The organism is Sphingomonas natans, assembly GCF_030546695.1.
Classification (GTDB): domain Bacteria; phylum Pseudomonadota; class Alphaproteobacteria; order Sphingomonadales; family Sphingomonadaceae; genus Sphingomonas_I; species Sphingomonas_I natans.
The window spans coordinates 56238-112252 of the sequence record NZ_JAUOTP010000012.1 but is presented as its reverse complement, the minus strand read 5'-3'; the positions used below and the strand labels follow the sequence as shown (position 1 = coordinate 112252).

Genomic DNA, 56015 nt, shown 5'->3' with positions numbered 1-56015 from the left:
CCGCAATCGTGCTGGATCATGAACAGGCGCAGCAGGAATGCGCCAGCCGGCAGCGTCAGCAGCAGCCCCGCCCAGATCTGCGCCTTCACGAGGAACAGCGCCGTGATCCACAATGCCACGAGCGGGCCGACGGTGATCACCAGCTCCAGGATGCCGCGGCCGTTGCTGGCCGCGCGGAACGGCGTCAGCGCGCGCAACAGGCCGGATGTGTCGATCTGCGGCACGCTGGAGACGCTCTCGGCATTCGTGCGGACATCGGGTGTTGCGGTCATTTCGCCGCACGGGAAAGAATCAGCGAAAATGGACGTGGCTTTCACTGGAGGAGGTTCAGCGGCGCGGTGACGCCCTGTCTCTGAACGAATCGTGTCGGACAACTTCTTTTTCGCCGAAGCGCGAGGAATAAGCGCCCCGATGCCTGGCACGCGGCCGCTCGCAGAGGCGCGGGCGGCAACGACATCGGGGTGGAAGAGGGTTCGTCATACTACTTTATGGCCTGCAACGCAGTAGCTTACATACGTTAATCTAGCTTCTGGCCAGGATGGCCTCCGGCAAAAGGCCCAGCCGTTCCCGCGCGCGCCATCGCGCCGCCAGCAGCACGGCGACCATCGCGAGGCCCGCCGCCAGCCCCCACCAGACTCCAACGCCTGCCAAGGGGGTGAAGAAACCCAGCCAGACGGAGCTGCCGAACCCGATCGCCCAATAGCCGAACAGGGCGATGATCATCGGAAAGCGCGTATCCTGCAGGCCGCGCAGCACGCCCGCCGCCACCGCCTGCGCGCCGTCCGCGAGCTGGAAGATGGAGGCGACCGCGAGGAAGCGCCGCGCCAGCGTCGCCACCGCTTCATTGTCGGTGCGGCCGGGATCCAGATAGATGCGGATCAGCGCGTCGGGGATGCTCCACATAATGAGCGCGGTCGCCGCCATGATGCCGATGCCGAGCACCAAAGCGACATTGCCCGCGCGCCTGATCCATTGCGGGTCCGCCGCGCCGAACGCCATGCCGACGCGGATCGTGGCAGCCTGTGCGATCCCGAACGGCAATTGGAACGCGAAGGCGGCGATGTTGAGCGCGATCGCATGCGCGGCGACCTCTTCGATCCCGATGAGCCCCATCAGGACGGCAGCGCCGCCGAACAAGCCCGCCTCGAACGTCCAGGTCGCGGCGATCGGAAGGCCGAGGCGCAGCACGTCGCGCGCGCGCGGCCAATCGAGCCGCCACCAATATCCGAGCAACCGGTATTTCCGCAGCCTTGGATCGCACAGCAGGATGATCGCATAAGCGAGCGTCATCACGGCGAAGGACAGCACGTTGGCGAGCGCGGATCCGTCGAGTCCCATCGCGGGCGCGCCGAGATGCCCGTAGATGAACGCCCAATTCCCGAGGATATCAAGCGCGAGCGCCAGGCCGGTGACGAGGAACGTCCATCCGGGCCGGCCGAGCGCGGCGGCGGCGGTCCGCATCACGCCCGCGCCCACCGCCAAAGGCATGCCGATGAGGATCACCCAGAGGAACCCGCCAGCCAGCCGCGAAACCTCCGCATCCTGCCCGGCCAGCCGCAGCAGCGCTTCGCCTTGGGACAGCAGGATCATCACCGGCGCCGAGCAGAACAGCCCCACCCACAGCGCCATGCGGAAACTGCGCCGCACCTCGCGCACGGCATGCGCGCGGCGGCCGAGTTCGGCGGCGATCAGCGGTGCCGCGGCGCCGGTCAGGCCGATCAGCGCGAACACCGCGAGATTGAACATGAACGCGCCCAAAGTCGCCGCGGCGAGATCGCGCGATCCGAGCCGCGCGACGAAGATCACGTCGACCGCGGCGATCGCCATCTGGAGGAGGTTCGAGCCGACGAGCGGCCCGGACAGGCGCAACAGCGACGCGGCCTCGTCCCGCCAGGACGCGGGCGGTGGGGCAACGAGCGGGGATACGACGGCTACTTCCATCGGTCCGCCTTACACCGGCAGACCCCACTGGATACCGTCAATCATCGGAGGCGGTGGCGATCAGTAATAAGCGCCGTAGCCGTAGCTCACCCCATAGCCATAATCGTCGCTGAACAGCCGGCGCTTGTAGCGGTTGAGCACCGTGCCCAGCATCGGGGCGGGCGACAGCATCCGGATCGTATCGGCGACCTGCTTCTTGGTCGTCCGTCCATCCTCCACCACCAGCAGATAGCCGTCGATCCGGTTGGCGATGATGACCGCATCGTCATCCGCGAAGATCGGCGGCATATCGACGATCACGAGCGTCTTCGACATCGCGCGCAGCCCGGCGAACATCGCCTCGCCGCGCGGCCCCGACAGCAATTCGCCGGTCGCGACGTTGCGCCGATAGCCGGGTATGACCACGAGCCGCTCGTCATTGACGCGATAGCCGATCTCGCGGATGTCGCCGACGTCTCCGCCCAGATAATCGTGGACGCCATTGCCTTCGGGGAGCCCGATGCGTGGCCCCAGCGCCGGGCGGTGCAAGTCGAGGTCGATCGCGCAGACATGCGTGTCCGTCAGCCGCGACAATGCCGCGGCAAGGTTGACCGCGACGAACGTCTTGCCGACATTGGGCGCCGCCGAGGTCACGCCGATCAGCCTGACATTGTCGTCCGCCGCGAGCTGAGCGATGCGCGTGCGCAGCAGCTTGAACGGGCGGGCCCGCTGGTCGCCGCCGCGAAAGCCGAACACGAAGCGCTGCCCCAACTCGTCGGAGGCCGCCTCGAAGCGCGGGAATTCGGCTTCGTCCTGATAGAGCGGGCGCGCCGCCGCGCTCTCGGCCAGCGTGCTCATCGCATGGCCCCGATTGAACGCATCACGATCGATATCCTCATGGCTCATGTCCGCGCCCGCCGACGATTGCGGCGCTCCAGCCAGCGGATCATAAAATTGGCCTTCCGCGAATAATCGGGGATGATCACCAGCGGCGCCGATCCGGCGGCATCGCGCAGCATCTCCGTGCCCCGGATCGGTCGCAGCAGCAGTTCGAGCAGTAGCACGACACCGAAACCGAGACCCAGCCCGCCTATCAGCGCCCCGAGGATGAGCAGCGGCCGGTTAGGCTTGTAGGGCGCATCGGGCACGACGGGCGGATCGGCCAGCGTCAGCCGCTCGCCTTTCTGCTCGGTCTGCATGCGGGCGGAGAGCTGTGCGGACTGCGCCTTCGAACCGATGTCGCGATATTGATCGCGCAGCGCATCGGCGCGCTTCTCGAGCGCATCGACCTCCGCCGCCAGCCCCGGGCCGCGTGACTGCGCCGACCGGACCTCGCTCGTTTGGGACAGGATCAGTCCCTTGGCCGCGCGGAGCGACGAGATCTGGACGTTGTTCGCGCCGATCATCGGACTGGAGCTCGGGGCGGCCGCCGCCGTCGTCGCGCGACGCGCCGCATCGAGCTGGTTCTGCGCCGCGATCACGTCCGGATGCGTATCCGAATAGCGCGCCTTGGCGTTCGCCAGAGCGATCTGGGCAGCCTGCACGGTGCCGTTCTCGACACTGATTGGTGCCTGCGACAGCCGGGCGTTCTCCGCCTGCAGATTGGCGATCTCGGCATCGATGCGCGCGGCGTCGGCACCGGGGTTGCCCGTCGATTGCGCCTGCATCGCCAGCAGCGGGCCATTCTCGGTCTTGATCTTGGTGATCTGGTTTTCGATCGCGGCGATCTGCGCCTGGAGCTGCCCGCCCTGCTGGTTGAGGAAATTGGCCGCGCCCACCGCCTGATCGGTCTGCGCGCTGGCGTCGACCTCGAGAAAGCGGTTCACATATTGCTGCGCGACGATCTGCGCCTTGACCGGATCCGAATAGGAGAATCCGATCTTCAGCGCGATCGTCCGACCCGTATTGCCGGTGTCGGCACCGATCGCGTCGATCGTCGTCGCGTCGCGCATCGTATCGACGATCTGAGACAGCGGCCGGCGACGCTGCTCGTCGGCGTAGAGATTGTTGGTGCGAATGAGGCGGATCAGATCCTGCCGGCTGAGCACGCGCTCACGCGCCCGGGCGATCCGCTGGCCGATCACGTCCGTTACGGGCGAATTGACGATATCGATCGGGAGCTGCTGGCTTTCGATCAGCACGGTCCCGCTCGATTCGTACATCGTCGGAATCGTATAGGCTGCCGCCACGCCGGCGATCAGCGCCAGGATGCCGGGAATGATGATCCACCAGCGCCGTTCCCACAGGATCACCGGCAGCGCCTGGATCAGGCCCGAGCCGCCGCCTTCCTCGTCATCCTGCTGCGCGATCGACGCCAGCGGGCCGGGATTGGGATAGGGGTTCATCATTCCAGACGCCCGAATTTATACGCGATGTCCAGCGTCGCCGCATATCCCGAGACGGTGCTGTCGCCGCCCGCGACAAGCGAGCCGTAATCGCGATGCTGATATCGGCCGCTGAAGCCCGCCGACAGGCGATCCGTCAGGGTGCGCGAGTAGCCGCCCGACAATTCCCAATATTTCTGCTTCGGGATGATCGAAAGCCCGCGGGACTCCGACACGTCATAGACCGCCGCGAAATTCACGCTCGAGCGCGCCGACAGATCGTATGTGACATTCGCGCCGATGCGATTGTCCGTGCGGAGCCCGCCGAAGCCGGACGCCGCGCTCTGCCGCGAGCCCTGCACGCAGACCCGGTAGCGCGGATATTTGCCGCACAGTTGCGCCGAGAAGCCGGGGGTCGATGTGGTGCCGCCGATGCCGGACTTCTGGAAGATGATCCCGACATTGCCGTCGAACTGCCATATCTCGTTGAAATCATAGACCAGCCGCAGCGCCGCATTGTAGGACGTGCTGCTGGCGAAGGCATCGGATTTCACCCTCTGCAGCGACGTATCGACGCCCAGCTTCATCCGCGCGTTCACCTGCCGCAGATAGCCGGCGCTCAGGCCATATTGTTCGAAATCGCTGATCGCCGTGCTGGGATAGGTCGTGTGCGAATATTGCGGGCCGATATAGAAGCTGTCGCGGCTCGTCGGCGTCCACTGGAGCGTGCCGTCCGCGCCGTAAGTGCGCGTGCGCTGGCCGATCGAGAGCAGGTCGACGATCGTACCGCTCTCGCCGGCCAGCCCGCTATTGTCGAAATTGCGCGCGTTGATCGAGTCCTGATAACGCAGCCGACCGCTCGCGGAGAGCCGATTGCTGATCGTCTGCCGATGATCAAGCGTCGCCTGATAATTTTCGGCAAGTCCGTAATAGCGGAAATTCTGGCTGAGATCCGCAATGCCGGTGAGCCGCGTCTGCGACGTCTCCGATCGGCTCTGCAGCCATCCGGTCAGCGTACCGCCGCCGATGCCCGTGCCGCCAGGCGAATTGAGCTGCAGATAGGGATTGCTGCCATAGCCGATCCGGCCATCGATCGATCCGCCCGCAGTGATGCTCTGCGCTTGGACGCCGTTTGCCGCCAGGGCGCTCGCAGCGAGCGCCGTCGTCAATAGGACGCGCTTCACGGAACCACCACGGTATCGCCGGCCAGCAGCAGCGGAATGCCGTCGCCCGCCAGATCGCCGTCGGTCGGACGGCCCTTCAGCACGCCGGCCAGCTTCGCGCGGACCACGCTCGATTTGCCGCCATTGTTGCGCAGGATCACGACGTTGCCGAGATCGGCGAACTCGCTGGGGCCGCCGGCCAGCGCCAGCGCATCGAGCACCGTCACGTAACGCGTCGGCGAGAAAGTCCCCGGCGAGCGTACCTTGCCGATGACCGAGATCTGCATGCCGCTCGATTGCTTGACCGAGACGGTCACCTGCGGCGCCACGCCCTTATATTGGGGCGCGAGCAAGCGGGAGAGTTCGGACTCAACCTCGTTGGTCGTGTGCGTCGCAGCCATCACCGTACCCGCAAGCGGAAAGCCGAACGTGCCGTCGGGGAGCACGGTCAGCGCGCGTTGCAGCCGCTCGTCGCCCCATACATAGACGTCCAGCATGTCGCCCGCGCTGATCCGATAGGTTGATGCCGCCTGTCCGGGCAATTTGGCCGCGGGCACCGGCGTCGGGGCGGACGCCGCGGTCGGGGGGGCGCCCTGCGCGAAAAGGCTCGCCGGCAAGAGCGCGGCAAGTCCCAGCAAAGCTGCCACCGGGCGGATCATCATAACGAGAACACCTCTTCGAAAAACAGGTACGGGCTTGCGAGCGGCGTCAACGCGAGCCTTATGGTGGAAATAGCCGGATCCGGTCAAATGCCCGAGCCCCCCTAGCAGACCCCTAAACGCTCCGGATCAAACAATTGTAACGGCGGCGGACGGAATTTCTTATACGCAGATGCTATTCCACTCGCCGATCCGGCCATCGCCTAGTAGCGCAGGGTTATGAACAGCATCTTTCCGCGGTTTGATGTCGCTTCGCGCGTTCTTTTCATCGTGCTGGCGCTCCTTCTCGCGGGCCTCGTCGCCGGCTGCGGCCGCAACACGACCAAGGCGATCGCGCTGGAGGCGCAGGCCGACAATCTGATCGCCGCGGGCGACGCTGTCCGCGCCGCCGATACGCTCGACAAGGCGCTGAGCTATGATGGCAACGATCCCGGCCGCTGGGTCAAGCTCGGCCGCGTCCGGCGCGATCTCGGCCAGCCGTCACCGGCAGCGGCGGCGTTTCAACAGGCCTTCGATCTGGATCCCGCCAATATCGAAGCGATGCAGAACCTCGCCGTTCTCTACATTGCCGGCCGTCGATTTCAGGAAGCCAAGCGCGTCGTCGATCCGCTGTTGTCGCTCTCTCCGAACGATATCGCCGGTGTGCTGGCGACGGGCGCGATCGCCTATTACGAGGAAGATTATCCGACCGCGCTGAAGATCGCCGATGAAATGATCCAGCTCACGCCCGACAGTAAGGAGGGCTATATCCTGAAGGCCCACGTCCTGGAGAAGACCGGCCATCCCATCCAGGCCGCGCGCCTGCTCGAACAGCGCATGCAGACCATGCCCGACGATACCGATATGGGCGAGCAATTGCTCCAGCTCTATCGCAGCTTCGGCAATGTCGAGGGCGTGCGCTCGATCTCGATCCGGCTGGCGAAGCTAAAGCCGGTCGATCCGCGCTATCAACTGGAAAGCCTGCGCGCTTTTCAGGCGAAAGGGGCCGTCGCCGATCGGGAGCGCGTGACCGCCTATCTGGTCAAGCGCTATGCGAACAATCCTTCGGTGCTGGGTGCCGTCGCAGACTTCTGGCTCGGCGCGCTGCCGCTCGACGAAGCGACGCAGCGGATCGCGCAGGCCGCCGCCGCCGGCAACGGCCTCACCAAGGCGGCGCTCGTCGGCCGGCTCATCCGTTCCGGCGCGCTCGACGAGGCGGCCACCCTGCTCGGGCCCGTCGCGACCCAGCCGGTGACGGACGCGAACGTCGATCTGCACGCAATGTATTCCAACCTGCTCATGGCCCAGGGCAAGGTCGCCGCCGCCCGCGATCAGGCGCGAATGACGCTCGCGTTCGATTCCGGCAACGATGTCGCGCTGCTCACCCGAGCGCGCGCGCACGTCGCCCGCAAGGAATATGACGAAGCGATCACCGACGCACAGTCGGTCATCGCGGACGATCCCGCCAACGAATCCGCCGCCGTGCTGATCGCCGACATCTATGCCGCGCAGGGCAACGATATGCTTGCGGCTTCGGCATATGCCGATGCCCAGTCCGCGGCGCCGCGCAGCATCGGTCCGGTCCGGGCGCGCACCGCCTGGCTGATCCGGCGCGGCCGCGCGGCCGAGGCGGCGCAGGTCGCGGGCCTGTTCGCCCGGCAGGTCAATCGCGACGATGCGTGGCGGCTCTACGAGACGATGTGTCAGGCCGCGAACGATCCGTTCTGCCTTGCGCAGGCGCGCTCGCACGGCGCATCATGATCCGGTACGCGACAGGATAATCCCATCGAAAGCCCTGCCCCCCGCACCGAATTTCTCGGCCTCGAGTTCGACCGGCTCGATACCGATGGCGCGCTCGGCTGGATCGCGGCGCGGTCGTCCGTCGATCCGTTCGCTTATGTCGTGACGCCCAATATCGATCACATGGTGCGCCTGCCCCAGCTCAATCGTCATCTCAGGCGCGCTTATGACGATGCCGATCTGTGCCTGTGCGACAGCCGCGTGCTCGCCCGGCTCGCCCGCCTGGTCGGCGTGCGCCTGCCGGTGGCGCCGGGCAGCGACATCACGCGCCTGCTGTTCGATCGCCTGCCCGCGGGCGACCGGCTCTTCCTGATCGGCGGGACCGCCGCCGATCTCGCGCACCTCCAGGGGCTCTACCCCGCTTTGTCGATCGCGCAGCACATCCCGCCGATGGGCCTGCTCAACGATCCGGCGGGGCGCGCCGCGGCGATCGCCGCGGCGACGGCCGCGGACGCCCGCATCATCCTGCTCGCTGTCGGCTCGCCACAGCAGGAACTGATCGCGCTGGAAATGAAGCGCGAAGGCAAGGTGCGCGGCACCGCCTTGTGCGTCGGCGCGAGCGTCGATTTCATCACCGGCAAGGAGCGGCGCGCGCCCTTGCCCGTCCAGAAGGCCGGGATGGAATGGGCGTGGCGGCTCGCCGCCAATCCCCGCCGCATGGCGAAACGCTATCTGGTCGATTGCCCCGCCATCTTCCCGCTCGTCGGGCGCTGGGCTCTCGCACGCAAACGGAGCAGGACATGAGCGGCACGACCCTGTTCGTTCTCAACGGACCCAATCTGAACCTGCTCGGCCAGCGCGAGCCTGCGATCTACGGGCACGAGACGCTCGCCGGTGTCGAGGCCGCCTGCCGTGTCGAGGCGGACGCCGCCGGCTTCGCGCTGCGCTTCCACCAGACCAATGCCGAGCATGAGTTGGTCGGCTGGCTGCACGAGGCGCGCGTCGGCGCCGCCGGCATCGTCATCAATCCCGCCGCCTTCAGCTATGCGGGCTACCCGACCTATGATGCGCTGCTGATGTGCGATTGCCCGATCGTCGAGGTCCACATCTCGAACATCCATCGCCGCGAGGAGCCGTGGCGCGCGCACTCGCTGATGACGAAGGCGGCGACCGGCATGATCAGCGGGCTCGGCACGCACGGCTATGCGCTGGCCGTCCGCCACATCGCGCGCCTCCGCGGAAAATAGCGGGCTACCCTTCGCCTCCCGTCTCGGCTTAGTCTGGCATCGGAGACAAAGGTGGAGAGAGCGATGCTGAACCTGACGCGCCCCGACGGATCCCTGCCCGAAGATTTCCACGTCTCGCGCCGCACGGCCGCCGGCATGCTGTTCGCAGGCTACGCCGTCGCCGCTTTCTCCGCCGATGCCGCGCCGATCACGACGCCGTCGGACGGGCTCATCACCGAATGGACGACGATCCCGAACGGGGCGCCCAAGCCGCTCCCCGCTTTCGTCGCCCGCCCCGCCGGCAAGGGCACGCACCCGACGATCCTCGTCGTCAACGAGGTGTTCGGCATCCACGAATGGATCAAGGACGTCTGCCGCCGGCTGGCGAAGGCCGGCTATGTCGCCGTCGCCCCCGATTTCTTCTACCGATCGGGCGTCGATCTGCCCGCCAAGTCGGACCTGAAGGAGATCCTCGCGGTCGTGAACGAGGCGGGCGACGCGCAGGTCGATAGCGACGTGCGCGCCACCACCGACTGGATCAAGAAGCAGGCCTTCGCCAAGCCGCAGGCGATCGGCATCACCGGCTTCTGCTGGGGCGGGCAGGTCGTGTGGCGCTCGGCGATGGTCGATCCGGACATCAAGGCGGGCGTCGCCTGGTACGGCCAGCTCAAGAAGGTCACCCTGCGCACCGCCGAGCTGAAGGCGCCCGTGCTCGGTCTCTATGGCGGGCTCGACAAGGGCATCACCCTGGAGGACGTCGCCGCGATGCGCGCCGCGCTGAAGGCGGCGGGCAGGAAGGACGAGATCGTCGTCTATCCCCAGGCCGAGCACGGCTTCCTCGCCGACTATCGCGCGAGCTACAACGAAGCGGCCTCAGCCGACGCCTGGCCGAAACTGCTCGCTTTCATGAGGGCGAACGGGGTCGCCTAAAAAATTAGCGGACCCGCTCGGCGCTGCTCGTAGGCCCCTTCGGCGCATTCTTGACCGCGAAGGGCTGCGGCTTGAGCCCCAAAGTGATCAGCAGCGAGCTCGATACGTAGATCGAGCTGTACGTGCCGACGACCACGCCGAGCATCATCGCCGCGGTGAAGCCGCGCAGCACCGGCCCGCCGAAGATCAGCATCGCGCCCAAGGCGAGGATGATCGTCAGCGAGGTCATCACCGTGCGCGGCAGCGTCTCGTTGACCGAAAGATCGATCAGCGCGCGCATGTCCATCTGGCGGTATTTACGCATATTCTCGCGGATGCGATCGTCGATGACGATCTTGTCATTGATCGAATAGCCGATGATCGTGAGCACTGCCGCGACGATGTTGAGGTCGAACTCCAGCTGCGTCAGCGCGAAGAAGCCGAGCGTCACGAGCAGATCGTGCCCGATCGCGACGAAGGTCGAGATGCCGAACTCCCATTCGTAGCGCAGCCACGAAAAGACGGCGATGCCGAACACCGCGAGGAACACCGCCAGCATGCCGTTGCGGATCAGCTCGCCCGAAACCTTACCGGAGACGGTCTCGGCGCGGTTGAAGGTGACGCCCGGATAGCGTTTCGACAGATCGGCCTGGACGGTGCGGACGAGGCGGTTGGTCGCGCCTTCGTCCGTGCTCGTGGGCATAGGCAGGCGGATCGAGACGACATTGGCCGCGCCGAACTGCTGGAGCGAAGCCTCGCCGACCTCGAGCCGATCGACCTCTTCGCGCAGCTGATCCAGCACGGGCGGCTGCTTGAAGCTGGCCTCGATCATCACCCCGCCGACGAAATCGACGCCGAGATTGAGCCCGCGCACCGCGACGAGCCCGGCCGCCGCGATCGTTAGCAGCAGGGTGAGGCCGAACGCCCAGTAACGCAGGCGCACGAACCCGATATTGGTGTTGTCGGGGACGAGTTTGAGGAGGCGCATGTCTCGGCTTCCGATCAGATGTGCAGATCGGTCGGGCGCGCCCGACGGATCCAGAGCGCGACCATCATCCGCGTGAACAAAACGGCGGTGAACACGCTGGTGCAGATGCCGATCAGCAGCACGACCGCGAAGCCCTTCACCGGACCCGAGCCCAGAGCGAGCATGATGAGCGCCGAAATGGCGTGGACCGTGTTTGCCTCGAAGATAGTCCGGCTCGCTTCCTTGTAGCCGAGCTCGACCGACTGGACGACATTGCGCCCGCGCCGGCGTTCCTCGCGGATGCGCTCGTTGATCAGCACGTTGGCGTCGACCGCGGTGCCGATCGTCAGCACGAAGCCGGCGATGCCCGGCAGCGTCAGCGTCGCGCTGAGCAAGGCCATCACCGCGAGGATCACGAAGATGTTCAGGATCACCGCGAGGTTCGCATAGACGCCGAAGCGGCCATAGGTGACGAGCATGAACACGATCACCGCGACCGAGGCGATGATGCTGGCGACAACGCCCGCATGGATCGAGTCCGCGCCGAGCTGTGCGCCGACCGTGCGCTCCTCGATCACCTTCAGCGCGACGGGCAGCTTGCCCGAACGCAGCGCGATCGCGAGCTGGTTGGCGCTGTCGGTAGTGAAGTTGCCACTGATGACGGCGTTACCGCCGAGGATCGGCTCGTTGATATTCGGCGCCGACAGCACGGATCCATCGAGGATCATCGCGAACGGCTTGCCGGTATTCTCCTGCGTGACCCGCGCGAACTTGCGCCCGCCCTCGCTATTGAACTTGATCGTGACAGTAGCGCGCTGATTCTCGTCATGACTGATCTGAGCATCGATCAGATCGTCGCCCGAAATGATCACGCGTCGCTGCACTGCGATGATCGGCGCGCCGCCTGGGTTTTCGGGATACGGCAGCACCTGGCTGCCGGGAGGCGCGCGTCCCGCTGCGACGTCGGCCGGATTGGCGGTCAGATCGACGAGCTTGAATTCCAGCTTCGCGGTCTTGCCGAGCAGCGCCTTCAGCCCCGCCGGATCCTGCAGACCCGGCACCTGGACGAGGATGCGGTCCTTGCCCTCGCGTACGATCGTCGGCTCGCGCGTGCCGAGCTCGTCGATGCGCTTGCGGACGACTTCGGTCGCCACGTTCATCGCGCTGTCGACCGCGGCATCGAGCCCGGCCTGCGTCTGCGTCATCACGATCCGCGTCGAATCGACGACCGCGACGTTCCAGTCGCGCTGCCCGGTCACGCCGACCGCGCTCGTCTGCGTCCGCGCACGCTCCACCGCCGCATCGAGCTGCGAAATGTCGCGCACGAAGAAGGAGATGCGCCCGCCCTGCGTCGAGATGTCGCCGATGCCGATTTGCGGCGAGCCGCGCCGCATCTCGGTGCGGATCACGTCCTCCATCTTCGCCAGATTCTGCTTGGCGAGATCGGCGGTATCAGCCTCCAGCTTCAGATGGCTGCCACCCGACAGATCGAGACCGAGATTGATGCGCGGAAAGCCGCCGAGGCCGAGGCTCCGGGCGGTCGATTCGGGCATGAGGCTGGGCACGGCGAGGAAGACGCCGGCGAACAGGACGAGGAGGATTCCCCAGACCTTCCAGCGTGGAAAATCGAGCACTGGCTGCGTCCGTCAGTCGTTGGCGGGCTTGGAGCCGGACCGCACGTCCGACAGCGTCGCCTTGAGCGCGCGCACCTTCACGTTCGGGCCGAGCTCGATCTCGACCTCGTCGCCGTCGACCTTCAGCACCTTGCCGATCAGGCCGCCGCCGGTGACGACGGTGTCGCCCTTCTTGGCGCTGTCGATCAGGTTGCGCTGCTCCTTCAGCTTCTGCTGCTGCGGGCGGATCAGCAGCAGATAGAAGATGCCGAAGATCAGGATCAGCGGCGCCATCTGCAGCAGGATCGGCAGAAAGCCGCCGCTGCCCTGGGCGGCGCCGGTGGACTGGGCGAAGGCGGGGGATGCGAACATGAAGTCTCTCGAGCGTCCCGGGATTGGGCGCGGCCACATAGGAGCAGGCGGCGCCGGAAAGGAGGCGCGCGCCTATCACGATCGCCGCTTCCCGCGCAATGCTTGTCGCGGAAACCGCCATGCGCGGCCTTGCCAAGCCGCCGACCTGCCACTAGGGGGCTCGACCTTGGTCGGGGCGTAGCGCAGCCTGGTAGCGCATCAGACTGGGGGTCTGAGGGTCGCAGGTTCGAATCCTGTCGCCCCGACCAGAATTATATCAAGCGCTTAGCCGCATAAGTGCCTCCCTAGGTGGCGGATGGTGAGGCGCCTAGCAAGCACCCAGCAATCACCGCAAATTTCAGCACGCTCGAGTCGGCGCTCCGCAAGAGATCATCGGAGTTCACTTTCCCCAGGGCCTAGCTGGGTCGCGCGGCTAGTTGCCGTGATCTATGACGCCGTCGGCACACGCGCGCCACATTACCAATCGACGGTGGCGGCGCGATAGCCGCTCTCTTGTGCCAGACGCTCGCACAGCTCCTGGCCGTGGCCCCCTCAACTTCCGCCAACCGGTTGAAATGCACATCAGGTTTGGCAAAATCTTTCCTTAGGTTTCTGGCGAGGTGAAACTTCGTTACCTCGCCCGTAAACGGCAACGTTGCGCAAAAAGCGACAACGTCATCGGCTGCCTGGAATGCCGCGAACAGCCGCTGCCGTTGCGGCCAAATCTTTTCGATCGCAGCGACCTTCCCGGCGTGACCGCAAACCGCGCTACAGCTGCCGCCCTCAGCAAGCGCGACCATCACGCGATCGAAAATGGGACGCGCGATGCTGTTTTCATTCCTGAGTCGATAATAACGTAGAGCGCTTCGGTGGCGAACGCGTCAGCGTCTGTGGGCGGCAACAACGCTTCGCGCCATGCAATTTCATCGGCGTACCCGGCGACTCGGACGGCCAAATCGATCCCTCGAAAGCGCTTGATGGTAATCATGGGGGCCCTTCTCGCATGGTGGGCTGGCCGATGCTGCTCGTGGAAGCGCATTTTTTTGGAGCTCACGCTTGTGCCAGCATTGATACGTCTTGCCGATCCGGCGACCTACGGTGTCACTTTGCGAACCCGCTTTTAGAAAAACCGGCTCGGCGCAAACATCAGCTTAGTTGAGCAGTGGCAGATAGCAGACGCTTCGTTTTGCCCACTTGCGAACCTGAATGACCATTATCGGACATTTTACGCCGTCTTCCGACCGTTCGGAATAAGACATTATGGGATGGCCCGCCCCTTTTCCCCAGCATCGGATATGATGCTGGCGTCAGAAGAGGGAAAGGAACGGGCCGATGTCTATTGTGATCCTTGGCGTTGATCTCGGCAAGAACTCGTGCAGCATTGTGGGCATCGACGCAGCCGGCGCGGTGGTCGTGCGCCGATCGATGCGCCGGCAGACGTTGATTGACTACGTGCTGAAGCTTCCAGCCTGCGTGGTCGCCATGGAAGCATGTTGCGGGGCTCATCATCTCGGGCGCCTGTTTGCCGCGCGAGGTCACGAGATCCGCTTGATGTCACCAGAGTATGTGCGCCCGTACGTGAAAGCGCAGAAGAACGATGACCGCGATGCCGAGGGGATCGCCGAGGCCGCATCACGCCCTACGATGCGGTTCGTCGAGCTCAAAAGCGAGAAGCAGCTGGATATCCAGACCTTACATCGGGTGCGTTCCCGCCTCGTGGCCGAGCGCACCAACCTTATCAACCAGCTGCGAGCAATCCTGCTGGAACGCGGAGTGATCTTCCCGGCTGGACGACTCAAGTTCGAGTTAGGCCTTGATGGCATTCTGGGAGACGATAACAGCCCATTGTCGCCGCGGGTGCGCCAGCTGGTGAGCGACCTACGCGCGGAATGGCGCGGCCTCGATATGAAGATCGAGGCGCTGAACGGCGAGTTTGTCGAACTGGCACGCGACGATCCTGCCGCGCGAAGGCTGACGTCGATCCCAGGCGTCGGAGTCTTGAACGCGACAGCCCTGATTGCCGCTGTGGGCAACGCTAGCGCCTTTGCCAAAGCTCGGGATCTAGGCGCCTGGCTCGGTCTCGTCCCGCGGCAGCACACGACCGGTGGCAAGCCTCGGCTGATGGGCATCTCCAAGCGCGGCAACACCTACCTGCGCACTCTGCTGATCCACGGCGCCCGGGCAGCGCTGCCCTCCCTGTCCGAGAGCGACACTCCGATGGGCCGCTGGTTGAAAAGCATGATCCAGCGAGGTGTCCACCGCAACGCCGTGATCGTCGCTTTGGCCAACAAGCTGGCGCGCATCGCCTGGGCGACCTTGCGCAAGGAAACAAGTTTCGAGCGCGGCTATGTGGCCGTGCGTGATCAGATCGGCTGCACGCTCCCGCGCGTGTAGCCCATGAGGTTTGCAGGAAGGATCGTGAAGATGGCCTGACAGTCGATCGGCGTTTGGAAAGCCCGGTGAACGAATTGGCACTCGATGCCGAGGACATTATGAGGCTTCAGACGCGCGGATGTCCATCTTGGCCGTGGGCTCGCCCATGAGACCGTATACGTTGACGCAGACTGATCAGAACACCGTAAAATCCTACTTGCAGACGGGGCGGGCCATACGTTTGTTCAACGTCCGTGTTCGGTAACGGCCGTTCGCGAAAGGGCGGCTCGCGGTTCGAAAGACATTTAAGCCGCTGTCAATTCGTGTACGCGATCTCCCGCGCGGGTCGTGCGCAGAGAAACTACTTATCAACGGGTATGCGATGCCAGATGATGATCATTGCATCGGCCGCAACCACGCCAAGTGTCGACCAAGCAGTGGCGACGGGTCCCAGCAGAATTGCGCTGAGGACGATCACAACGAGATCAAAGCAAAGCTGCGCGAGTCCAGCGTTCAATCTGTAGCGCTTTTGCAGCCAGAGAACCGCCACGAGGGTCCCCCCCGCGCCTGCGCCGTGACGGGCTGCGGCAAGGGCGCCCATGCCGACGAGCGTCCCCCCCGCGAAAGCCGAAAGGGCCGGGCTTAGCCGAGAGACCACGAAGAATTGTGGCATCGTCACCATCAACCCGGTCGTCATTGCCGTGACCGCGAGCGATTTGACAATGAACCTCGTCCCCATCCATCGCCACCCGAGCAGGAAGAGCGGCACGTTCATTGCCGCGAAGAGCACGCCATAAGGAATGCTCGTTACCTGCGAGATCAGCAGCGAGAGCCCGACCGTACCACCGGTGATGATCCGGCTGACGTGGAGAAGATAAGCCCCTGTTGCCATCATGATCGTGGCGACGATCAGGCCGTAGGCGTCTTCGGATGCGGCCTGCCAGTTTGGCGAAGTCCGGGTAGCCATGCTGTGCACCTTCCTTCGGATCGACGGGCGGCTCTTTCACGACGCGCGAGCATCGCGCGCGCGTCGGCGGCGCTGGCTAAATATCTAGCGAGCCCGGCCCGTGAGCGCCTTTCCGTGCCGATCTCGCAGAAGACTGATCGATCCCGACCAGCCTTCCGCGCAAAGGTTCAGGCCGCTCGCCGCGCCGGCCTATTTGGACGCTGCCTTGCCTGCATCGAGGTGATCCCAGTTCAGGATCGTGTTGAAGCCCAGCATGTAGCTGCCCTGCGTCTGCCAACGCCAGAACGGCCGGAGCGTGAACAGGACCATGTGCCCGCGTCCGTCCGGCACATCGAGGATGAGCGGCTTGCTGGCGAGCACGTCACCGCCGCTCAGCATGCCGCTCAGGAGGATGTCGCTCGATTTCGCCGGAAAGTTCATCACCACGCGCGGGAATTGCGTCGGCTCGGCCCCACTGGAGCGCGATGCCGGCGGGGCGGATCCGAACGGGCTGGGATCGGTGGTGCCCGCCGGACCGCCCTTCGCCACCGGTGCCGCCGGATCCCAAGGTGAGAGAGGCACCGGCACCGCATTCGGAGTGTAATTCTGCGCCAGCTTCACGCCTGGTCCGTTGGGATCGAAATAGCCCATCGTGTTCCCGCCACGGCTGACGTTCAGCACCGGCGACTGCGAGAAGTAGATCGGCAGCTGCTTGCCTTCGTAGCCGTAGACGATCGGGCTCGTCTGGTCGGTAATCATGCCCCGCATGATCGAGCCCTTGCTGTACAGCTCGCTCGGCTGGACCACATTGACGCCCTGCGTGTAGCCGTAGCCGGACAGCATCTCGACGGTCGAGCCGTCTGCGATCAGCGTGCCGCCTTCCTGGACGAAGGTGCGCAGCGCCTCCAGTCCCGCCCCGCCGACGCCGCCACGAATGTCGTCCGCGGAGTCGATCGCGCCCAGATTGGGCGTCATCGCGGTCTTCTTATAGGGGATCGGATCCTTGCCGTTCTTCTCGACGCCCACGAACTGCTCGCGCCCGCTATTGGCAACGGTCGGGTAGATCAGGACATCATATTTGCCGCGCAGCTTGCCCGCCGTCTTGAGCTTGATGTCGGCGAAATAGTCGTACGGTATCCCATAGGTATCGAGCGCGGCCCGCCACCAGCCCTCGTCCTGCGTACGCAGCCAGCTGTGAATATAGCCGATCCGCGGCACGCTCAGCGCGTGCGTGGCGACCTGCGGGGCGGCGCTCACCGCCTCGCCGTTGACGCCCAGCGTCGCGGCGACGCGCGCGACCGTTGCCCGATCCGCATTCGGCAGGATGAAGCTACCCGCGGCATAATGGCGCCCGTCCGCGTCGAAGGCTGCCTCGGCCGCCAGGATCCGCGTGCCCTTCAGACGGAAGCGCAGCCCGACCAGCGCATTGTCGCCATTGTGGTTGAACACGATCGTCGAGCCGCTGCCGCTGATCCCCCCGGGCTTGCGCGCATCCGCGGTAAGCGGCGTCAGCGCCTGCTGGAAGACGGCGGGATCCTTGATCGTCTTGAGCGTGACGTTCTGCATCAGCTGCATCGTCCAGCCCGTATCGTCATAAGGACGCGGGTTGGCGGCGGGATAGTTCTGCACGCTGAAATACATGTCCAGCATCGTGCGATAGGGCTGGTCGGCCCGGATGACGTAATCGCCCGCCGCGACCTGGACGCCGCCGGCGGTGAAGCCCTGCGTCGCGGTCGAGACCTCCGCGCCCTGCTGGCGCAGCATGTTGATCATGTCGACGACGTTATCCGGCGCATGCTGGTGCGCGGGAATGACGTACGCGTTGATCGGCCCGGTGCGGCCGACTTCGATCGCGTTGCGGGACTTGGCCCAGTAATTCTCCAGGTAGGTCTCACGGTCGGTCGCGACCTTGCCCATCGCGAAGAGCAAGGCCGATTCCTGGATATTGGTGTTGTTGCGCGGCCCCCAGTCGATCGAGGGCAGCGGCGGATTGGGCCGATACCATTCGCGGCTGGTGACCGTCGGCGCGAGCTTGAGGTCCTTCTGGATGTCGGGCCCGTAGCTCTGCACTTCGTAGAAGCGGCCGAAGCTGTTGTGCGTATTCGCGATCCAGAACAGATAGTTGGGCACCCAGCCGTCGTAGAAACCATAGGTGAACACGCCCGGCACGCCGCGCTTGGTCATCTCCATGACTTCGGTTTCGGCGAGCAGCCACCATTCGTTCGTCTGAATGGGATCGAGCTTGTCGTTATACGGGCCGGTGCCGGTCGAGGTGTAGAGATAGGACTGCGCCTCGTGCAGATCGTGCAGCACTGTCGGATGCCATTCGAGCATGCCCTTCGTGATGTTCTGCGTGAGCTTCAGGAACTGACCCATGCCGTCGCGATTGTTGTCGTGGGCGACATATTTGCCCCAATAGACCAGCGGCGGCTTGGGTTTGCCGGTCTTCTTGCCGTAATAATAAGTGTCGACCATCTTCTCGCGCCCGTCGACTTCGACGACCGGCGTGATCAAAGTGATCATGTTGTTGCGGATGTTCTGGATGAACGGCGTCTCTTCCACCGCGAGGCGGTAAGCTAGCTCGATCAGCATTTCCGGCCCGCCGGTTTCAGGCGAGTGGATGCCGCTCGTCACCCAATAGATCGGCTTGGCGGTCTTGATGATCTCGGCGGCTTTGGCGGCATCGGTGCGGCGCGGATCGCCGAGCGCGGCGAGCTGCGCCTTGTAATCGTCGAGCTTCGCCAGCGTCGTTTCGTCGGCGATCGCGATCACGACCTGCTCACGCCCCTCCTCGGTCGTGCCGAGCGACATGAACTTGACGCGTTTGGAGGTGCGCGCGAGCTCCTTGTAGTAACGATGGATGTCGGCGGCGTAGGTCAGCTCCCCCGGCGTGCCGGGGATGCGGCCGAAGAACTTGAGCGGAGAGGGCACCGTATCCGATGCCGGCATGTGATCGACTAGTTCGGTGGTGAAGCGCTTGTCGACCAGGTGCTGCTTGATCAGCCGGCCGTATTCCGCATCCTGCGGCTGGGTCAGCGCCGCCGTACCCGAGGGGACCGACGCCCCCGGAGGCGCGAGCGTGGCCGGCAGCGGGGCCTGGGCCAGTCCAGGCAGCGTGGAGAGGATGGTCGCGGCAAGTGCCGCGGCCTGGACAGACATACGAACGTTCATGATTTTCCCCTGAAAGACCGTGTGCTTACTTCGCCGCCGCCATGGCGTAGAGCGCATCGACATAGAATTTCTCGACCGCGGACATGCCGAACAGCTTCGATCCGGGCTTCGGATCGATCAGCCAATATTCGTTGGGTGCGTGCGCATCGGCACCATGCCCCGCCGCCAGTCCCACTTCCGCCACGCCGAGCGTGTCGGTGAAGACGTAGTTGGGTTGGCTGCCGCCCGAACGGGGCGACACATCCACCGGCAGGCCGTATTTCTTGTACGTCGACAGCAGGGCCTTGACGACCGGTGCTTCCACCGAGGTTTGCGACGGCGGATAGCCGGCAAGCTGCCGAACCTCGATATCGCCGAACCCCTTGTTCACAAGATGCGCTTTCAGCAGTCGCAGCGACTCCTCGGGCGTCTGGCCGGGCACCAGCCGACTGTCGAGCTTGGCGAGCGCACGGTTCGGCAGGATCGTCTTCGTCCCCGGTCCGCCATAGCCGCTCGCCAGCCCATCGATGTTGATCGTGGTGTCGAACAGATAGCGCGTGAGGGAGGTGCGCGCGTCCATATTGTCGTACCAGTGATCGACGGCGAAGGCCTTGCGCGTTGCGGCCTCGCGCTTGACCCAGCCGTCCAGCGTGCCGTTGAACAGGCGCTGCTCCTCGGCATTCGGCTGGCGGATCTTGTCGTAATATCCCGGGATCAGGATGGTGTTGCCGTCCGGCGTGGTCAGCGAGGCGAGCGCTTGCGTCAGCCGCCAGGCGGGCGCGTCGGTGGTCGCCTTCCAGCTCGAATGGATCTCCGCTTTCTGGGGCCCGCCGGTCCGCGGATTCCCCCGGGCCTCGAGCTCGACGTACAGCAGGCCCTTCACGCCCAGTTGCACCGACACCGCACCGTCTTCCGGCGCCTGGCCACCGCCCGGATAGATCGCCCCGGCTGCCGTCTTCAGCCGGCTTGCAAATTTGGCGATCAGCTCAGGATAATGCGGCGAGCCCAGCTCCTCCTCGCTTTCGGCCAGGATCATCAGATTGACGGGCAGCTTGCCGCGCGTCGCGATGATCGCCTCGATCGCGTTTAGGAAGGCGCGTTCCGGCCCCTTGGTGTTGGTGGCACCGCGCGCCATCAGCACGCGGCCGAGCGGATGATCGACCAGTGCGCCGTCGAACGGCTTGACCTGCCAGTCCGCTTCCTCGACCGGCTGGACGTCGAGCATCATATAAACGGCGAGCGTCGTCTTCGCGCCGGCGTCGTAATAGCCCCAAACGCCAGGATGGCCGCCCGTCGGCACGACCTCGGCCTCCTTGAAGCCGATCTTCTTCAGGTCCGCCGCGGCGAGCGCCGCCATTTCCTTCACGCCGATATTCTGCGCGCTGATCGAGGGCTGGCGCACCCAGCGCTGAAGGTTGGCGAGATCGCTGTCCTTATGCGCGTCGATATAGGCGTAGACGTCCTTATATTCGCCCTTGAACGTTGGGATGCTCGCCATGCTGAACGCCGCACCCGGCGGGATGGTGATGGCGGGGCGCTGGCCCACCGGCGCCGCCACGGACGACGTCGCCGCCAGTACGCAGCCGGCTGCCGCTACAGGCAGCACGGACTGGATCAACTTTCTCATGGCGTGCGTCCCTTCAATCCAGCGGCTGCATCGCGCCATCGCGCTTCAGGACGTCGCCGCCCTTCATCACGAAACCGACATGCTGCAGGGTCGTGATGTCCGCCAGCGGGTCGCCATCCACCGCGACGATATCGGCATAGCGGCCGGCCTGGACCGACCCGATGTCCTGCGGCGCGCCGATCAGCTCGGCCGCGTTGCGCGTACCGGCGAAGATCGCATCCATCGGCGTCAGCCCTGCCTTGACCAGCAAGGCGAACTCCTCCGCCTTGTTGCGATCACCAAGACCGGTGAGGTCGGTGCCGAGCGCGATCTTGACGCCCGCTTTGTAGGCGCGGCCGGTATTGCCGATCATCGTGGGCGTCACCGCGATCGCCTTTTCCGGGACGGTCGGCGGCAGTTTCTCGGGCGACTTGACCGCCATCTGGTAGATCCAGTCCGCGACCAGCAATGTGGGCACCAGGACAGTGCCGTGGTCCTTCATCAGCTTGTAGCTGGTGGCGTCGGCATAGGTGCCGTGCTCGACCGAATCGACGCCTGCGGCCACCGCATGATTGATCGCTTTGTTGCCGTGGATATGCGCCGCCACCTTCATGCCAAGCTCGTGCGCGGTCTCGACGATGGCCCGCATCTCCTCGTCGGTCATCGTCATGTGGTTGGGATCGTCGCCGATCGAGCCGACACCGCCGGACGGCATGATCTTGATGAGCGTCGCGCCGTCGCGCCGGTGCTGCCGCACCTTGCGCCGGGCATCCTCCACGCCGTCCACGATCGAAAGCTCGCGGCCGTCGAAGTGGACGTCGGGCTGGAAGCCGTTCTGCGCATCGGAGTGGCCGCCCGTGGGCGCCAGCGGCTGCATCGCCGTCCAGATGCGCGGCCCGACTATCTGGTGGGCAGTGATGGCGCGCTTCATCGCCGGCGCCTCGATCGCGCCCGAGCCGAGATCGCGAACCGCGGTGAAGCCCTGATCGATGTCACGTTGGGCACTCCGCATCGAGGTGACCACCGCATCGGCCTCGTTCATCGTGAAGCGCGCCAGCACGCCCCAATCGGGGTTCATCGAGATATGATCGTGGCAATCGATGAAGCCCGGCAACACCGTCTTCGAGGACAGGTCGATCACCTCCGCACCGGCCGGCGTGACGAAGCCCGGCTGCACGCCGACGATCCGCTCGTCCTTGATGAGGATCGAAACCTGCCGCCTCGGCGTCGAGGAAACCCCATCGATCAGCGTGCCCGCGTGGATCACCACATCCTTCGCAGCAGCGGGCGACGCGATCAGAAGCGTGGGTGCGGCGAGCAGCGCCGCCAATATGTTGCGCACGCTCATCGGATCATCCTCCCGCCGGATTTCAGGACGTCTCCGCCCTTCATCACGAAATCGATATGTTGCAGCCGGGTGATGTCGGAGAGTGGATCGCCGTCCACTGCGACAATATCGGCATAGCGGCCCGCCTGCACCGAGCCGATATCCTGCGGCGTGCCGATCAACTCGGCAGCGTTGCGCGTTGCCGTGAAGATCGCGTCCATCGGCGTCAGCCCCGCCTTGACGAGCAAGGCGAATTCTTCCGCCTTGTTGCGCCCCGACGTGGCGGACTGATCGGTCCCGAAGGCGATCTTGACGCCGGCTTTATAAGCGCTGGCGGCATTGTGGATCATCGTCGGGGTGATCGCGATCGCCTTATCGGCGACCGTGGGCGGCAGCGTTTCCGGCGCCTTCACCGCCTGCTGGTAGATCGCGTCGGCCACCAGCAACGTGGGCACGAGAAAGGTGCCGTGCTGCTTCATCAGCGCATAGCTCTGCGCGTCAGCATAGGTGCCATGCTCGATGGAATCGACGCCGGCGCGGACCGCATGATCGATCGCCAGCTTACCGTGCGCATGTGCCGCGACCTTGAGGCCCAGTTCGTGCGCGGTCTCCACGACCGCCACCATCTCGGCGTCGGTCATCGTCAAATGATTGGGATCGTCCCCGATAGAGCCCACGCCGCCCGAGGGCATGATCTTGATGACGGTGGCGCCATCGCGGCGATGCTCGCGCACCTTCTGCCGGGCATCGTCCGCCCCGTCGATGATCGCGGTGTCGCGTCCGTCGACGTGGATGTCGGGCGACAGGCCGTTCTGGCGGTCGCTATGCCCGCCAGTCGGCCCCATCGCCTGAAGCGCCGTCCAGTAGCGCGGGCCAACGATCTGCTTGGCCGCGATCGCACGGATGATCGCCGGCGCCGTGACCCGGCTGGAGCCGAGGTCCCGGACAGTGGTGAAGCCGGTCTCGATTTCCTTGCGGGCATTGATCGACGCCGCGATCGTCGCGTCGCCTTCAGTGAGCACGAAGCGGTTGATCGGCAGCCGGCTTCCCGTTGCCGAGATATGGTCGTGCGTCTCGATGAAGCCGGGCAGCACCGTCTTGGTCGACAGATCGATCACGTCGGCGCCAGCCGGGGTGACGAAGCCCTTCTGGACGCCGGTGATGCGATCGTCGTGGATGAGGATCGAGACCTGTTTGCGCGGCGTCGCCGAAGCCCCGTCGATCAAAGTGCCCGCGTGGATCACGACATCCTTGGCGCAGGCCTGTCCCGCGCCGAGAACACTTCCGATCATCAGGGCCGCGGCAGCACAGCCGCGTGTGATTTCCGACTTCATTCTCTGCATTCCCTTCTGCGGGTTATCGGAACTTGGCCGTGCCCTGGATGCCCACGATCCGCGGCGCCGTCGTGACCGCGTAGTTGGCCCTGATGACCGAGCCGTTATACCGCCACGCCAGCGACGTGGCGCTGGCTTGGCCGTTCGTGAGACTGGTCAGGCCGACCGTGTTGAACAGGTTGTTGGCGAAGACATGCAGCGCCCAACGCCCCCCATCCTTCTCGATGCCGAACCGCAGGCCGACCGTCGCGAACCCGGGCAGCGTGTAGAGAGCCGCGCCACCCGCGGTGCCGCCCGGACCATTCGGATAGGCAGCCGCGTACAACGGCAGATTGTAGGTGGTGAGCGACTTGCCGCGATAGCTGACGTCGGCATGGTAGATGATCTGCAGGTCGCCACCGATCGGAGTGCTGTAATCGGCCGAACCCTGCAGCGTCCACTTGGGCGAATAGGGGATCGGATCGCCCTTCTTGCCCGCGCTGATCGTCGCGCAACCCGTCGTGCCGGCCACGAACGGGATCGGGCATTGCGTGATACCGTCGGGAAGGGACTGGTCGCCCTGCAGCTTGGCATCGATATAGCTGCCCGACGCGTGCAGCACGAGCCGCTCGATCGGATAAAAGGACGTATCGAGCTCGATGCCCTGGATCCGTGCCGCGCTGGAGCTGTTCGTGATGAAGCCGAACGCGTTGTTAAAGCTGGCCGAGATCTGCATGTTCTTCCAGTCCATGCGGAACGCGTCGAGGTTCACGACCACCTTGCGGTCGAACCAGGCCGTCTTGACGCCTGCCTCGTAGCTCCACACCGAATCCGAGCCATAGATTGCCGCATAGCTGGGCAGGCCGAGCGTCTGGTTGACGCCGCCCGGGCGATAGCCCTGCGCCGCGGTGCCATACAGCATCACGTCGCGCGTGAACTTGTAGTTGGCGCCGAACTTCAGCAGCGTGCCGTTCTCGTCGCCGCCCGTGGTCAGGGGCGCCTGGCGGGTATTGCCGGCGATGTAGCTCGGGATGATCGTCGCGGAGGTCGTGTCCTTCTTGTACTTGAAGTACCGGCCGCCGGCGGTCGCGCTCAGCTTGCTGTTAAGGTCCCAGGTGACTTCGGCGAAGCCCGCGCTCTGCTCCAATTTGTCGTCGATCGTCCGGTCGAGACCGGTGTTGTTGACGCCGACCGTGTAGGTGTTCCCAGTGGGAAAGCCGATCGGATAGGCTTGCAGGCCGGTAACCGGATCGGTCGGGTTCAGGATGGATTCGGTGAAGTTCTTGCGGAAGCTGTGGTAGAAACCGACCGTCCACTTGAAAGCATGGCGATCGTCGGCCAGGCGGACTTCCTCGGTCGAAGTCTTGTTCGACTGCGGCTGATAGGTCGAAAGGTTGCCATAGCCGTTGACCAGCTGCTGATAGCCGGCGCCGTTACAGGTCGTGCCGCGGACATAGCCCGTGTTACAATCGCTGAGGAACGCGTTGTAGCCCGGGATCGCGGTACCGGCGCCCGCATACGGCGTAACGACGCCGCCCGTATTATTCGTCGTCTGATATCGCGCGAAATACGGCGTATAGTCGAACCGGTATTGCAGCAGACGGTCCGAATAGGAGCCCGCCGCGGTCAAAGTCGCGAAGCCGACATCCCAGTTCAGCGTGCCGGAGAACAATTTCATCCGGTCCTCCTGCGGCTGCTGGATATACAGCGACTGATCGAACTTCTTTCCCGTGAGCTGATATTCAGTATAGTTCCAGCTCGTACCGGCGCCCTTGCGGTCCTGATAGACGCCCATCAGATCGATCGTCACGGTATCGATCGGCTTGATGCGCGCCGTCAGGCGGCCGCCATAGCTTTTGTTGCTATTCACTCGGCTGAGGTTGAGGATGCTGTTGTCGATATAGCCGGCGCTGCGATCGTAATATCCGACCGCGCGGATGGCCATGGCGCCGTCGATGACCGGAATGTTGACCATGCCGTTGACCTGCCGACCGATCGCGCCGCTGCTTTCGGACGCGGTCGTGATCTGGCTGTCGATCGCGCCTTCGTAGCTATCCAGCTTGGGCTTGGCGAAGATGATGCGGATGTTGCCGCCCATCGAGCTCGCGCCGTAGAGCGTGCCCTGCGGGCCGCGCAGCACTTCGGCGCGCTCCACGTCGAACAGGCGGATGCTCGGCTGCGTCCCGCCGGCGTCGTTGGAGACGCCGCCTGTGCCGCTCAGCGGCACATCGTCATAATAGATGCCGACCAGCGGCTCGCCGGTCGCATACAGGTTGCGGATGATGACGCGACTGCCACCGTTCGCGCTCTCGTTGATGACGAGGCTGGGAGAAACCCGCCCCAGCGCCTGCGAATCCGTGATATTCTGCTTGGCCAGCGTATCCGCGCTGACCGCCGAAATGGCGAGAGGCGTCTGCTGAATGCTGGTCGCCCGCCGAAGCGCCGTGACGACAATATCCGAATCGTTTGCCGGCGTTGCGGTCTGCTGCTCGGGCGCCGCGGACTGCTGCTCCGCCGCCTGAGCATTCAGCGCAGTCGACGTTGCCAATAGCGACACCCCGAGCAGGATTTTTGCTTGCCGAGATCTCTGAACTTCATTCTTGAACATAATGATGCGCCCCCGCTTGGGGCAGGACGGTCATCGTCCCGCTCCCCCGTGTCCGGCGCGGTTTTCCGCTGCCGCACCGATGCCCGTCCGTGCCCTCGCCGTCATTGAAGTGACATGAAGCGGCAATTATCGAAATAAGGCAACTCCAAATATCCTGCTTAATCACCTTGATTTTAGCGTGTTTGCGCTACAAAGCGCATACAGATTGGCCTTTCGCGTCAATATTCTAGTATCGGGAGATCGACCAGAGTCGCGGCATTGTGGACTTATCATGTCGAGGCGCTGTAGCAGTCGACAGCACGGAGGAATCGGCATGGCCGCGAAGCTCGACACGTTCGACATCCATATTCTCCAGCGGTTGACCCAAGACGCCCGCGTTTCCTGGCGCGATCTTGCCGACGGGATAGGGCTTTCGCTGACGCCGACTCTGCGCCGTGTTCGGCGCCTCGAAAGCGAGGGGTATATTCTCGGCTATGGCGCGAGATTGGATGAAAAGCGTTTGATTGGCGCGATAGAGGCGCTGATCTCCATAACTCTTGATCGCCAGTCGGACGAAGCACTGACAGCTTTTGAATCCAGCGTCCTGGCAGTCGAAGAGGTGACGGATTGCTTTCAAATGACGGGAGATTTCGACTATCTTCTTAGAGTAGTAGTATCCGATCTGGAGCATTTCCAGTTGATGGTCGCGAAACTGTCGCGAATCCCGATGTTATCGAGAATTAACTCAAGCTTCGTTCTGAAGACGGTAATTAGGAGAGCCCCCCTAATTTCATGAAACTCAGGCATCACGGTAAAATATGGACGGTTTACCGTAGAAGGCGACAGTTTATGACCCTCGGATCAAGTATATTTGCAGGCCCGCTCGACCCGATGACGCCGCAACCGTCCCTCAGCTTCCCCAACGCTACGGTTCGTGGCGCTGACCGCCCCGCATGGATGCAAGGCGGATTTCAGGATTGCAGACCGTTTTACAAAGCAGAATAGAGACGCATAGCAGCCGATGACCAGTATGAACGAACAGCTGCTTACCACGGTCTACCGCCCCGAAGTGATCATTCTGCTTACCACCAACGTGCACGAGCGTGCTTCGCGATGGAGTTTGAAGCCGTGGATAAACCGACCTGTCAAAGACAATGCGTTGAAAATTTCAAGCCATTGACATCATTGATTAATGAAGTGTGCCTGATGCGTAGAAGCGCTTGGCTGCGTCATCCGAAACAAAAAGGGCGCCGCGTTAAGCGACCCCCTAATGTTTTTAAATAAAGCTACACCCATGTGCGGGTAAAGTGGGGGATTGTCCGTTTTCAGATTAGGGGTCTGAGGGTTGCAGGTTCGAATCCTGTCGCCCCGACCAGAATACACGAATCTGCGGCGACATCTGCCGCGCGGAGCAGCCTCCTCCAGCTGCCGAATCGCCCAAATTTCACCGTAAGCGGATCGCGCCCGACAGATTGTCGCGCGCAGGTCGCGCGTCAGGCCGCGTGCGCGAAACGCCGCTCCACAGGACCGGCAAGCGCCGCCAGGAACTGGTCGGTGCAGGCCTCCCACGCATAGCGCCGGCCCTCCGCCACGCAGGCGCCGCGATCGGCCGTCAGCGCCGCGCGGATCGCGGCATCCAGATCGTCGCGCAGCGCGCCGATTGGCGCCCCCGCCCGGCCGCCCGGGCCGCGCCCCAGCCCGCCGATCACGTCGAGCGGGCCGTGAACCGGAAAGGCCGCCACGGGCACGCCGGAGGCGAGCGCTTCGATCATCACGAGCCCGAACGTATCGGTCCGGCTCGGAAAGACGAACACGTCGGCGCCGGCATAGACCGAGGCCAGTTCCGCGCCGTGCAGCGCGCCGAGGAACAGGGCCTGCGGAAAGCGCCGCTCCAGCGCCGTCCGCGCCGGCCCGTCACCGACGATGACCTTCGTACCGGGCACGGACGAGGCGAGGAACGCCTCGATATTCTTCTCGCAGGCGACCCGGCCGACATAGAGCTGGATCGGTCCGCGCCGTCCGGCGAGCATCGGGTGCGACGACCGGGAGGGCGAGAAAAGCGAGAGGTCGACGCCGCGCGACCAGCGCCGCGTCTGCGTCAGCCCATGTCCGGCAAGCTCGGTCGCCAGCGTCTCGGTCGCGACCATGATCGCATGCGCCGGGCGATGGAACCGCCCGAGGATCGGCCAGAACCATTTGGCGGGCAGCCCCGTCCGCATCGCCACATAATCCGGGAAATGCGTGTGGAAGCTCGTCGTGAACGGCCGGCCCGCGCTCAGGCACCAGCGCCGCGCCGCCCAGCCGAGCGAGCCTTCGGTCGCGATATGCACCGCATCCGGCGCCGCCTGCTCCAGCCGATCCGCCACGGCGCGGCCGCAGCCGAGCGCGAGGCGGATCTCGGGATAGGTCGGGCAGGCGATCGTGCGGAAGGCGTCCGGGGTGATCGTCTCGACCGCGTGGCCGCGCGCGCGCAGCGTCGCGACGGTCGTCTGCAACGTGCGCACCACGCCGTTGACCTGCGGCGCCCAGGCGTCCGAGACGAGCGCGATCCTCACGCCGTCACCAGTTCGCGGCCCGTCGCGGCGGCGGGCTTCATCTTGTCGAGCGCTTCCAGCCGGCGCTTCTCGGCCCAGTCGAGCACCTCGATCCGGCCGTCGGCATGCTCGACCAAGGCCGTGCAGCTCTCCACCCAGTCGCCGTCATTGTAATACGTGATGTCGCCGAACTGGCGGATCTCGGCCGAATGGATGTGCCCGCAGACGACGCCGTCCACCCCGCGCTCGGCGGCGGCATGCGCGACGACCTCCTCGAAGCGGCAGATGAACTGGACCGCGTTCTTGACGCGCTTCTTCAGATGCGCGGCGAGGCTCCAATAGGGCAGGCCCAGCCGGCGCCGGACGGCGTTCACGCCGCCGTTCATCTTGAGCAGCATCGTGTAGGCACTGTCGCCGAGGAAGGCGAGCCAGCGCGCATAGAGCACGACGCCGTCGAACTGGTCCCCGTGAAGCACCAGCAGCCGCCGCCCGTCGGCGGTGACGTGGATGACCTCGTCGGCGATCGTCACGTCGCCGAAGGCGAGCCCGACATAATCGCGGAAAATCTCGTCGTGATTGCCCGGCACATAGACGACATCGGTGCCGCGCTTCGCCATCTTCAGGATGCGGCGGACGACGTCGTTATGGCGCGGCGGCCAGTACCAGCCCTTCTTGAGCTGCCAGGCATCGACGATGTCGCCGACCAGATACAGCGTCTCGCACTCGATCGATTTCAGGAAATCGACCAGCAGCTCGGCATTGCAGCCCGGCGTGCCGAGATGGATATCGGAGATCCAGACCGTCCGGTACCGCATCCGCGGACGGTGCGGATGCTTCGTCTCGGTCTCGGGTTCGACCAGCCAGCTCGGCATCGGCACGAGCGCGCGCCGGGCGACGGGGCGAACGGGGGGGACGGGGCGCAGATCACGCTTCGCTTCCGGCTGAGACATACGCCTCTTCTCCTCGCTACTCGCGAGGACGCTTAGTCACGCACAGTGATGGTCTCGTTTCGGCAAGATGACATTATGATGATAAGCCAGTTTCATTTTGGCCGTCGTCATCGAACCTTCATCTGATCTTCGCCGTCTTGACTTGTATGTGACCGATAGAGGGGCTTCGATCCAGGGAGCCCGAAATGGCACTTACGATGAATACCAGCGGCGTCGCCTCGGCCTATGACAGGTGGACGCCGATCTACGATCTCGTCTTCGGCCCCGTTTTCCGTCAGGGACGCGCCCGCTCGATCGAGGCGGCCGCACGCATCGGCGGGCGTGTGCTCGAGGTCGGAGTCGGCACCGGCATCTCGCTGCCTTTCTACGGGCGCGGCTGCAGCGTGTACGGGATCGATATCTCGGACAAGATTCTCGACAAGGCGCGCGCCCGCGCCGCCCGGCTCGACAATGTCGAGGCGATCGAGGTGATGGATGCCGAGGATCTGCGCTTCGCCGACGGAAGCTTCGACGTCGCCATTGCCCAATATGTGATCACCGCCGTCCCCAATCCCGAGCGCGCGCTGGACGAACTCGCGCGCGTCGTGCGGCCGGGCGGAGAGATCATCATCACCACGCGCATCGGCGCCGAGGGCGGCACGCGCGCCTCGATCGAGAAGATGCTGATGCCGATCACGAGCCGTCTCGGCTTCCGCACCGAATTTTCGTGGGCGCGTTATGCCGCGTGGGAGAAAGGCGCGCCGTCGGTCCGCCTGATGGAGCGCTCGCCGCTGCCGCCGCTCGGCCATTTCGAGCTGATCCGCTATCGCAAGCTTCCGGGAGCCGCCGCATGAAGGCCCTCAAGATGTACGCCGCCGATGAAGAAGATCGCATGGGCTTCAAGGCGCAGCTCCAGGAGCAGCGCTGGGACGATCATCGTTATTATCATCACAGCCTGGTCAATCAGAGCCTGCACTTCGTCAGCGCGACGACCTTCCTGACCGCTTATGTCCTGCTGTTCACCGATCCGGCGCTGGCGAGCCTGCTCGCCTGGGGCGTGGCGATGACGAGCCGGCAGGCGGGCCACTTCTTCTTCGAGCCCAAGGGCTATGATCACGTCAACCAGGCGACGCATGTCCACAAGGAAGAGATCAAGGTCGGCTACAATCTGTTCCGCAAGGTCGTGCTGATGACTCTGTGGGCGCTGAGCCCGCTGATCCTGTTCGCCAGCCCCACTTTGTTCGGGCTGCTACCCGCGCCGCAGGGCTATCGCGACGTGCTGCGCGCAGTCGGCATCCTGTGGCTGGGCGTCGGCGGTGGCGGGCTGCTGTTCCGCACCGTCCAGCTCTTCTTCCTGCGCGACGTGATGTCGGGGCTCGTCTGGGCGACGAAGATCGTCACCGATCCGTTCAACGATTTCCTGCTCTACTGGCGCGCCCCCTTCCGCCTCCTCAAGGGCGAGCGGATGGATCACGGCACAGCATAATCCTCCCCCTGCAAGGGGGAGGGGGACCATGCGAAGCATGGTGGTGGGGTGGATCCTCGCAGGGCGATCCGTAGATGCGGAGGGAACCCCCTCCGTCATCGCTGCGCGATGCCACTTCCCCCTTGCAGGGGGAGGATTGGATCACCGCCCCAGCCGCCGCAGGATCGCCTCCTTCAGCAACGTCCGCCCGATCGTCTTGCTGGTCGCGCCTTCGGGGCACCACCACCAGCCATCGGCCTGCATCCGCTCCGCCGCCGCCACGAAGCGATCGGCAACCTCGCCGAAGGCGGCATCGTCATAATCGAGGCTGAAGATCAGCCGCCCGGTGCCGACCCAGCTGAGCGCCAGCCCCTCGGCGCGGAGATAATATTGCAGCATCCAGTTGTAGCGCGAGGGCGCCTCGTGGAGCACCGTCCAGATCGATCCGAGATGGGCGACGCGCACGAGCAGGCCCTGCTCGGCCAGCCGCGCGTTCAATGCCGCGGCCCGATCGTCCCAGCGCGCATGCTGCCCGTCGTAGAGCGCGCGCGTCGCGGGCTCGTCCAGCGTGCGCAGGAAGCCGTTCATCGCCGCCATCACATAAGGATGGGCGTTGAACGTGCCGCGCGCGAAGCAGATGTCGACCGGCCGGTCCTCGCGGAAGCGCCGCATCAGACTCGCACGCCCGCACAGCACGCCGACCGGAAAGCCCCCGCCCAAAGTCTTGCCGTAGGTCACCAGATCCGGCTGCACGCCATAATATTCTGCGGCACCCCCCGGCGCGAGCCGGAAGCCGGTGAACACATCGTCCAGGATCAGCACGATGCCGTTCGCGCGGCAGACGTCGGCGAGCCGCTTCAGCCACGCCGCATAAGCCTCGCGATCGGCGCCCGTCACGATGCGCCCCGCGACCAGCGCCCCGTCGGAGGGCGCGCCCTTGTTCGGGTGCAAAGCCTGCAGCGGATTGACGAGCACGCAGGCGATATTCTTCTTGCTCGCCAGCACGCGCAGCGATTTCTCGGACATGTCGGCGAGCGTATAGGTTCCGTCGGCGGGCACGGGATTGCCGATCCCCGGCTGCACGTCGCCCCACCAGCCATGATAGGCGCCGCAGAAGCGGACGAGATGGCTGCGCCCGGTGTGATAGCGCGCGAGCCGCACCGCCTGCATCACCGCTTCGGTGCCGGACATGTGGAACGAGACCTCGTCGAGCCCCGACAGCGCCTTCAGCCGCGCGACATTGTCGGCGACGTTTCGGTGCAGCCCGCCCAGCACCGCGCCGAGCGGCTCGGCCTCGTCCACCGCCGCGCGCATCAGGCGCTTATACGCCTCGTTGCCGAGCACGTTGACGCCGTAGGAGCCGGTCAGGTCCCACAATCGGTTGCCGTCGAGATCGGTCAGCACCGGCCCGTCGGAACGCTCGTAGAAGCTTCCCGCCGAGAGCGCGGTCGCCACCATCTGCGCGAACTGGAAGGGCACGCGGTAGCTGCCCGTGAATTGCAGGTCGGACAGGCCCGGCTTGGTCTCCGCGGTCAGCGCGCGGCTCTTGGGATAGCGCTCGGCGAACAGGGCGGCGAGCCGGCGGAAGCCCGCCTCGCGCGCCGCCGCGATCTCGTCCGGCGTGCCGTCGATGCGGAACGCCTCGGCCTCGTCGTAACGCGTCGCCGGGATCTGCCCGGCGATCCTCTTGCCCCAGCGGACATGGCCGGCCAGCGACGGATGCTTGGCTTGGGACAGGATCAGCCGGCGGCGGGCGCGGTCGGCACCGAAAGCGGTAGCGGCGGTGCCGGCGACGAGAGCGAGGGTGGAGATCATGGCCAGGCTCTACGCTTCGCCGGGCAAGCAATTATGACAGGAAGGCGGACGAAACGATGACAGTCAGGAGCGCCCTGATGCGCGTGCTGCTGCAGGAGGACGTCAATTTCCTCCTCACCAATCGCCTGCCGCGCCGGCTCGCGACGCAGCTGGTCGGCCGGTTCAGCAGGATCGAGCAGCCGCTAGTGGCAAAGGCCTCGATCCGCGTCTGGCGCATCTTCTCCGATCTCGATCTGTCGGACGCCGCCGCCCCGCGCTTCGCCAGCCTCCACGATTGCTTCACCCGCCGCCTGCGCCCCGGCGCGCGGCCGGTCGATCCACGCCCCGACATCCTCGCCAGCCCGTGCGACGCGATCGTCGGCGCGCACGGCACCGTCACCGGCGACGAGATCCACCAGATCAAGGGCATGCCCTATTCGCTCGCCGAACTGCTCGGCGATGCCGCGGACGGAGCGCCCTTTGCGGGCGGCACCTATGTGACGCTCAGGCTGACGGCGGCGATGTACCACCATTTCCACGCGCCCCACGATCTCGCGGTCGAGCGCGTCCGCTACCTTTCGGGCGACTGCTGGAACGTCAATCCGATCGCGCTGAAGCGCGTCGAGCGGCTATTTTGCCGCAACGAACGTGCCATCGTCAGTTGCCGCCTGGCCGACGACACCCCCTTCCTGATCGTCGCCGTCGCCGCGATCCTCGTCGCCGGCATCCGCCTGACCTTTCTCGACACCGATCGCCTGCTGCGCGACGGCGGCCCGCGCACCGTGCCGGTCTCCGCCGACATCGCGAAAGGCGATGAGATGGGCTGGTTCGAACATGGCTCGACGCTCGTCCTGCTCTTGCCCCCCGGCTTCGCGCTCGCGGACGGGATCGCCGAGGGCACGCCGATCCGTCAGGGCGAGGCGCTTGCCCGCCGCCTAATCCCGAACGGCTGATCGCAAGGCGTCACAGTTTCGTCACGAAAGTCGGACACGCCCCCCGCAGCGAAAAGAGGCGGTGCGATGCGCGACGATCATGAGACGACAGGCCTCACCAGGCGCGCGCTGATCGCCGGCGCGGCCGGATCGGCGGCTTTGCTCGGCGTCGGCGCGCGCGGCGCGCTCACCCTCCCCACGGGCCTGTTCACGCTCGGCGTCGCCTCGGGCGATCCGACGCCGGACGGCATGATCCTGTGGACGCGCCTCGCCCCCGCCCCGCTCGAAGGCGATGGCGGCATGCCGCCGCAGACCGTGCCCGTGCGCTGGCAGGTCGCCGAGGACGATCGCTTCGCGCGCATCGTGCGGCAGGGCACCGCCCGCGCCGAGACGGCCTGGGGCCATTCGGTCCATGTCGACGTCACCGGGCTCCGACCCGCGCGCGCTTATTTCTACCGCTTCCTGGCCGGCGGCGAGACGAGCGCGATCGGCCGGACGAAGACCGCGCCGGCGGCCGGCGCCGCGGTCGATCGCCTCCGCCTCTGCTTCGGCTCCTGCCAGAAATATGAGGCCGGCTATTATGCCGCCTATCGCCACATGGTCGCCGAGGATCCCGATCTGATCCTGTTCCTCGGCGACTATATCTACGAGGCCGATCCCAGCCCCAAGGAGGCTGTCCGCCTCCACAAGAATCCCGAGCCCAAGGACGTCGCCGGCTACCGCATCCGCCACGCGACCTATCGGCTGGATCCCCTGTTGCAGGCCGCGCATCAGGCCGCGCCCTGGGCGCTGACCTGGGATGATCACGACGTCTCGAACGATTATGCCGATGCGCTCGACGAGAAGAACGGCGATCCGGTCGCCTTCCTGCGCCGCCGCGCCGCTGCCTATCAGGTCTTCTACGAGCATCAGCCGATCCGCGCCGCGCGGCCGCACGGCCCCGACATGCGCATCTACCGGACGCTCGACTGGGGCCGCCTCGCGCAATTCCAGATCATCGACGATCGCCAGTATCGCGGCCCCCGCGCCTGCCAGCCGCCCGGCCTGCTCGCCGCGCACCAGCAATATCAGACGCTGATCGGCCCGTGCGCCGACCTCACCGATCCCCGCCGGACGATGCTCGGCACGACGCAGGAACGCTGGCTGATGGATCGGCTCGGCGACACGAGCGCGCAGTGGAACCTGCTCGCGCAGCAGACCCTGATGCACCAGCAAAGCCGGATCGATGCCGAGCATCCCGAGCGCGGCCCGCAATATTCGGCGGACAATTGGTCGGGCTATCCGGCCGCGCGCGACCGGATCTTCCGCCGCTGGGCAGAGGCCGGCACGTCGAACCCGCTCGCGCTCGGCGGTGATATCCACGCCTTCGCCGCGGCCGACGTCCACGATCCGGCCAGGCCGGACGGCCCGCCGATCGCAGCGGAGTTCGTCGGCGGATCGATCACGTCGCTGTTCCATGATGCGAGCTTCAAGCAGCAGGCGCCCGCCAACGGGCTCGTTTACGCCGAGAACGAGATACACGGTTATGGCCGCGTCGATCTGACCCCGAACGGCGGCGAAATCACCTTCCGCGGCGTCGACGATGCCCGCCGCGAGGATTCGGGAATCTCGGATCTCGTCCGCTTCACGCTGATCGATGGCCGTCCGGGGCTGAACGTCGAGAAAGCATGAAGGCGCCGGCCACGAACTGTCACATTTCTTACATCGAACAGAAGTAGTCGCGCCGGACGGGTGCAGGCGGATCAGCCAGCGATAAAGACAAGCCAAGACGTCGACTGCGGCAGCGGCGGCGGATGGTCTTGCATGCGCCGATCAGTGTCGAAAAAATCGGGGATTACATCATCATGTCGTCAGCATCTGCCGGCCGTATGCTCGCCAGGGGCATCGGACCCTTCCTGCTGTCCGCGAGCCTGCTGGCCGTCTCGCCCGCCTTCGCCGCGGCGCCTGCCGCAGGCGATGCCGCGGCTCCCGCCGATGACGCCGCCACGGACGCCGAGCCCGGCGAGATCATGATCGTCGCGCGCAAGCGGAGCGAGAATGCGCAGCAGGTGCCGATCCCGGTCACGGTCATCACGCCCGTCGAACTGACCCGCCAGAATCTCGTCAACTTCACCAATTTCCAGAACAAGTTTCCCAGCTTCTCGGTCTTCCTGACCAATCCGAAGCAGCTCAATCTCGGCATCCGCGGCATCGGCAATAACGGCTTCAACACCGACGGCATCGATGGCTCGGTCGGCATCTTCGTCGACGGCGTCTATACTGGCCGACAGGGCATGGTTTCGAACGATTTCAACGATATCGCCGATGTCGAATTGCTGCGCGGCCCGCAGGGCACGCTGTTCGGCAAGAACACCACGGCCGGCGCGGTCATCATCAACACGCTGAAGCCCAGCTTCACCTGGGGCGCATCGGGCGAGGCGACCTACGGCAATTACGACTTCAAGGAAGTGAAGGCCTCGGTCACCGGCCCGCTCATCGACGACAAGCTCGCGGTCCGCATCTCGGGCTTCTATTCCAAGCGCGACGGCACCTACACGAACCTGTACAATGGCGGCGACCAGAACGGCCGGCAGGGCTCGGGCGTCCGCGCGCAATTGCTGGCGACGCCCACCGACGATCTCTCGGTCCGCCTGATCTATACGCATGGCCGCCAGAGCTTCCCGACGATCTCGCCGGTGATCCTGTCGATCTTCAATCCGGCGGCGCTCCAGGCGCGCATGACGGCAGCGGGCTACACGCTACTGACGAGCAACGCCAAGGACCGCTTCGTCAACATCGACAGCGCGCTCAACGCGCAGACCAAGACGGATTCGGGCAGCGGCCAGATCGATTATCATCTCGGCTCGCTCGGCGATCTGACCTCGATCACCGCCTACAACACCTGGTCGTGCTTCACGAACAACGACAATGATTTCACCCAGCTCGACGCGATCAACGATTATGGCTCGTGCAACAAGGAGCATCAGTTCAGCCAGGAGCTGCGCCTGGCGACGCCGAAGGACATGCCGATCGAGGCGACGTTCGGCGGCTTCCTCAGCCGCCAGCGCCTGCAGGTCGACAGCCGCTTCCGGTTCGGCGCCCAGTACAACATCTTCGCGGCCAATCCGTCCGCGACTTTGTTTCCGAACGTCGCCGGCCGCACTTGGGCGCAGGGCGCCTATGCCACGCGGCTGCAGGGCACGAAGTTCCAGAGCCAGGCCGTCTTCCACACCGATACGGACGCGCTGTTCGGCAATGTCAGCTGGCACCCCGATGCGGCACGCCGCCTCTCGATCGACGCCGGCCTGCGCTACACCTGGGAAGATCGCACACAGATCTACAATGGCAGCGTCGTCGCCAATCCGGGCGCGCTGACCCAGGCGCAGCTCAACGCGCTGTCGCCCAGCACCGCTAATGCCCAGATCGGCGTGGTCGATGCCGGCCTGAAGGACAGGTCGCTTTCGGGCGAAGCCGGCGTCAACTACAAGGTCACGCCGAGCGTCTTCCTGTACGGCAAATATGCGCGCGGCAACAAATCGGCTGGCTTCAACCTGCTCGCCTACAATGCGTCCAATCCGGACACGAGCGTGGGATCGGCGATCTCGCTCGGCGCGCAGCAGACGGTGAAGGGCGAGACGGCCGACAATTTCGAAGCCGGGATCAAGACCTCGTTCTTCGATCACAAGGTCGTCTTCAACCTCACCGCCTTCCACACGAAGGTGAAAAACTATCAGGCGAACCAGTCGCTCGGCGCCGGCGCGGCGATCCGCTTCCTCGCCAATGTCGGCTCGCTGACGTCGAAGGGCATCGAGGCGGAGATGGAGACTTGGCTGGCGCCCGGTCTGCACACGAAGAGCTTCCTCGCTTATGACGATGCGCGCTACTCGTCCTTCCACAATTCGGCCTGCCCGGGCCAGTCGACCGCGCTGACCTGCGACATCACCGGACGCACGGTGGCGTGGGCGCCGAAATGGACCGGCGATTTCACGATCGATTATACGCATCCGATCACGGAGACGGTGAAGGGCTACGGCCTGTTCGACGTGAATTATCGCTCGAAGCAGAATTACACGATCACGCTGGATCCGACCGCCGAGGGCAAGGGCTATGCGCTCGCCAGCGTGCGCGCGGGCGTGCTGCTGATGGACGACAAGCTGGAACTGCAGGGCTGGGTCGAGAACCTCTTCAACAAGGCCTATTTCATCAACCTGCTGGGCTCCACCCGCGCCACCGGCGTGATCCAGGGCTATCCGGGCAATCCGCGCACCTATGGCGGCACGGTGCGCTTCCACTTCTAGGAGACAGGGGACCAGGGTCGGTGGAAATACCGGCCCTGGTCACGATCGTCTTCGGGCGGGTCGTCGCGGGCGCCTCAGGCGTCCGCCGATCCGCGTCCGATCACTTCGATCTTCTTCTGATAGGCCTCGGCGAAATCGCGGTGCACCGCGCGCACCAGGCACGAACTGCTGGCTGCCTTGGCCTGTTCTTCGGCCAGACGCCGTTGAAGATAGGTCATCTGGTTCTTGTCCGTCGGGGGCATGGGCCCCTCCTCTCTGCGAGTCCGGCTCGCGAGCAGACTATACACCTCTCCGGCCCGATCGCTGGATGATCCAGATCAACCGCTCTGATTTTATCGCCGCGCGGGCGGCGCGGGGCGGGCATGATCGGTCATGAACTTCACCACGATCTGGAGCACCGCCTGGTTCGGGATGCTGCCGAACGTCACGTTGAAGTCATGGCCCGAATAGGGAAACAGGATGTGGCGGACGTCCCTGCCCATGGCCTTCGCCTTGCGAGCGAACGCCACGGCGCCATAGGGCGGGACGAGCGGATCATCGCTCCCGCCCAGGATCAGCGTCGGCGGCGTGTCCGATCGCAGGAAGCGGGTCGGATCCAGCGCCGCATATCGCGCGGGAAAGCGCTGGGGAGAACCGCCGATATAGCGGGAGAGCAGCATCTGCTGGAGGCGCTGGAGCTCGCGCGGCTCGTTCCAGGATCCCGCCGCGTCGATCAGCGGCACCTTGACTACGACCGCCGAGACGCGCGGCACATGCGGGCCGCAGTCGGGATCCGAACGTTCGGCATTCGAGGCATAGGCCGCGCCGAGCGCGAGACTGCCTCCGGCCGATCCGCCGCTCAGGACGAGTCGGTGGATATCGATGCCGAGCGGCCCGGCATGGGTCGCGGTCCAGGCCAGCGCGCATTCCACGTCGCGCGTCGCCAGATTCCAGGTCGGCCGATCGCGCCGCGCGAGGCGATAGTCGATGCTGACGACCGTCCAGCCGCGATCGGCATACCAGCGCATGTTCGCGGCGCCCTGCGTGCGGCTGCCGCGCGCGAAGCCTCCACCGTGGATCACCACCAGCACCGGGTTCAGCGCGCGCGGCTGCGGCTTGCGTCCGCGATAGACGTCGAGCCGGAGAGGCTCGCCCTTGGGCCGCGAATAGACATGGCTTTCGTCGGGGCCGGCATCGTCGCTCAGGCGGCGCAACGACAGCGTCTGGAGCGGATCGATCCGCGCGCCGTTGCTCACCGCGACATAGAGCAGGTGCGCGGTCACGCCGGCCGCCAGCAGGACGGCGATCGCCGCGACGGGCAGCAGGATGCGCGTCGCCCGCGTTCGGCGCTCGGCATGGAGCAGGATGGTGATCGCGAGTCCGGACAGACAGAAGATCAGCAGCCACGAGGCGTGATTGGGGACGATATCGATCAGATAGATCCGCACCCACGGGATGATCGGCAGCATCGCCGAAAGCAGGATGCACAGACACGAGACGAGGAGGAGCCATACAATCGTCAGCAAACCGGTCCGAACGAACTGGAAGATGGATCCCATCAAGTCGTCCCGGCCGTGACGATTTCGCCCTGGATCGCCGCATCCTCCGTTCGCCTCGTGCGGGCGGGCGGGCAGATACCGACGATCGGACGCAACAACGGCATGCGCACGATCATTGCCCAGGCCAGCCCCAGCGACAAGAGCGAGACCGCCAGCATCGGCGCACCCGCAAGACCCGCGCTCGCCCACAGCCCGAGCACCAAGGGATGCCACAGGTAGAAGAACAGGCTGTCCCGCCCGACCCCGGCGATCAGCGGCAGGCTCGGGGGGATGAGCCGGACCAGCGGCAGCATCCGGATCAGCGGAAGGCACAGCAGGAGCTCGGCCGCCACCTCCGCGGCGGGCGAAGGGCGATCGAACAGCAGCGCCCACCAGACGCACCCGATCAGCGCCAGCACGATCGCGAACGGCAATTTCTCGGGGTAGAGCGGCCGGCGCGCGATCCACAGGCCGAACATGAAATAGATCGGGTAGATGAAGTAGCGCCGGTCGGGGATCCACGGCCGATATTGCTCGATCTCGTGCCCGACCCCGAAAACGTACATCGCGGCGATGCTCACCGGCGCGGCGATCGCGAGCATCTGTCCGGGCCGCAGCGAGCAGGCCCAGCTGGCGAGGATGAACGCGAGCATCACCGGCACGAACCACAGATGGAACGGGGGCCGAAGCACGATCCTGAGCGGCATCGCCCATGTGAGCGGCTCCGACAGCACGATGTAGATCAGGCACGCGATCAGCCAGGGCAGGACCAGCCGGCGATAATAACGCTCGGTCAGCGCGGGGAGCGTCATCGATCGGGCATGTTCGAGGTTGAACAGATATCCGGTCATGCCGATGAACAGCGGCATCCGGAATCCGAACCCCATCCACGTCAGGAACGTGTGGGGGGTCGTGAGCTCGGCGAAGTGGCCGAGGATCACGAGCAGGATCAGCACGCCCCGGAACAGATCGATGCCCTGATTGCGGACACCTCCCGAATTTTGCGGTAATCCCAGCATTCCGGCCTCCGCGTGATGACGGTGCCGTAACAAAAAGATGTCAGCGAAAGATTAAGCCTGAAAACTGCCAATTCGGATCCGCTTGGCGGTTTGCCGGGCATAAGAATAGTTTTCGCCCGACATTTCGCCTTACCGTTCTCACCGAGGTCCGCTTGAGGAGCGCGCAATGAACCAATGCCCCCACAGCATCACGATCAACGCGGTGACGCCGAGCGCGAAGGGCTGCGAGGAATGCCTGCGGATCGGAAGTCCGTGGGTGCATCTGCGCCTGTGCCGCGCGTGCGGCCATGTCGGCTGCTGTGACGATTCGCCGCATCGCCACGCGACCGCGCACTTCCACGCGACGCGGCATCCGATCATCGAGGGCTATGATCCGCCCGAAGGCTGGGGTTGGTGCTATGTCGACGAGGTCGAGATCGATCTTCCCGATCAGACGCCGCAGCAAGGCCCGATCCCGCGCTATATCTGAGGGTGCGATCGATACGCCGCTCGCTTCGGCGCAGCCCTGCGCGCCGCGCTTGTCGTCGCCGGGCCGCTTCCATATGCGGACAGCGATGATCGACGCCCCGCCCCCCTTCAATCCCGCGAGCCTGCTCGGGCGCGGGCGTTCCGGGCACATCGTCGCGCTCGGCGCCGATTATGTCGCGCATGGTGAGGATTGGTGCGAGCTGGCGCTGCCTTATGATCGCCGGCTGATCTCGGATCTGGCGACGGGCGTGCTCGCCTCGGGGCCGATCGTCTCGATCATGGATTCGGCTGCCGGCATGGCGATCTGCCTCAAGCGCGGCAAGCTCCAGGCGCATGCGACTTTGGACCTGCGCATCGATTACCTCCGCCCCGCGCGCCCCGGCCAGACGGTGCACGGCCGCTGCCGCTGCTACCGCCTCACGCGTCGCGTCGGCTTCGTCGAGGGCGTCGCGCACGATGGCGATCCGGACGATCCGATCGCGCGCGTCGCCGGCAGCTTCCTGCTCGATAACGGCCCGGCGCTGTCGGTCCCGGCCTGAGGTTATGAGCAAGGTCCAGCTTCTCCCATATGCCGATTTCCTCGGCATCCGCGTGATCAGCGAGGATGGCGGCTCGCCGGTGCTGGCGATGTCCTATTCCGAAGGGCTGATCGGCGCGCCCGGCCGGCTCCACGGCGGCGCGGTCGCGGGCCTGCTGGAGATTGCCGCGATCGCCGCGATCGATGCGACGCTGGAGGAGCCCGACGATCCCCGCCAGCGCTTCAAGCCGATCAACGTGACCGTCGATTATATCCGCGCGGGCAAGCCCGTCGAAACCTACGCGCGCGGCGTCGCCGTCCGCGTCGGCACGCGCATCGGCAGCGTCCATGTCGAGGCGTGGCAGGACGATCCGACCAAGCCGATCGCAGCCGCGCGGATGAAGCTGCTGATCGCCCAGAAGGGCGAAGGACGAGAGGAGGCGTGATGCGCTACTGGCTGCTCCGGTCGGAGCCCGACGCTTATGGCTGGGACGATCTGGTCCGCGACGGCGGCACCGAGTGGAACGGCGTGCGCAACTATACCGCGCGCAATTTCCTGAAGGAAATGCAGCCGGGCGACCGCGCGATCTTCTACCACAGCAATATCGAGAAGGCCGCGGTCGGCATCATGACGATCACGCGGGCGTGGCAGCCCGACGGTGACGACGGCAAATGGGCGTCGGTCGCGGTCGAACCGGTCGAGAAACTCGCCCGGCCCGTCCCGCTCGAGGCGATCAAGGCCGAGCCGCGGCTCGCCGCGCTGGAGATGATCCGCCAGTCGCGCCTGAGCGTGACGCCGGTGCGCGAGGAGGAATGGGCGGTCATCCTGGAGATGGCCGCGGCCTGATCGGCGCCGGTCAGGCCGGGACCAAAGCCTCGTCCACCGCGCGCGCCGCCAGCCAGATCGTGTAGCCGGTCCGCCCGCCGTCGCCGTCGATCTCGACCTCCTCGACTTCGAAGCCGGCCTTGCCGAGCCGCTCGACGAAGGCGCCGTCGGGATAGGCCGACCACACCGCGAGCACGCCGCCCGGGCGCAGCGCCGCATAGGCCGCGCGTAGCCCCCAATTGCAGTAGAGCCGCTCGTTGGCGATATCGATCAGCCCGTCCGGCCCGTTGTCGACGTCGAGCAGGATCGCGTCGAAGCCCTCGGGCGATCCGACGATCACGTCATGCACGTCGCGCATCGCGATCGTCACGCGCGGATCGTCGAGCGATCCGCCGAAGATGTGCGCGAGCGGCCCGCTCGCCCAATCGACCACCTTGGGGACGAGCTCGGCGACGACGATCGTCGCACTCGGCGGCAGCGCCTTCAGCGCCGCGCCGAGCGTGAAGCCCATGCCGAGCCCGCCGATCAGCACGCGCCCGCCGCGCGCGCCCAGCCGCTGGCAGGCCAAGGCCGCCAGCGCGACTTCGGAGCCGCTGTCCCAGCTGCCCATCAGCTGGTCCTCGCCATAGAGGATCTCGAAATCGTCGCCGTGGCGGATCAGGTGGAGCTGACCGCCGCGCGGTATGTCGGCCGAGTCGACCAGTTCGGCCGACATCAGCGTGCGCCCATGAGCGCTTCGCCTCGCATCGCGAAGATCAGGACGCGAGCGTGTCGGTCTTGGCGGCCTCGGCCGTCACGGGTGCCGCTTTTGCGGCCTTTTCGCGCGCGACGGACGAGACGATGGCGCGGTTGTGCCGCTTGTTGCCGGTACGCAGCTGGCCCATAAAATTTCCAATCGGGGGAGGTCGGTCGCTGCGTAGGCCAAGGCGGCGTCCGTCACGCGGGGAATCTCCGCCCGACATGGTCACATCCGGGTGCGACTTACAAGGTCGGTGGCGGCGCGATCAGGTCGTGCCCGTCGAGGGCGCATTGACCGCCAAGGTGATGATCGTGAACAAAATCATGTCGCGCTTGTCCGTCACCTCGACGCGAAAGTCGTGATGGTCGGAGAGGATGTCCGGATCGAACGCCATGCACTCGCCGGCGAACATGATCGCCTGCTTCCGCGCAGCGTTGAGGTTGGGCAATTCGGTGCCGGTCGTATCGCGATCGCGGGAGCCGTCGGCGGTATGGAAATAGTAGCGCATCCGGCCTTCTGGCATGGCCGGACGGCATCCGCCCTGATCTGGATCGTGCTGCGGCGGCAAGTTGGGGCCGCTGCCGGGCCGCGTCCGCACCGGCATCGCCGGCGCGGACGCGTTGTTTTTAGGCGGCTTTGGAGCGGCTCATGCGCTTGCGCTCGTTCGGGTCGAGATAGCGCTTGCGCAGGCGGATATTCTTGGGCGTCACCTCGACGAGCTCGTCATCGTCGATATAGGCAATTGCCTGTTCCAGCGTCATCCGCTTGGGCGGGGTCAGCCGGATCGCATCGTCCTTGCCGCTCACGCGGAAGTTGGTCAGCGCCTTCGACTTCATCGGGTTAACCTCGAGGTCGTCGGTCTTGGCATTCTCGCCGATGACCATGCCCTCGTACAGCGTCTCGCCATGCGCGACGAACAGGATGCCGCGCTCTTCCAGCGGACCCAGCGCATAACTGTTGGCCTCACCGGCCCCGTTCGAGATCAGAACGCCGTTCTTGCGGCCTTCGATCTTGCCCTTGTGGGGCCCGTATTTCTCGAACAGCCGGTTCATGATGCCCGTGCCGCGCGTGTCGGACAGGAATTCGCCGTGATAGCCGATCATGCCGCGCGACGGCGCGGAGAAGGTGATGCGCGTCTTGCCGCCGCCCGACGGACGCATGTCGGTCATCTCGGCCTTGCGGACGTTCATCTTCTCGACGACCGTGCCCGAATATTCCTCGTCCACGTCGATGATGACCGTCTCGTACGGCTCGGTCTTCTTGCCGTCCTCATCTTCGCCGAACAGCACGCGCGGGCGGCTGATCGAAAGCTCGAAGCCCTCGCGGCGCATCGTCTCGATCAGCACGCCGAGCTGGAGCTCGCCGCGCCCGGCGACTTCGAAACTGTCCTTGTCGTCGCTCTCGGTCACCTTGATCGCGACGTTGGACTCACCCTCACGGGCGAGGCGATCGCGGATCATCCGGCTCGTCACCTTGGTGCCCTCGCGGCCCGCCATCGGCGAATCGTTGACCGCGAAGCGCATCGACAGCGTCGGCGGATCGATCGGCTGCGCATGCAGCGGCTCGGTCACCTGCGGATCGCAGATCGTGTTCGAGACGGTCGCGTTGGTCAGGCCCGCGATCGAGATGATGTCGCCCGCCGAAGCCTCGTCGGTCGGCACGCGCTCCAACCCGCGGAAGGTCAGAATCTTGGACGCGCGGCCCGTCTCGACGACGTTGCCGTCATTGTCGAGCGCGTGGATCTGCTGGTTGGTCTTGACCGAACCCGAGAAGACCAGGCCGGTCAGGATGCGGCCAAGGAAATTGTCGCGGTCGAGCAGGGTCACGAGGAACTTGAACGGGCCGTCCGGGTCCGCGCTCGGTGCGGGCACATGATCCACGATCTTCTGGAACATCGGGATCAGCGTGCCCTCGCGGCGCGTGGGATCCTCGCTGGCATAGCCGTTGCGACCCGACGCGTAGAGCACCGGGAAATCGAGCTGCTCGTCGGTCGCATCGAGGCTGACGAACAGGTCGAACACCTCGTCCAGCACTTCCTGGATGCGCTCGTCGGGGCGATCGACCTTGTTGACGACGACGATCGGCTTCAGGCCCAGCTTCAGCGCCTTGCCCGTCACGAACTTCGTCTGCGGCATCGCGCCTTCCGACGAATCGACGAGCAGGATCACGCCGTCGACCATCGAGAGGATGCGCTCCACCTCGCCGCCGAAATCGGCGTGGCCGGGCGTGTCGACGATGTTGATGCGCGTCTTCACGCCATCGGGTGCTTCCCACTCGATCGAGGTCGGCTTGGCGAGGATGGTGATCCCGCGCTCTTTTTCGAGATCGTTCGAATCCATCGCCCGCTCCTCGATCCGCTGATTGTCGCGGAACGTGCCGGATTGGCGGAAGAGCTGGTCGACCAGGGTTGTCTTGCCATGATCGACGTGCGCGATGATGGCCACGTTGCGAAGGCGCATGGTGGTCTTTCGTTATTCGGTTTTCAGGTTCGTGGGCGCCCATAGCCCATGCGGTGCGCTGCAACAAGGCGGGTGAAGCGCGCGGCGCTCTTCGCACGGGATCCGGGCGGGCGATATCACCGGTACTGCGACACCTCCAGGCGCTCCCCCTGAGAGAAAACCCCTGAATTCCCGTAAAAAATTGCCTTTCGCGGCCCGATCATAACCTCTCGCTAACCGTTCGCGGCTAACTCGCGATCATGTTCGCCTCCCTGTCCGCTCGCGTCGCCGGCATCGGCCTGATCGTCGTCATCGCTCTGGCGTCGCTCGCCGGGCTGCTGGCCGACGCCTCGCACGAGACGAGCACGAGCTTCCGCGCCGTCACCCATTCGGCCGATGTCATCGAGACGACCGAGGCGGCGCTCGGCGATCTGCGCGAGGCGGAATCGGGCCAGCGCGGCTTCATCCTCACGCACAATCCGGCCTACGCCCGGTCCTTCGCCCAGAGCATCGCCGGTGCGACGCGCAACATCACGCGCGTCGTCGTGCTGACGAGCGACAATCCTCTCCAGCACAAGCGCGCGGGCGAGATCGCTCGTCTGATGGCGGAGCGCGCGCGCATCCTGCGGCGCCCGTTCGCGCTCGCTGGGAGCGGCGATTTCGCGCGCGCCGGCGCGCTGATCGCCAATGGTCGCGGCCTCGATCTGATGGACACGATCACGATGCTCACGCGGAGCTTCCTCGATGAGGAGAAGGTCCTGCAGGCGGCGCGCGGCGCGGCCGCGGAGCGGCGTCTCACGAGCGGCAAGTTCATCGCGCTGATCGGCGCCTCGGTCGTGGCGTTCCTCGTCGTCATCGGGTTCGTCCTGCTGATCCGCAGCATCCGGCGTCCGCTCGGCATCATGCTGCAGGCAATGACCGAATTGGGCAGCGGCGAGCGGCAGGCCCGCATCGCCACCGCCATGGGCTCGCGCGAATTCGATCGGCTCGCGCGCGGCTACAATGCGATGGCCGAGCGGCTGGAATCCGCAGTCACCGATCAGGTGGAGAGCGAATTGCGCCTCCAGGTCGTCAACGGCGAACTCCATCGCAACAGCGAGGCACTGCGCGAGCATAGCGACGTAATCGAGCTGCTCGGCGGCATGGCGCACCGAATGCAGGCGGCGCGAACCGACGACGAGCTCGCTGCGATCATCCGCGTCTTCGTGCCCCGCGTCCTCCCCGACATTCCGGGCATACTCTATGCGCACAACAATTCGCGCAACCTGCTGATCCCGATCGCGGGCTGGGGCGGGCTGGCGGTCGCGTCCGACGGCTTCGCGCCCGAGCAATGCTGGGCGCTGCGCCGCGGCCGCAGCCATTGCGTGACCGAGCCGGGCAGCGACATCGTCTGCGGCCACGTCCCCGATGACGAGATCTACCATTGCGAACCGCTCCTCGCCGGCGGCGAGGTGATCGGCGTCCTGTATCTGCGGGGCGTCGTGGACACGGACAGCCGCTTCCGGCTGCGCGTGCTCAGCGAGAATATCGCCTCTGCGCTCGTCAACCATCGCCTCCAGCGCTCCTTGCGCGAGCAGACGATCCGCGATCCGCTGACCGGCCTGTTCAACCGCCGCTACATGGAGGAGACGCTGACGCTGGAGATCGCGCGCGCCTCGCGGTCCGGTGCGCCGCTCAGCCTCGTCATGTGCGACGTCGATCATTTCAAGCGCTTCAACGACGAGTTCGGCCATGACGCGGGCGATACCGTGCTCCAGGCTGTCGCCGCCGAGATGCGCAGCCGCTTCCGCGACGGCGACGTCGTCTGCCGTTTCGGCGGCGAGGAGTTCACGATCATCGCCCCGGGCACGACTCCCGAGGCGCTGCTCCACCGCGTCGAGATGGTCCGCAAGGCGATCTCCGAGCTGACCGTCCGCCAGAACGGCCGCGCGCTCGGCACGACCAGCATGTCCTTCGGCCTCGCCACCTTCACCAGCGGCATGGCCAAGGACGGATCGACGTTGGTCCAGGCCGCCGACGCCGCGCTGTATCAGGCTAAGCGCGAAGGCCGGAACCGCGCGCTGATCAGCCGACTGGCGGCCTGAGCGCGCTGCCAAAGGTCTCAGACGCCCGGCACCACGACATTGATGAACAGCAGCGCCGCCTCGATCGCGACGCCGCCGAACACCGCCATCTCCATCACCAGACCGAAAATACGCATCGCTCCATCTCCCTGAAAAGCCGGGGAGCGTCTGGGCGCGCCACCCTGCCGGGCGATCTCAGGTCTGTGCGCTGACAATTCCTGGCGGACACATGATGTCGCGCCGTTCGCGCTCAGTGCGGTTTACGCGCCAGGATCAGCGCGCCGCGAAAGCCGCCATGGTCGGTCGGGAGCATCGCGATCTCGCCGACGCCCCCCTCGATCAGCAGCGCATAGACGATCGACAGATCATAATCGAACATCACCATCTCGCCCTCGGCCAGCGCCGCGAGCCCCTTGCGCGGATCGAGCCGCTCGATCCCGTCGCCCAGCGCCAGCCGCCCGCCGGGCGCGTCGCGGAACCGGGCATCGCGGAAGATCGTGATCTGGAGCGTCACGCCCCCGCCCGGCCCGAGCCGCGCGAGCAGCGCGCGGAGCAGATCATGGCCGCGCGCGGGATCGATATGCTGGAAGACGATGATCGAGACGATCCAGTCGAAGGCGCGCTCGGGCAGCACGTTCGCGAAATCGAGCCCCGGCCTGGCTCGCTGGCGCGCCTCGACCAGCATGCCCTCTGCGATATCGACGCCCAGCGCGTCGCCGGTCACGTCCGCCAGCGCCGCGGTCAGCCGCCCGACCCCGCAGCCGAAATCGAGCGCGGATGCCGGCGCGAACGGCCCGAACCGCGCGCGCATCAGCGCGAGATAATAAGCGATATCGGTCACGCCGCTCGCGTAGAAATCGTCCAGCGCCTCCGCGGTCAGGTTCGCGCGCAGGAAGCGCGGATCGGCCAGCACCCCGAAATAGGGCTCGTCGCGCCCCAGCTTGCGCCAGTCCGCATCCGTATCGCGCGCGGCAGGTGCCGCGTCCTTCGCTTTTCCGAGCCACCTCTTCAGCACGCGCGCCGCCTTTCTCGCTGTCGCCCGGCCTCTAGCCGCTTCGGATACCCAAGGCGACGGCGGTGTCGCACTTGCACCATACAGCTTAAGCGTCCATTTTACGGGACGCATTTCGCGGTGGAGCTTCCGAGACGATGGCGACGACGGCAACCGAGACCGAGAGCGATCTGGTGCTGACCCCACCCACGCCGGTGCAGGCGATCGCGCCCGCCAAGGCGGCGGGGCTCGTGCCCCTGAAGGATGAGCAGAAGGGCCAGCTCGAGGAGAAGGCCGAGAGCTTCGTCGAGGATTTGGCCGCACTCGACGCCAATTCGCCCGAATTCGGCAAGAAGGTCGATCAGATCACCAATATGGGCCGGCGCGAGATCGCCGAGGCGGCGGGCCAATCGAACCGCTTCCTCGATCGCCCCGTCCGCGCGATGGACGGCGAGAGCGGCGTCGGCGCGGATCTCGCCGAACTGCGCCGCACGATCGAGGATCTCGATCCGGGCCGGAAGGGCAATCTGCTCGCGCCCAAGAAACTGTTCGGGATCATCCCGTTCGGCGGCAAGCTGCGCAATTATTTCGACAGCTACAAGTCCGCGCAGGGCCACATCTCGTCGATCCTCGCCGCGCTCGCCTCGGGCAAGGACGAACTGATCAAGGACAATGCCGCGGTCGATGTCGAGCGGCAGTCGATGTGGGCCGCGATGAACCGGCTCGAACAGATGATCCACGTCGCCAAGGCGCTCGACGAGAAGCTCGAGGCCAAGGCGCTCGACCTCGACGCGACCGATCCCGCCAAGGCCAAGGCGATCCGCGAGACTGCGCTCTTCTACGTCCGCCAGCGCGCGCAGGACCTTCTCACCCAGATGGCGGTGACGGTGCAAGGCTATCTCGCGCTCGATCTGGTCAAGAAGAACAATGTCGAGCTCGTGAAGGGCGTCGATCGCGCCTCGACCACCACCGTCTCGGCGCTGCGCACCGCGGTCACGGTCGCGCAGGCCCTGACCAACCAGAAGCTCGTCCTCCAGCAGATCACGCAGCTCAACACGACCACCGCCAACATCATCGACAGCACCGGCGAGCTGCTCAAGAGCCAGACCGCGGACATCCACAAGCAGGCGGCGAGCGCGACGATCCCGATCGACACGCTCAAGCGCGCCTTCCAGAATATCTACGATACGATGGATTCGATCGACCGCTTCAAGCTGGAGGCGCTGGATTCGATGAAGCAGACCGTGACCAGCCTGACGAGCGAGGTCGAGAAGTCGCGCGGCTATATCGCCCGCGCCGAGGGTGCCTCGCAGGCGCGGCTGACGGGCGGCGGGTCCACCGACGATCCTTTCAAGCCGGTCGGCTGAGGCAGAGCAACAAGATGCCCGATCCCCACCGCGTCGTCGCCGACGCCGAGGCCCTGCTCCACCGCGTCTCGCCCGAAGGCCGCGCGCTCGCCCAGCGCGAGCGCCGCAAGCGCAACGCCGCCGCCTTCCGCACCGGCAAGCGCCTGCTCGTCGCCACCATTGCGGTCTTCGCCGCCGCGATCCTGTGGGCGATCGCGATCGGCCCGATCGGCATGACCGGTTTCACCGGCGCGCTCGTCGCTTTGATCGCGGCCTGGTCGATCATCCTGTTCGCGTCGCGCAGCATCGAGGAGACGCCCGAGCGGCTCGTCCAGAGCGATCTCGCCCGCCTGCCCCAGCGCACCGAGACCTGGCTGCGCGCGCAGCGCCAGCTCCTGCCGCCGCCCGCCGCGCGGCTCGTCGATGGCATCGGCGTCAAGCTCGAGGCGCTCGGCACCCAGCTCGCCGCGCTCGACCCCAACGAGCCCGCCGCCAACGCCGTGCGCAAACTGCTCGCCGAGGAACTGCCCGAGCTGATCCAGGGCTATGCGCGCGTGCCTTTGTCGCTGCGCAAGGCGCGCGACGGGATCGGTCCCGACGTGCAATTGATCCAGGGCCTCGGCGTCGTCGACGAGGAACTGGCGCGGATGAGCGAGGATCTCGCCGCGGGCGACCTGCGCAAGCTAGCGACGCAGAACCGCTATCTGGAACTCAAGTACAAGGACGAGGCCGAGGGCTGACGTCCAGATCCTCCCCGGCTTTGCCGGGGAGGGGGACCGCCGCAGGCGGTGGAGGGGCCGCCGCGAAGCGGCGGTAGGCGCCAGGAATGTACCCCTCCACCATCCTGCGGATGGTCCCCTCCTCATCTGCGATGGGGAGGGAAGGGCTCAGCCGACAGCCCGCACCGTTACCTCCAGCCGCCCATTCTCCACCCGCAATTCATTGAACGAGGCCGGCGTCGTCCGCGTCCTTCGCGAGAGCGTCCCCGCGCCGATCAGCCGTACCGTTCGCCCTTTTGCCTCCCACGCCACGTCGAAGGCGTCGTGGACATGTCCCGACAGCACCGCATCCGCACCCGCCTCGGCCAGCACCGCCAGCGCCGCGGCGCCGCCCAGCGTGTCGCCATGCCCCTCGAAATCGGTGCGCACCAAGGGATGGTGGCAGGTGACGAGCGCCACCGCCCCGGCGGGTTTCTCGGCCAGCAGCGCCAATGCGCGGATCAACCCCGATCGCGAGACGCGCCCCCAGGAAAGCCGGCGCGGCTGGATGCGCGCGGTCGTCTTGAGCGGTACGATCACCACGTCGGGCAGATCCATCGGTCGCTCGATCGCGGCGGCGACGCGGCGATAGCGCTTGTAAGGGTCGAGCAGCCGCTGGATCGGGTTGAAATAGGGCAGATCGTGATTGCCCGGCTCGATCGTCACCGGCACGCCGAGCGTCTTCAGCCAATCGGTCGCGGCGGCGAACTCATGCGCGCGCGCGCGCATCGTCAGGTCGCCCGTGCAGATCACCGCATCGGGCCGTTCGTCGCGGACGATCTCGGCGAAGCGCGCGACCGCGGCGATATCCTCGCGGCCGAAATGGAGGTCGGAGACGTGGAACAGGCGTGTGGTCATTCGGGACGGACGCGCGGGCGGTGCGCCGGTTCCGCCGGCTGGGCTTTGATGCCGCCGGCATCATCGCCGACGTGCCAAGGCGCACTCGGTGCTCCGGCGAAGGCCGTAGCGCTGGTCACGATCGGCGCGCTTTATCTCCGAAGCTCCGGCCTTCGCCGGAGCACCAGCGGCATGAGCCCTGGCCGCAGGCCACTTCGCACTGTCCTACACACAACCATATAGGTTATCTATGGTTCCCCATAGAACCGGAGCCGCCCGATGCCCACCCCGCTCGACGAAGACGCCGATCCCGACAGCTTCACCCGCCGCGCGCGTCCCACCTTCCTCTATATCATGTACGTCCTGCTGCTAACGGCGATCCCCGTCGGCCTGCTCGCCACCGTCCGCCCGGCCGCCGCTCTGGCGATCGCCGCCGCGATGCGGGCCTACTTCGCCGCGATTCCCGAGCCGCTCTACGCGCTCTTCGGCACCGGCTATCTTGGCTACACGGTCGCGCGCGAATGGGGAAAGGCCAAGGGCGCGCGCTGAACGCCCCGCCTCGCATGCAGCCGCGGGAACCCTCAACTTCCTCAACTTCGCATGCGTTGCAGCCCCCGCCCCCCGCCACCATATCCGCTGCGCAACGAACCGGGATGGACATGAGCGACGACAAGATAGGCTGGCACGGCACGACGATCCTCTCCGTGCGCCGCAACGGCAAGGTCGTGATCGCCGGCGACGGACAGGTCTCGATGGGCAATACGGTGATGAAGCCCAATGCGCGCAAGGTCCGGCGTCTCGGCGAAGGCGGCCATGTCATCGCGGGTTTCGCGGGCGCGACCGCGGATGCGTTCACCCTCTTCGAGCGGCTCGAGCGCAAGCTAGAGCAACATCGCGGCGCCCTGCTGCGCGCCGCGGTCGAGCTCGCCAAGGATTGGCGGACCGACAAATATCTCCGCAATCTGGAGGCGCTGATGATCGTCGCCGACAAGGAGGTGACGCTCATCCTCACCGGCAATGGCGACGTGCTGGAACCCGAGGCCGGCATCGCCGCGATCGGATCGGGCGGCAATTTCGCGCTCTCCGCTGCGCGCGCGCTCGTCGATTACGAGCAGGATCCGGAGAAGATCGCGCGCAAGGCGATGGCGATCGCCGCCGAGCTCTGCGTCTTCACCAACGGCAACCTCACGATCGAGACGATCGACGAGTCTGCTTAGCCCCTCCCTGGAAGGGAGGGGTTGGGGTGGGTTGCTCTCCCCGACCGCCCGCTCCCCTCCAACCGACCCACCCCCGACCCCTCCCTGACGGGGTTCCCACGAAAGTATTACTTTCGTGGTGTCCTGCAGGGAGGGGGGAGATCAGAATGAACCAGTCCCTCACCCCCAAAGCCATCGTCGCCGCGCTCGACGCGCATATCGTCGGCCAGGACGACGCCAAGCGCGCCGTCGCGGTCGCCTTGCGCAACCGCTGGCGCCGGATGCGCCTGCCCGAAGCGCTCCGCGACGAGGTCTCGCCCAAGAACATCCTGATGATCGGGCCGACCGGCTGCGGCAAGACCGAGATCAGCCGCCGCCTGGCCCGCCTCGCCGACGCTCCGTTCGTGAAGGTCGAGGCGACCAAGTTCACCGAGGTCGGCTATGTCGGCCGCGACGTCGAGCAGATCGCGCGCGATCTCGTCGAGGAGGCGATCCGGCTGGAGAAGGAGCGCCGCCGCACCGCGGTCAAGGACAAGGCCGAGGAAGCGGCGATGGCGCGGCTGATCGATGCGCTCGTCGGCAAGGATGCGTCCGAGGCCACCCGCACCGCCTTCCGCCAGCGCTTCACCGACGGCCATCTCGACACGAGCGAGATCGAGATCGAGCTGGAGGATGCCGCCGGCCCGCAGTTCGAGGTGCCCGGAATGCCCGGCCAGATGAGCATGATCAATCTCGGCGACATCATGGGCAAGCTGGGCGGCACCAAGCTCAAGAAGCGCAAGCTCCCGGTTCGCGCCGCCTGGGCCAAGCTCGTCGACGAGGAGGCCGACAAGCGCATGGATCAGGACGAGGTCAGCCGCCAGGCGCTCGCCGATGCCGAGGCCAATGGCATCGTCTTCCTCGACGAGATCGACAAGATCGCGGTCAGCGACGTGCGCGGCGGCTCGGTCAGCCGCGAGGGAGTCCAGCGCGATCTGCTTCCCTTGATCGAGGGTACGACCGTCGCCACCAAATATGGTCCGATGAAGACCGATCACGTCCTCTTCATCGCCTCCGGCGCCTTCCACGTCGCCAAGCCGAGCGATCTGCTACCCGAACTGCAGGGGCGCCTGCCGATCCGCGTCGAACTGAAGGCGCTGACCGAAGCCGATTTCGTCCGCATCCTCTCGGACACGCGTGCGAGCCTGACCGAGCAATATCGCGCGCTGATCGCGACCGAAGGCGTCGAGATCGTCTTCACCGAAGACGGCATCGCCGCCATCGCCCGCATCGCCGCGCAGGTGAACGACAGAATCGAGAATATCGGCGCCAGGCGGCTGCAGACGGTGATGGAGAAGCTGCTGGAAGACGTCAGCTTCCACGCCGAGGACCGCCAGGGCACGACTGTCACGGTCGATGCGGCCTATGTCGAAGGCCAGCTTTCGGCGATCGCGAAGGACAATGATCTGTCGAACTACGTGCTGTAGCTTGCTGCTCCGCCGAGGAGGAGATACTGTGAGATCATGAAAAACGTCACAGTCTCACTGGACGAAGAATCGTTCCGACGCGGCCGCGTGAAGGCTGCTGAGATGGGCAAGACCCTGTCGGCGGTGGTCCGCGAGTTCCTGACCGAGTTCGGCACCTCCGAAACCGAGCAGGAGCAGAGCCGACGCAAGCTTCGCGAACTGTTCGAGGAGTTCGACCGCGAGGGGATCGGCATCAGCGCGGGAGACAGGCTCTCGCGGGACGAGCTTTATGATCGCGCGCGGGCACGGCAGGAGATCGAAGACGCGGATCGTGGCTGATCGCGCCTTCCTCGATACGAACATCCTTCTCTATTCGATCAGCGAGGATCCGCAGGAGATCGCCAAGAGGGATAGTGCGAGAGCGCTGATGCTGGGGCTGCCATGTGCCTTGTCGGTGCAGGTCTGTCAGGAGTTCTTCCACCAGGCGACCCGGCCGGGCGGCCGTTTCCGCCTCAGCGCCGATAAGGCGCAGCGCGCCCTGACGCGCTTTCGGCATCTCCCTGTGCAGGAAACAACGCTCTCGCTATTCGATTCCGCCCTCGCCGTTCAGGCACGAACGGGCTATTCGATCTGGGATAGCCTGATCGTCGCCGCCGCGCAGGCGCTCGGCTGCAACATCCTCTACACCGAAGACATGCAGGACGGGCGGATCATCGACGGGCTGCGCATCGTCAATCCCTTCCGCGCAGGAGCCATTCTCCCTTGAGCATCGTCGAACGCATCCTCGCCCCCGTCGCCGCCTGGATCATCATGATCATCTCGGCCGGCGGCTATCTCGGCATCGTCGGGCTGATGGCGATCGAGAGCGCCTGCATCCCGTTGCCCTCCGAGATCATCATGCCTTTCGCCGGCTATCTCGTCTCCACCGGCCGCTTCTCGCTCTTCTGGGTGGCGACGGCGGGAGCGATCGGCTGCAATGTCGGCTCGATCCTCGCTTATGAGGTCGGCAAGCGGGGCGGGCGGCCGTTCGTCGAGCGCTATGGCAAATATGTGCTGCTCAACATGCACGATCTGGAGCTGGCCGAGCGCTTCTTCGCGCGCTGGGGCAGCGCCACCGTCCTGATCTGCCGGCTGCTGCCCTTCGTCCGCTCGTTCATCGCCTTCCCGGCCGGCGTCGCGCGGATGCCGCTGGCGAAGTTCCACCTCTATACGTTCGTCGGATCCTGGCCGTGGTGCTTCGGCCTCGCATGGGTGGGCATGAAGCTGGGCGCCGCCTGGCACACCGATCCGCGGCTGGGCAAGATCCTCCACGGCGCCGACGCGGCGGTCGTCGCGGTGCTGGCGATTGGGATCGCATTCATCCTCTGGCACAAGCTGAAGAAGCCCCGCTGAGCGCAGGCCAAAAAAAAGGGCGCCACGCGGGGCGCCCTTCCTGTCTCAGCGTCCGCCGGTCCGGCGAACCGCGCCCTTGTGCGCGCCGACGCCGGGAGCGCCACCGCCACCTGGGCGGCGACGACGCTGCGGCGGGCCACCCGCCGGCCGCTCGCCGTCATGGCGACGCTGGCCCTGGCCGTGCGGCCGCTCGGGGCGATCGTCGGCCTTCGGCTTGGGCAGCCGCGCCATTTCGGCGAGGAAGTTTTCGGGCAGCGTGTCGATCGTCGCCTTGACGCGCGTCAGCTTCTCGATCGCCCGCATATAGGTTTTCTCGTCATCGGCGACGAACGAGATGGCGACGCCGTCGGCCCCAGCCCGCGCGGTGCGGCCGATCCGG

At 65.6% G+C, this 56015-nt stretch carries 54 protein-coding genes and 2 tRNA genes (2 of these 56 cut by a window edge); 26 read left to right on the top strand and 30 right to left on the bottom strand.

Annotation, left to right across the window (positions count from 1 at the left end; all coding sequences use genetic code 11):
• The 6 genes from Q4F19_RS20720 to Q4F19_RS20695 form a co-directional block, all read right to left on the bottom strand.
• Nucleotides 1-272 carry the 5' end (the start) of a fatty acid desaturase gene (locus Q4F19_RS20720; RefSeq protein WP_303546659.1) on the bottom strand. Its footprint begins 775 nt before the window's first position, so the window shows 272 of its 1047 coding nt (coding positions 1-272); it begins with the start codon at nucleotides 270-272; its stop codon lies off the left edge, out of view.
• A gap of 250 nt (nucleotides 273-522) precedes the next feature.
• The gene (locus Q4F19_RS20715) at nucleotides 523-1941 is read right to left on the bottom strand and encodes an MATE family efflux transporter (RefSeq protein WP_303546658.1); all 1419 of its coding nucleotides are present in this window, start codon (nucleotides 1939-1941) and stop codon (nucleotides 523-525) included.
• Between the two features lie 60 nt (nucleotides 1942-2001).
• Nucleotides 2002-2826, bottom strand: a complete 825-nt coding sequence (locus tag Q4F19_RS20710) for a CpsD/CapB family tyrosine-protein kinase (RefSeq protein WP_303546656.1) — start codon at nucleotides 2824-2826, stop codon at nucleotides 2002-2004.
• Nucleotides 2823-4268 (bottom strand): GumC family protein, encoded by a 1446-nt coding sequence (locus Q4F19_RS20705; protein ID WP_303546654.1) that lies wholly within the window; start codon nucleotides 4266-4268, stop codon nucleotides 2823-2825. Before Q4F19_RS20705 ends, Q4F19_RS20710 begins: the two co-directional genes overlap by 4 nt.
• Nucleotides 4265-5428 carry a porin family protein gene (locus Q4F19_RS20700; protein WP_303546652.1) on the bottom strand — a complete coding sequence of 388 codons (1164 nt, stop codon included), beginning with the start codon at nucleotides 5426-5428 and terminating at the stop codon, nucleotides 4265-4267. Before Q4F19_RS20700 ends, Q4F19_RS20705 begins: the two co-directional genes overlap by 4 nt.
• On the bottom strand, nucleotides 5425-6069 hold the full coding sequence (locus Q4F19_RS20695; RefSeq protein WP_303546650.1) for a polysaccharide biosynthesis/export family protein: 645 nt from the start codon (nucleotides 6067-6069) through the stop codon (nucleotides 5425-5427). Before Q4F19_RS20695 ends, Q4F19_RS20700 begins: the two co-directional genes overlap by 4 nt.
• Before the next feature lie 267 nt (nucleotides 6070-6336).
• Here Q4F19_RS20695 and Q4F19_RS20690 point away from each other — a divergent pair, with 267 nt between their 5' ends.
• Complete coding sequence (locus Q4F19_RS20690; protein ID WP_303546648.1) at nucleotides 6337-7806, top strand: tetratricopeptide repeat protein; 1470 nt, start codon at nucleotides 6337-6339, stop codon at nucleotides 7804-7806.
• Here the strand turns inward: Q4F19_RS20690 and Q4F19_RS20685 are convergent.
• A complete protein-coding gene (locus Q4F19_RS20685; protein ID WP_303546646.1) occupies nucleotides 7801-7968 on the bottom strand; it encodes a hypothetical protein in 168 nt (55 codons plus the stop codon). The genes Q4F19_RS20690 and Q4F19_RS20685 overlap by 6 nt on opposite strands.
• On the opposite strand from Q4F19_RS20685, the gene Q4F19_RS20680 reads away from it, so the two are divergent.
• From Q4F19_RS20680 to Q4F19_RS20670, 3 genes are all read left to right on the top strand, one after another.
• Complete coding sequence (locus Q4F19_RS20680) at nucleotides 7969-8589, top strand: WecB/TagA/CpsF family glycosyltransferase (RefSeq protein WP_303546645.1); 621 nt, start codon at nucleotides 7969-7971, stop codon at nucleotides 8587-8589.
• The gene (locus Q4F19_RS20675; RefSeq protein WP_303546643.1) at nucleotides 8586-9032 is read left to right on the top strand and encodes a type II 3-dehydroquinate dehydratase; all 447 of its coding nucleotides are present in this window, start codon (nucleotides 8586-8588) and stop codon (nucleotides 9030-9032) included. The genes Q4F19_RS20680 and Q4F19_RS20675 overlap by 4 nt, the downstream gene beginning before the upstream one ends.
• A gap of 63 nt (nucleotides 9033-9095) precedes the next feature.
• Nucleotides 9096-9941: a dienelactone hydrolase family protein gene (locus Q4F19_RS20670; RefSeq protein WP_303546641.1), complete on the top strand. Its 846-nt coding sequence runs from the start codon at nucleotides 9096-9098 to the stop codon at nucleotides 9939-9941.
• A 4-nt stretch (nucleotides 9942-9945) separates the two neighbouring features.
• On the opposite strand, the gene secF is transcribed toward Q4F19_RS20670, so the two are convergent.
• The 3 genes from secF to yajC are packed head-to-tail and all read right to left on the bottom strand — an operon-like array spanning nucleotide 9946 to nucleotide 12872.
• Nucleotides 9946-10908, bottom strand: coding sequence for a protein translocase subunit SecF (secF, locus tag Q4F19_RS20665; protein WP_303546639.1), 963 nt, complete (start codon nucleotides 10906-10908; stop codon nucleotides 9946-9948).
• 14 nt (nucleotides 10909-10922) lie between these two features.
• Entirely contained in the window at nucleotides 10923-12521 is a 1599-nt protein-coding gene (gene secD / locus Q4F19_RS20660; RefSeq protein WP_303546637.1) for a protein translocase subunit SecD, read from the bottom strand.
• A gap of 12 nt (nucleotides 12522-12533) precedes the next feature.
• Complete coding sequence (gene yajC / locus Q4F19_RS20655; protein WP_303546635.1) at nucleotides 12534-12872, bottom strand: preprotein translocase subunit YajC; 339 nt, start codon at nucleotides 12870-12872, stop codon at nucleotides 12534-12536.
• A gap of 171 nt (nucleotides 12873-13043) precedes the next feature.
• On the opposite strand from yajC, the gene Q4F19_RS20650 reads away from it, so the two are divergent.
• A tRNA-Pro gene (locus tag Q4F19_RS20650) sits at nucleotides 13044-13120 on the top strand.
• A 530-nt stretch (nucleotides 13121-13650) separates the two neighbouring features.
• On the opposite strand, the gene Q4F19_RS20645 is transcribed toward Q4F19_RS20650, so the two are convergent.
• The gene (locus Q4F19_RS20645; protein WP_303546633.1) at nucleotides 13651-13839 is read right to left on the bottom strand and encodes a hypothetical protein; all 189 of its coding nucleotides are present in this window, start codon (nucleotides 13837-13839) and stop codon (nucleotides 13651-13653) included.
• Between the two features lie 344 nt (nucleotides 13840-14183).
• Between Q4F19_RS20645 and Q4F19_RS20640 the strand changes: the two genes are divergently transcribed.
• Entirely contained in the window at nucleotides 14184-15245 is a 1062-nt protein-coding gene (locus Q4F19_RS20640) for an IS110 family RNA-guided transposase (RefSeq protein WP_303546631.1), read from the top strand.
• Between the two features lie 340 nt (nucleotides 15246-15585).
• Here Q4F19_RS20640 and Q4F19_RS20635 read toward each other — a convergent pair whose 3' ends face one another.
• The 6 genes from Q4F19_RS20635 to Q4F19_RS20610 form a co-directional block, all read right to left on the bottom strand.
• Nucleotides 15586-16191, bottom strand: coding sequence for a YitT family protein (locus Q4F19_RS20635; RefSeq protein ID WP_303546629.1), 606 nt, complete (start codon nucleotides 16189-16191; stop codon nucleotides 15586-15588).
• Between the two features lie 189 nt (nucleotides 16192-16380).
• On the bottom strand, nucleotides 16381-19341 hold the full coding sequence (locus tag Q4F19_RS20630) for a M14 family zinc carboxypeptidase (RefSeq protein ID WP_303546627.1): 2961 nt from the start codon (nucleotides 19339-19341) through the stop codon (nucleotides 16381-16383).
• 25 nt (nucleotides 19342-19366) lie between these two features.
• A complete protein-coding gene (locus tag Q4F19_RS20625; protein WP_303546625.1) occupies nucleotides 19367-20947 on the bottom strand; it encodes a M20/M25/M40 family metallo-hydrolase in 1581 nt (526 codons plus the stop codon).
• A 13-nt stretch (nucleotides 20948-20960) separates the two neighbouring features.
• Complete coding sequence (locus Q4F19_RS20620; RefSeq protein WP_303546623.1) at nucleotides 20961-22274, bottom strand: amidohydrolase family protein; 1314 nt, start codon at nucleotides 22272-22274, stop codon at nucleotides 20961-20963.
• Nucleotides 22271-23587, bottom strand: a complete 1317-nt coding sequence (locus Q4F19_RS20615) for an amidohydrolase family protein (protein ID WP_303546621.1) — start codon at nucleotides 23585-23587, stop codon at nucleotides 22271-22273. The genes Q4F19_RS20620 and Q4F19_RS20615 overlap by 4 nt, the downstream gene beginning before the upstream one ends.
• 22 nt (nucleotides 23588-23609) lie before the next feature.
• Nucleotides 23610-26114 carry a TonB-dependent receptor gene (locus tag Q4F19_RS20610; RefSeq protein WP_303546619.1) on the bottom strand — a complete coding sequence of 835 codons (2505 nt, stop codon included), beginning with the start codon at nucleotides 26112-26114 and terminating at the stop codon, nucleotides 23610-23612.
• 373 nt (nucleotides 26115-26487) lie between these two features.
• On the opposite strand from Q4F19_RS20610, the gene Q4F19_RS20605 reads away from it, so the two are divergent.
• Both Q4F19_RS20605 and Q4F19_RS20600 read left to right on the top strand, forming a co-directional pair.
• Entirely contained in the window at nucleotides 26488-26949 is a 462-nt protein-coding gene (locus tag Q4F19_RS20605; RefSeq protein ID WP_303546617.1) for an Lrp/AsnC family transcriptional regulator, read from the top strand.
• Between the two features lie 503 nt (nucleotides 26950-27452).
• Nucleotides 27453-27528, top strand: a tRNA-Pro gene (locus Q4F19_RS20600).
• A gap of 118 nt (nucleotides 27529-27646) precedes the next feature.
• On the opposite strand, the gene Q4F19_RS20595 is transcribed toward Q4F19_RS20600, so the two are convergent.
• Both Q4F19_RS20595 and Q4F19_RS20590 read right to left on the bottom strand, forming a co-directional pair.
• Entirely contained in the window at nucleotides 27647-28708 is a 1062-nt protein-coding gene (locus tag Q4F19_RS20595; protein WP_303546616.1) for a glycosyltransferase family 4 protein, read from the bottom strand.
• Nucleotides 28705-29559 (bottom strand): UDP-2,3-diacylglucosamine diphosphatase, encoded by an 855-nt coding sequence (locus Q4F19_RS20590; protein ID WP_303546786.1) that lies wholly within the window; start codon nucleotides 29557-29559, stop codon nucleotides 28705-28707. The genes Q4F19_RS20595 and Q4F19_RS20590 overlap by 4 nt, the downstream gene beginning before the upstream one ends.
• 263 nt (nucleotides 29560-29822) lie before the next feature.
• Here Q4F19_RS20590 and Q4F19_RS20585 point away from each other — a divergent pair, with 263 nt between their 5' ends.
• The gene (locus Q4F19_RS20585) at nucleotides 29823-30470 is read left to right on the top strand and encodes a class I SAM-dependent methyltransferase (RefSeq protein WP_303546615.1); all 648 of its coding nucleotides are present in this window, start codon (nucleotides 29823-29825) and stop codon (nucleotides 30468-30470) included.
• Complete coding sequence (locus Q4F19_RS20580) at nucleotides 30467-31102, top strand: hypothetical protein (RefSeq protein WP_303546613.1); 636 nt, start codon at nucleotides 30467-30469, stop codon at nucleotides 31100-31102. The genes Q4F19_RS20585 and Q4F19_RS20580 overlap by 4 nt, the downstream gene beginning before the upstream one ends.
• 141 nt (nucleotides 31103-31243) lie before the next feature.
• Here Q4F19_RS20580 and Q4F19_RS20575 read toward each other — a convergent pair whose 3' ends face one another.
• Complete coding sequence (locus Q4F19_RS20575; RefSeq protein WP_303546611.1) at nucleotides 31244-32896, bottom strand: aminotransferase class III-fold pyridoxal phosphate-dependent enzyme; 1653 nt, start codon at nucleotides 32894-32896, stop codon at nucleotides 31244-31246.
• Nucleotides 32897-32973: 77 nt separating this feature from the next.
• Here Q4F19_RS20575 and asd point away from each other — a divergent pair, with 77 nt between their 5' ends.
• The 3 genes from asd (at nucleotide 32974) to Q4F19_RS20560 (ending at nucleotide 38084) form a co-directional block, all read left to right on the top strand.
• Nucleotides 32974-33828 (top strand): archaetidylserine decarboxylase, encoded by an 855-nt coding sequence (gene asd, locus Q4F19_RS20570; protein WP_303546609.1) that lies wholly within the window; start codon nucleotides 32974-32976, stop codon nucleotides 33826-33828.
• A 66-nt stretch (nucleotides 33829-33894) separates the two neighbouring features.
• Nucleotides 33895-35478, top strand: coding sequence for an alkaline phosphatase D family protein (locus Q4F19_RS20565; protein ID WP_303546607.1), 1584 nt, complete (start codon nucleotides 33895-33897; stop codon nucleotides 35476-35478).
• A 197-nt stretch (nucleotides 35479-35675) separates the two neighbouring features.
• A complete protein-coding gene (locus Q4F19_RS20560) occupies nucleotides 35676-38084 on the top strand; it encodes a TonB-dependent receptor (protein WP_303546605.1) in 2409 nt (802 codons plus the stop codon).
• 74 nt (nucleotides 38085-38158) lie between these two features.
• Here the strand turns inward: Q4F19_RS20560 and Q4F19_RS20555 are convergent, their stop codons facing one another.
• The 3 genes from Q4F19_RS20555 to Q4F19_RS20545 all read right to left on the bottom strand — a co-directional run bounded on the left by Q4F19_RS20555 (nucleotide 38159) and on the right by Q4F19_RS20545 (nucleotide 40620).
• Nucleotides 38159-38326: a hypothetical protein gene (locus Q4F19_RS20555; RefSeq protein WP_303546603.1), complete on the bottom strand. Its 168-nt coding sequence runs from the start codon at nucleotides 38324-38326 to the stop codon at nucleotides 38159-38161.
• Between the two features lie 90 nt (nucleotides 38327-38416).
• The gene (locus Q4F19_RS20550; protein WP_303546600.1) at nucleotides 38417-39622 is read right to left on the bottom strand and encodes an alpha/beta hydrolase; all 1206 of its coding nucleotides are present in this window, start codon (nucleotides 39620-39622) and stop codon (nucleotides 38417-38419) included.
• The gene (locus Q4F19_RS20545) at nucleotides 39622-40620 is read right to left on the bottom strand and encodes an acyltransferase family protein (RefSeq protein WP_303546599.1); all 999 of its coding nucleotides are present in this window, start codon (nucleotides 40618-40620) and stop codon (nucleotides 39622-39624) included. The genes Q4F19_RS20550 and Q4F19_RS20545 overlap by 1 nt, the downstream gene beginning before the upstream one ends.
• 166 nt (nucleotides 40621-40786) lie before the next feature.
• Here Q4F19_RS20545 and Q4F19_RS20540 point away from each other — a divergent pair, with 166 nt between their 5' ends.
• The 4 genes from Q4F19_RS20540 (at nucleotide 40787) to Q4F19_RS20525 (ending at nucleotide 42452) form a co-directional block, all read left to right on the top strand.
• A complete protein-coding gene (locus Q4F19_RS20540) occupies nucleotides 40787-41089 on the top strand; it encodes a UBP-type zinc finger domain-containing protein (protein WP_303546598.1) in 303 nt (100 codons plus the stop codon).
• Nucleotides 41090-41174: 85 nt separating this feature from the next.
• The gene (locus tag Q4F19_RS20535; RefSeq protein ID WP_303546597.1) at nucleotides 41175-41627 is read left to right on the top strand and encodes a PaaI family thioesterase; all 453 of its coding nucleotides are present in this window, start codon (nucleotides 41175-41177) and stop codon (nucleotides 41625-41627) included.
• A gap of 4 nt (nucleotides 41628-41631) precedes the next feature.
• Nucleotides 41632-42051 (top strand): PaaI family thioesterase, encoded by a 420-nt coding sequence (locus Q4F19_RS20530; protein WP_303546596.1) that lies wholly within the window; start codon nucleotides 41632-41634, stop codon nucleotides 42049-42051.
• Complete coding sequence (locus Q4F19_RS20525) at nucleotides 42051-42452, top strand: EVE domain-containing protein (RefSeq protein ID WP_303546594.1); 402 nt, start codon at nucleotides 42051-42053, stop codon at nucleotides 42450-42452. Before Q4F19_RS20530 ends, Q4F19_RS20525 begins: the two co-directional genes overlap by 1 nt.
• Before the next feature lie 10 nt (nucleotides 42453-42462).
• Here Q4F19_RS20525 and Q4F19_RS20520 read toward each other — a convergent pair whose 3' ends face one another.
• From Q4F19_RS20520 to typA, 4 genes are all read right to left on the bottom strand, one after another.
• Entirely contained in the window at nucleotides 42463-43146 is a 684-nt protein-coding gene (locus tag Q4F19_RS20520) for a spermidine synthase family protein (RefSeq protein WP_303546592.1), read from the bottom strand.
• A gap of 40 nt (nucleotides 43147-43186) precedes the next feature.
• Nucleotides 43187-43315 carry a hypothetical protein gene (locus Q4F19_RS20515; RefSeq protein WP_303546591.1) on the bottom strand — a complete coding sequence of 43 codons (129 nt, stop codon included), beginning with the start codon at nucleotides 43313-43315 and terminating at the stop codon, nucleotides 43187-43189.
• 120 nt (nucleotides 43316-43435) lie between these two features.
• Nucleotides 43436-43678, bottom strand: coding sequence for a DUF6894 family protein (locus Q4F19_RS20510; RefSeq protein ID WP_303546589.1), 243 nt, complete (start codon nucleotides 43676-43678; stop codon nucleotides 43436-43438).
• Between the two features lie 118 nt (nucleotides 43679-43796).
• A complete protein-coding gene (gene typA / locus Q4F19_RS20505; protein ID WP_303546587.1) occupies nucleotides 43797-45629 on the bottom strand; it encodes a translational GTPase TypA in 1833 nt (610 codons plus the stop codon).
• 239 nt (nucleotides 45630-45868) lie between these two features.
• Between typA and Q4F19_RS20500 the strand changes: the two genes are divergently transcribed.
• A complete protein-coding gene (locus Q4F19_RS20500) occupies nucleotides 45869-47692 on the top strand; it encodes a diguanylate cyclase (protein WP_303546585.1) in 1824 nt (607 codons plus the stop codon).
• 229 nt (nucleotides 47693-47921) lie between these two features.
• On the opposite strand, the gene Q4F19_RS20495 is transcribed toward Q4F19_RS20500, so the two are convergent.
• Entirely contained in the window at nucleotides 47922-48686 is a 765-nt protein-coding gene (locus Q4F19_RS20495; RefSeq protein ID WP_303546583.1) for a class I SAM-dependent methyltransferase, read from the bottom strand.
• A gap of 134 nt (nucleotides 48687-48820) precedes the next feature.
• Between Q4F19_RS20495 and Q4F19_RS20490 the strand changes: the two genes are divergently transcribed.
• Together Q4F19_RS20490 and Q4F19_RS20485 are read left to right on the top strand one after the other, a co-directional pair.
• Nucleotides 48821-50029: a toxic anion resistance protein gene (locus Q4F19_RS20490; RefSeq protein WP_303546581.1), complete on the top strand. Its 1209-nt coding sequence runs from the start codon at nucleotides 48821-48823 to the stop codon at nucleotides 50027-50029.
• A 14-nt stretch (nucleotides 50030-50043) separates the two neighbouring features.
• The gene (locus tag Q4F19_RS20485; RefSeq protein ID WP_303546579.1) at nucleotides 50044-50748 is read left to right on the top strand and encodes a hypothetical protein; all 705 of its coding nucleotides are present in this window, start codon (nucleotides 50044-50046) and stop codon (nucleotides 50746-50748) included.
• A gap of 147 nt (nucleotides 50749-50895) precedes the next feature.
• Here Q4F19_RS20485 and Q4F19_RS20480 read toward each other — a convergent pair whose 3' ends face one another.
• A complete protein-coding gene (locus Q4F19_RS20480; RefSeq protein ID WP_303546577.1) occupies nucleotides 50896-51624 on the bottom strand; it encodes a metallophosphoesterase family protein in 729 nt (242 codons plus the stop codon).
• Nucleotides 51625-51882: 258 nt separating this feature from the next.
• On the opposite strand from Q4F19_RS20480, the gene Q4F19_RS20475 reads away from it, so the two are divergent.
• From Q4F19_RS20475 to Q4F19_RS20450, 6 genes are all read left to right on the top strand, one after another.
• Nucleotides 51883-52152, top strand: coding sequence for a 3TM-type holin (locus Q4F19_RS20475; RefSeq protein ID WP_303546575.1), 270 nt, complete (start codon nucleotides 51883-51885; stop codon nucleotides 52150-52152).
• Nucleotides 52153-52262: 110 nt separating this feature from the next.
• Nucleotides 52263-52820 (top strand): ATP-dependent protease subunit HslV, encoded by a 558-nt coding sequence (gene hslV / locus Q4F19_RS20470; protein WP_303546574.1) that lies wholly within the window; start codon nucleotides 52263-52265, stop codon nucleotides 52818-52820.
• Between the two features lie 146 nt (nucleotides 52821-52966).
• Entirely contained in the window at nucleotides 52967-54265 is a 1299-nt protein-coding gene (gene hslU / locus Q4F19_RS20465; protein WP_303546572.1) for an ATP-dependent protease ATPase subunit HslU, read from the top strand.
• 36 nt (nucleotides 54266-54301) lie between these two features.
• The gene (locus Q4F19_RS20460) at nucleotides 54302-54583 is read left to right on the top strand and encodes a hypothetical protein (protein ID WP_303546570.1); all 282 of its coding nucleotides are present in this window, start codon (nucleotides 54302-54304) and stop codon (nucleotides 54581-54583) included.
• Entirely contained in the window at nucleotides 54576-55010 is a 435-nt protein-coding gene (locus Q4F19_RS20455; RefSeq protein WP_303546568.1) for a PIN domain-containing protein, read from the top strand. Before Q4F19_RS20460 ends, Q4F19_RS20455 begins: the two co-directional genes overlap by 8 nt.
• 2 nt (nucleotides 55011-55012) lie before the next feature.
• On the top strand, nucleotides 55013-55636 hold the full coding sequence (locus Q4F19_RS20450; protein ID WP_303546784.1) for a DedA family protein: 624 nt from the start codon (nucleotides 55013-55015) through the stop codon (nucleotides 55634-55636).
• Nucleotides 55637-55681: 45 nt separating this feature from the next.
• Here Q4F19_RS20450 and Q4F19_RS20445 read toward each other — a convergent pair whose 3' ends face one another.
• Nucleotides 55682-56015, bottom strand: partial view of a DEAD/DEAH box helicase gene (locus Q4F19_RS20445; RefSeq protein ID WP_303546566.1) — the end only. It continues 992 nt past the right edge of the window; 334 of the gene's 1326 nt are visible here — the last part of the coding sequence; its start codon lies off the right edge, out of view — the gene reads right to left on this strand; it ends in the stop codon at nucleotides 55682-55684.

Bases quoted from the DNA above. Each gene is read 5' to 3' on its own strand.
- Q4F19_RS20715 (WP_303546658.1), bottom strand. From the start codon at position 1,941: ATGGAAGTAGCCGTCGTATCCCCGCTCGTTGCCCCACCGCCCGCGTCC.
- Q4F19_RS20710 (WP_303546656.1), bottom strand. From the start codon at position 2,826: ATGAGCCATGAGGATATCGATCGTGATGCGTTCAATCGGGGCCATGCG.
- Q4F19_RS20705 (WP_303546654.1), bottom strand. From the start codon at position 4,268: ATGATGAACCCCTATCCCAATCCCGGCCCGCTGGCGTCGATCGCGCAG.
- Q4F19_RS20695 (WP_303546650.1), bottom strand. From the start codon at position 6,069: ATGATGATCCGCCCGGTGGCAGCTTTGCTGGGACTTGCCGCGCTCTTG.
- Q4F19_RS20680 (WP_303546645.1), top strand. From the start codon at position 7,969: ATGGTGCGCCTGCCCCAGCTCAATCGTCATCTCAGGCGCGCTTATGAC.
- Q4F19_RS20675 (WP_303546643.1), top strand. From the start codon at position 8,586: ATGAGCGGCACGACCCTGTTCGTTCTCAACGGACCCAATCTGAACCTG.
- Q4F19_RS20670 (WP_303546641.1), top strand. From the start codon at position 9,096: ATGCTGAACCTGACGCGCCCCGACGGATCCCTGCCCGAAGATTTCCAC.
- secF (WP_303546639.1), bottom strand. From the start codon at position 10,908: ATGCGCCTCCTCAAACTCGTCCCCGACAACACCAATATCGGGTTCGTG.
- yajC (WP_303546635.1), bottom strand. From the start codon at position 12,872: ATGTTCGCATCCCCCGCCTTCGCCCAGTCCACCGGCGCCGCCCAGGGC.
- Q4F19_RS20645 (WP_303546633.1), bottom strand. From the start codon at position 13,839: ATGATTACCATCAAGCGCTTTCGAGGGATCGATTTGGCCGTCCGAGTC.
- Q4F19_RS20640 (WP_303546631.1), top strand. From the start codon at position 14,184: ATGTCTATTGTGATCCTTGGCGTTGATCTCGGCAAGAACTCGTGCAGC.
- Q4F19_RS20635 (WP_303546629.1), bottom strand. From the start codon at position 16,191: ATGGCTACCCGGACTTCGCCAAACTGGCAGGCCGCATCCGAAGACGCC.
- Q4F19_RS20630 (WP_303546627.1), bottom strand. From the start codon at position 19,341: ATGAACGTTCGTATGTCTGTCCAGGCCGCGGCACTTGCCGCGACCATC.
- Q4F19_RS20625 (WP_303546625.1), bottom strand. From the start codon at position 20,947: ATGAGAAAGTTGATCCAGTCCGTGCTGCCTGTAGCGGCAGCCGGCTGC.
- Q4F19_RS20620 (WP_303546623.1), bottom strand. From the start codon at position 22,274: ATGAGCGTGCGCAACATATTGGCGGCGCTGCTCGCCGCACCCACGCTT.
- Q4F19_RS20615 (WP_303546621.1), bottom strand. From the start codon at position 23,587: ATGAAGTCGGAAATCACACGCGGCTGTGCTGCCGCGGCCCTGATGATC.
- Q4F19_RS20605 (WP_303546617.1), top strand. From the start codon at position 26,488: ATGGCCGCGAAGCTCGACACGTTCGACATCCATATTCTCCAGCGGTTG.
- Q4F19_RS20590 (WP_303546786.1), bottom strand. From the start codon at position 29,559: ATGCCGAGCTGGCTGGTCGAACCCGAGACCGAGACGAAGCATCCGCAC.
- Q4F19_RS20585 (WP_303546615.1), top strand. From the start codon at position 29,823: ATGGCACTTACGATGAATACCAGCGGCGTCGCCTCGGCCTATGACAGG.
- Q4F19_RS20580 (WP_303546613.1), top strand. From the start codon at position 30,467: ATGAAGGCCCTCAAGATGTACGCCGCCGATGAAGAAGATCGCATGGGC.
- Q4F19_RS20575 (WP_303546611.1), bottom strand. From the start codon at position 32,896: ATGATCTCCACCCTCGCTCTCGTCGCCGGCACCGCCGCTACCGCTTTC.
- asd (WP_303546609.1), top strand. From the start codon at position 32,974: ATGCGCGTGCTGCTGCAGGAGGACGTCAATTTCCTCCTCACCAATCGC.
- Q4F19_RS20565 (WP_303546607.1), top strand. From the start codon at position 33,895: ATGCGCGACGATCATGAGACGACAGGCCTCACCAGGCGCGCGCTGATC.
- Q4F19_RS20560 (WP_303546605.1), top strand. From the start codon at position 35,676: ATGCTCGCCAGGGGCATCGGACCCTTCCTGCTGTCCGCGAGCCTGCTG.
- Q4F19_RS20555 (WP_303546603.1), bottom strand. From the start codon at position 38,326: ATGCCCCCGACGGACAAGAACCAGATGACCTATCTTCAACGGCGTCTG.
- Q4F19_RS20550 (WP_303546600.1), bottom strand. From the start codon at position 39,622: ATGGGATCCATCTTCCAGTTCGTTCGGACCGGTTTGCTGACGATTGTA.
- Q4F19_RS20545 (WP_303546599.1), bottom strand. From the start codon at position 40,620: ATGCTGGGATTACCGCAAAATTCGGGAGGTGTCCGCAATCAGGGCATC.
- Q4F19_RS20540 (WP_303546598.1), top strand. From the start codon at position 40,787: ATGAACCAATGCCCCCACAGCATCACGATCAACGCGGTGACGCCGAGC.
- Q4F19_RS20535 (WP_303546597.1), top strand. From the start codon at position 41,175: ATGATCGACGCCCCGCCCCCCTTCAATCCCGCGAGCCTGCTCGGGCGC.
- Q4F19_RS20530 (WP_303546596.1), top strand. From the start codon at position 41,632: ATGAGCAAGGTCCAGCTTCTCCCATATGCCGATTTCCTCGGCATCCGC.
- Q4F19_RS20525 (WP_303546594.1), top strand. From the start codon at position 42,051: ATGCGCTACTGGCTGCTCCGGTCGGAGCCCGACGCTTATGGCTGGGAC.
- Q4F19_RS20520 (WP_303546592.1), bottom strand. From the start codon at position 43,146: ATGTCGGCCGAACTGGTCGACTCGGCCGACATACCGCGCGGCGGTCAG.
- Q4F19_RS20515 (WP_303546591.1), bottom strand. From the start codon at position 43,315: ATGGGCCAGCTGCGTACCGGCAACAAGCGGCACAACCGCGCCATCGTC.
- Q4F19_RS20510 (WP_303546589.1), bottom strand. From the start codon at position 43,678: ATGCGCTACTATTTCCATACCGCCGACGGCTCCCGCGATCGCGATACG.
- typA (WP_303546587.1), bottom strand. From the start codon at position 45,629: ATGCGCCTTCGCAACGTGGCCATCATCGCGCACGTCGATCATGGCAAG.
- Q4F19_RS20500 (WP_303546585.1), top strand. From the start codon at position 45,869: ATGTTCGCCTCCCTGTCCGCTCGCGTCGCCGGCATCGGCCTGATCGTC.
- Q4F19_RS20490 (WP_303546581.1), top strand. From the start codon at position 48,821: ATGGCGACGACGGCAACCGAGACCGAGAGCGATCTGGTGCTGACCCCA.
- Q4F19_RS20485 (WP_303546579.1), top strand. From the start codon at position 50,044: ATGCCCGATCCCCACCGCGTCGTCGCCGACGCCGAGGCCCTGCTCCAC.
- Q4F19_RS20480 (WP_303546577.1), bottom strand. From the start codon at position 51,624: ATGACCACACGCCTGTTCCACGTCTCCGACCTCCATTTCGGCCGCGAG.
- Q4F19_RS20475 (WP_303546575.1), top strand. From the start codon at position 51,883: ATGCCCACCCCGCTCGACGAAGACGCCGATCCCGACAGCTTCACCCGC.
- hslV (WP_303546574.1), top strand. From the start codon at position 52,263: ATGAGCGACGACAAGATAGGCTGGCACGGCACGACGATCCTCTCCGTG.
- hslU (WP_303546572.1), top strand. From the start codon at position 52,967: ATGAACCAGTCCCTCACCCCCAAAGCCATCGTCGCCGCGCTCGACGCG.
- Q4F19_RS20460 (WP_303546570.1), top strand. From the start codon at position 54,302: ATGAAAAACGTCACAGTCTCACTGGACGAAGAATCGTTCCGACGCGGC.